56 protein-coding genes, 1 other RNA gene and 1 other annotated feature (2 of these 58 only partly in view) are annotated in these 56315 nt (G+C 55.1%); of the genes, 22 read left to right on the plus strand and 35 right to left on the minus strand.

Annotation, left to right across the window (positions count from 1 at the left end; all coding sequences use genetic code 11):
- The 4 genes in view from H2Z33_RS21475 to H2Z33_RS21490 are tightly spaced (at most 56 nt apart) and all read right to left on the minus strand, a layout consistent with a single transcriptional unit that may run on beyond the window.
- Positions 1-95 carry the 5' end (the start) of a fimbrial protein gene (locus tag H2Z33_RS21475; RefSeq protein WP_023296361.1) on the minus strand. 853 nt of this gene lie to the left of the window's left edge, so 95 of the gene's 948 nt are visible here — the first part of the coding sequence; the start codon lies at positions 93-95; its stop codon lies beyond the left edge, outside the window.
- Position 96: 1 nt separating this feature from the next.
- Entirely contained in the window at positions 97-2640 is a 2544-nt protein-coding gene (locus H2Z33_RS21480; RefSeq protein WP_063135073.1) for a fimbria/pilus outer membrane usher protein, read from the minus strand.
- 27 nt (positions 2641-2667) lie between these two features.
- Positions 2668-3345: a molecular chaperone gene (locus H2Z33_RS21485; RefSeq protein WP_063135072.1), complete on the minus strand. Its 678-nt coding sequence runs from the start codon at positions 3343-3345 to the stop codon at positions 2668-2670.
- 56 nt (positions 3346-3401) lie between these two features.
- Positions 3402-3932 (minus strand): fimbrial protein, encoded by a 531-nt coding sequence (locus H2Z33_RS21490; protein ID WP_047717796.1) that lies wholly within the window; start codon positions 3930-3932, stop codon positions 3402-3404.
- Between the two features lie 353 nt (positions 3933-4285).
- Between H2Z33_RS21490 and H2Z33_RS21495 the strand changes: the two genes are divergently transcribed.
- Complete coding sequence (locus H2Z33_RS21495; RefSeq protein WP_032670986.1) at positions 4286-4945, plus strand: winged helix-turn-helix transcriptional regulator; 660 nt, start codon at positions 4286-4288, stop codon at positions 4943-4945.
- A gap of 77 nt (positions 4946-5022) precedes the next feature.
- Entirely contained in the window at positions 5023-5652 is a 630-nt protein-coding gene (locus tag H2Z33_RS21500) for a helix-turn-helix domain-containing protein (protein WP_063135071.1), read from the plus strand.
- Between the two features lie 46 nt (positions 5653-5698).
- Here H2Z33_RS21500 and H2Z33_RS21505 read toward each other — a convergent pair whose 3' ends face one another.
- The 3 genes from H2Z33_RS21505 to H2Z33_RS21515 all read right to left on the minus strand — a co-directional run bounded on the left by H2Z33_RS21505 (position 5699) and on the right by H2Z33_RS21515 (position 9442).
- Positions 5699-5893: a YdiH family protein gene (locus tag H2Z33_RS21505; RefSeq protein WP_003857766.1), complete on the minus strand. Its 195-nt coding sequence runs from the start codon at positions 5891-5893 to the stop codon at positions 5699-5701.
- 85 nt (positions 5894-5978) lie between these two features.
- Complete coding sequence (gene menI, locus H2Z33_RS21510) at positions 5979-6389, minus strand: 1,4-dihydroxy-2-naphthoyl-CoA hydrolase (RefSeq protein WP_047726921.1); 411 nt, start codon at positions 6387-6389, stop codon at positions 5979-5981.
- Entirely contained in the window at positions 6386-9442 is a 3057-nt protein-coding gene (locus H2Z33_RS21515) for an FAD-binding and (Fe-S)-binding domain-containing protein (RefSeq protein WP_032670067.1), read from the minus strand. The genes menI and H2Z33_RS21515 overlap by 4 nt, the downstream gene beginning before the upstream one ends.
- 199 nt (positions 9443-9641) lie before the next feature.
- Between H2Z33_RS21515 and ydiK the strand changes: the two genes are divergently transcribed.
- Positions 9642-10757, plus strand: coding sequence for an AI-2E family transporter YdiK (gene ydiK, locus H2Z33_RS21520; RefSeq protein ID WP_015570721.1), 1116 nt, complete (start codon positions 9642-9644; stop codon positions 10755-10757).
- A gap of 208 nt (positions 10758-10965) precedes the next feature.
- Positions 10966-11073, plus strand: an RNA gene (rprA, locus tag H2Z33_RS21525) — antisense sRNA RprA.
- A gap of 5 nt (positions 11074-11078) precedes the next feature.
- On the opposite strand, the gene H2Z33_RS21530 is transcribed toward rprA, so the two are convergent.
- From H2Z33_RS21530 to ppsA, 3 genes are all read right to left on the minus strand, one after another.
- Complete coding sequence (locus tag H2Z33_RS21530; RefSeq protein WP_062937676.1) at positions 11079-13454, minus strand: glycoside hydrolase family 3 N-terminal domain-containing protein; 2376 nt, start codon at positions 13452-13454, stop codon at positions 11079-11081.
- A gap of 3 nt (positions 13455-13457) precedes the next feature.
- Entirely contained in the window at positions 13458-14858 is a 1401-nt protein-coding gene (locus tag H2Z33_RS21535; protein ID WP_032648070.1) for an MFS transporter, read from the minus strand.
- A 234-nt stretch (positions 14859-15092) separates the two neighbouring features.
- Complete coding sequence (gene ppsA, locus H2Z33_RS21540; protein ID WP_045338439.1) at positions 15093-17471, minus strand: phosphoenolpyruvate synthase; 2379 nt, start codon at positions 17469-17471, stop codon at positions 15093-15095.
- Between the two features lie 335 nt (positions 17472-17806).
- On the opposite strand from ppsA, the gene ppsR reads away from it, so the two are divergent.
- The 8 genes from ppsR to H2Z33_RS21580 all read left to right on the plus strand — a co-directional run bounded on the left by ppsR (position 17807) and on the right by H2Z33_RS21580 (position 25937).
- Positions 17807-18640, plus strand: coding sequence for a posphoenolpyruvate synthetase regulatory kinase/phosphorylase PpsR (gene ppsR, locus H2Z33_RS21545; RefSeq protein WP_017384644.1), 834 nt, complete (start codon positions 17807-17809; stop codon positions 18638-18640).
- Between the two features lie 150 nt (positions 18641-18790).
- On the plus strand, positions 18791-19837 hold the full coding sequence (aroH, locus tag H2Z33_RS21550; RefSeq protein WP_015570722.1) for a 3-deoxy-7-phosphoheptulonate synthase AroH: 1047 nt from the start codon (positions 18791-18793) through the stop codon (positions 19835-19837).
- A 209-nt stretch (positions 19838-20046) separates the two neighbouring features.
- A complete protein-coding gene (gene hemP / locus H2Z33_RS21555; protein WP_015570723.1) occupies positions 20047-20235 on the plus strand; it encodes a hemin uptake protein HemP in 189 nt (62 codons plus the stop codon).
- 76 nt (positions 20236-20311) lie between these two features.
- Positions 20312-22294, plus strand: coding sequence for a TonB-dependent hemoglobin/transferrin/lactoferrin family receptor (locus tag H2Z33_RS21560; protein ID WP_063136089.1), 1983 nt, complete (start codon positions 20312-20314; stop codon positions 22292-22294).
- A 35-nt stretch (positions 22295-22329) separates the two neighbouring features.
- Positions 22330-23358 (plus strand): hematinate-forming heme oxygenase ChuS, encoded by a 1029-nt coding sequence (gene chuS / locus H2Z33_RS21565; RefSeq protein ID WP_047638241.1) that lies wholly within the window; start codon positions 22330-22332, stop codon positions 23356-23358.
- Positions 23355-24173: a heme/hemin ABC transporter substrate-binding protein gene (locus tag H2Z33_RS21570; protein WP_032104821.1), complete on the plus strand. Its 819-nt coding sequence runs from the start codon at positions 23355-23357 to the stop codon at positions 24171-24173. The genes chuS and H2Z33_RS21570 overlap by 4 nt, the downstream gene beginning before the upstream one ends.
- A complete protein-coding gene (locus H2Z33_RS21575; RefSeq protein ID WP_063135070.1) occupies positions 24173-25165 on the plus strand; it encodes a FecCD family ABC transporter permease in 993 nt (330 codons plus the stop codon). Before H2Z33_RS21570 ends, H2Z33_RS21575 begins: the two co-directional genes overlap by 1 nt.
- Entirely contained in the window at positions 25158-25937 is a 780-nt protein-coding gene (locus H2Z33_RS21580; protein WP_063135069.1) for a heme ABC transporter ATP-binding protein, read from the plus strand. Before H2Z33_RS21575 ends, H2Z33_RS21580 begins: the two co-directional genes overlap by 8 nt.
- Here H2Z33_RS21580 and selO read toward each other — a convergent pair.
- The 14 genes from selO to thrS all read right to left on the minus strand — a co-directional run bounded on the left by selO (position 25934) and on the right by thrS (position 38575).
- Entirely contained in the window at positions 25934-27376 is a 1443-nt protein-coding gene (gene selO, locus H2Z33_RS21585) for a protein adenylyltransferase SelO (RefSeq protein ID WP_063135068.1), read from the minus strand. The genes H2Z33_RS21580 and selO overlap by 4 nt on opposite strands.
- Positions 27377-27437: 61 nt before the next feature.
- Positions 27438-28151, minus strand: a complete 714-nt coding sequence (locus H2Z33_RS21590; RefSeq protein WP_040117558.1) for an EAL domain-containing protein — start codon at positions 28149-28151, stop codon at positions 27438-27440.
- Between the two features lie 291 nt (positions 28152-28442).
- Complete coding sequence (locus H2Z33_RS21595) at positions 28443-28907, minus strand: NlpC/P60 family protein (RefSeq protein WP_015570730.1); 465 nt, start codon at positions 28905-28907, stop codon at positions 28443-28445.
- A gap of 72 nt (positions 28908-28979) precedes the next feature.
- On the minus strand, positions 28980-29735 hold the full coding sequence (gene btuD, locus H2Z33_RS21600) for a vitamin B12 ABC transporter ATP-binding protein BtuD (RefSeq protein WP_032653288.1): 756 nt from the start codon (positions 29733-29735) through the stop codon (positions 28980-28982).
- Complete coding sequence (locus tag H2Z33_RS21605) at positions 29735-30286, minus strand: glutathione peroxidase (protein WP_017384653.1); 552 nt, start codon at positions 30284-30286, stop codon at positions 29735-29737. The genes btuD and H2Z33_RS21605 overlap by 1 nt, the downstream gene beginning before the upstream one ends.
- A gap of 33 nt (positions 30287-30319) precedes the next feature.
- Positions 30320-31300, minus strand: a complete 981-nt coding sequence (gene btuC, locus H2Z33_RS21610; protein WP_023303523.1) for a vitamin B12 ABC transporter permease BtuC — start codon at positions 31298-31300, stop codon at positions 30320-30322.
- A gap of 103 nt (positions 31301-31403) precedes the next feature.
- Positions 31404-31703, minus strand: coding sequence for an integration host factor subunit alpha (ihfA, locus tag H2Z33_RS21615; protein ID WP_003857805.1), 300 nt, complete (start codon positions 31701-31703; stop codon positions 31404-31406).
- A gap of 4 nt (positions 31704-31707) precedes the next feature.
- Positions 31708-34095, minus strand: coding sequence for a phenylalanine--tRNA ligase subunit beta (pheT, locus tag H2Z33_RS21620; RefSeq protein ID WP_015570734.1), 2388 nt, complete (start codon positions 34093-34095; stop codon positions 31708-31710).
- A 15-nt stretch (positions 34096-34110) separates the two neighbouring features.
- Positions 34111-35094, minus strand: coding sequence for a phenylalanine--tRNA ligase subunit alpha (gene pheS, locus H2Z33_RS21625; RefSeq protein ID WP_003857809.1), 984 nt, complete (start codon positions 35092-35094; stop codon positions 34111-34113).
- Between the two features lie 62 nt (positions 35095-35156).
- Positions 35157-35281: a sequence feature (Phe leader region), on the minus strand.
- On the minus strand, positions 35232-35276 hold the full coding sequence (pheM, locus tag H2Z33_RS21630) for a pheST operon leader peptide PheM (RefSeq protein ID WP_001386830.1): 45 nt from the start codon (positions 35274-35276) through the stop codon (positions 35232-35234). It overlaps the preceding feature by 45 nt.
- A 117-nt stretch (positions 35282-35398) precedes the next feature.
- The gene (gene rplT / locus H2Z33_RS21635) at positions 35399-35755 is read right to left on the minus strand and encodes a 50S ribosomal protein L20 (RefSeq protein WP_000124850.1); all 357 of its coding nucleotides are present in this window, start codon (positions 35753-35755) and stop codon (positions 35399-35401) included.
- Positions 35756-35805: 50 nt separating this feature from the next.
- Positions 35806-36003, minus strand: a complete 198-nt coding sequence (gene rpmI / locus H2Z33_RS21640) for a 50S ribosomal protein L35 (protein WP_001124225.1) — start codon at positions 36001-36003, stop codon at positions 35806-35808.
- Between the two features lie 97 nt (positions 36004-36100).
- Positions 36101-36643, minus strand: coding sequence for a translation initiation factor IF-3 (gene infC / locus H2Z33_RS21645; protein ID WP_023616141.1), 543 nt, complete (start codon positions 36641-36643; stop codon positions 36101-36103).
- Positions 36644-36646: 3 nt separating this feature from the next.
- Complete coding sequence (gene thrS, locus H2Z33_RS21650; protein WP_003857814.1) at positions 36647-38575, minus strand: threonine--tRNA ligase; 1929 nt, start codon at positions 38573-38575, stop codon at positions 36647-36649.
- 321 nt (positions 38576-38896) lie between these two features.
- Between thrS and yncL the strand changes: the two genes are divergently transcribed.
- Together yncL and yniD are read left to right on the plus strand one after the other, a co-directional pair.
- A complete protein-coding gene (gene yncL, locus H2Z33_RS21655; RefSeq protein WP_074133792.1) occupies positions 38897-38989 on the plus strand; it encodes a stress response membrane protein YncL in 93 nt (30 codons plus the stop codon).
- A 98-nt stretch (positions 38990-39087) separates the two neighbouring features.
- On the plus strand, positions 39088-39195 hold the full coding sequence (gene yniD, locus H2Z33_RS21660) for a small membrane protein YniD (RefSeq protein WP_003857815.1): 108 nt from the start codon (positions 39088-39090) through the stop codon (positions 39193-39195).
- A gap of 149 nt (positions 39196-39344) precedes the next feature.
- On the opposite strand, the gene H2Z33_RS21665 is transcribed toward yniD, so the two are convergent.
- The gene (locus H2Z33_RS21665) at positions 39345-39578 is read right to left on the minus strand and encodes a hypothetical protein (protein WP_045334061.1); all 234 of its coding nucleotides are present in this window, start codon (positions 39576-39578) and stop codon (positions 39345-39347) included.
- A 263-nt stretch (positions 39579-39841) separates the two neighbouring features.
- Entirely contained in the window at positions 39842-40600 is a 759-nt protein-coding gene (locus tag H2Z33_RS21670; protein ID WP_026080717.1) for a YdiY family protein, read from the minus strand.
- A gap of 296 nt (positions 40601-40896) precedes the next feature.
- Here H2Z33_RS21670 and pfkB point away from each other — a divergent pair, with 296 nt between their 5' ends.
- From pfkB to H2Z33_RS21685, 3 genes are all read left to right on the plus strand, one after another.
- Positions 40897-41829: a 6-phosphofructokinase II gene (gene pfkB, locus H2Z33_RS21675; protein WP_017693589.1), complete on the plus strand. Its 933-nt coding sequence runs from the start codon at positions 40897-40899 to the stop codon at positions 41827-41829.
- Between the two features lie 91 nt (positions 41830-41920).
- Positions 41921-42211 carry a type V toxin-antitoxin system endoribonuclease antitoxin GhoS gene (gene ghoS, locus H2Z33_RS21680; protein ID WP_003857822.1) on the plus strand — a complete coding sequence of 97 codons (291 nt, stop codon included), beginning with the start codon at positions 41921-41923 and terminating at the stop codon, positions 42209-42211.
- Between the two features lie 105 nt (positions 42212-42316).
- Positions 42317-43177, plus strand: a complete 861-nt coding sequence (locus tag H2Z33_RS21685; RefSeq protein WP_015570740.1) for a fructosamine kinase family protein — start codon at positions 42317-42319, stop codon at positions 43175-43177.
- A 36-nt stretch (positions 43178-43213) separates the two neighbouring features.
- Here the strand turns inward: H2Z33_RS21685 and H2Z33_RS21690 are convergent, their stop codons facing one another.
- Positions 43214-43750 (minus strand): YniB family protein, encoded by a 537-nt coding sequence (locus H2Z33_RS21690; protein WP_015570741.1) that lies wholly within the window; start codon positions 43748-43750, stop codon positions 43214-43216.
- A gap of 141 nt (positions 43751-43891) precedes the next feature.
- On the opposite strand from H2Z33_RS21690, the gene hxpB reads away from it, so the two are divergent.
- The 4 genes from hxpB (at position 43892) to tcyP (ending at position 47658) form a co-directional block, all read left to right on the plus strand.
- Complete coding sequence (hxpB, locus tag H2Z33_RS21695; RefSeq protein WP_003857825.1) at positions 43892-44563, plus strand: hexitol phosphatase HxpB; 672 nt, start codon at positions 43892-43894, stop codon at positions 44561-44563.
- Between the two features lie 128 nt (positions 44564-44691).
- Entirely contained in the window at positions 44692-45453 is a 762-nt protein-coding gene (gene kduD, locus H2Z33_RS21700) for a 2-dehydro-3-deoxy-D-gluconate 5-dehydrogenase KduD (RefSeq protein WP_063135168.1), read from the plus strand.
- A gap of 95 nt (positions 45454-45548) precedes the next feature.
- Positions 45549-46139: a metal-dependent hydrolase gene (locus H2Z33_RS21705; protein ID WP_015570742.1), complete on the plus strand. Its 591-nt coding sequence runs from the start codon at positions 45549-45551 to the stop codon at positions 46137-46139.
- 127 nt (positions 46140-46266) lie between these two features.
- Positions 46267-47658 carry a cystine/sulfocysteine:cation symporter gene (gene tcyP, locus H2Z33_RS21710; RefSeq protein WP_015570743.1) on the plus strand — a complete coding sequence of 464 codons (1392 nt, stop codon included), beginning with the start codon at positions 46267-46269 and terminating at the stop codon, positions 47656-47658.
- Between the two features lie 48 nt (positions 47659-47706).
- On the opposite strand, the gene cedA is transcribed toward tcyP, so the two are convergent.
- A complete protein-coding gene (gene cedA / locus H2Z33_RS21715) occupies positions 47707-47961 on the minus strand; it encodes a cell division activator CedA (protein WP_071524159.1) in 255 nt (84 codons plus the stop codon).
- Positions 47962-48148: 187 nt separating this feature from the next.
- Here cedA and katE point away from each other — a divergent pair, with 187 nt between their 5' ends.
- The gene (katE, locus tag H2Z33_RS21720) at positions 48149-50398 is read left to right on the plus strand and encodes a catalase HPII (protein ID WP_032653274.1); all 2250 of its coding nucleotides are present in this window, start codon (positions 48149-48151) and stop codon (positions 50396-50398) included.
- 89 nt (positions 50399-50487) lie between these two features.
- Here katE and chbG read toward each other — a convergent pair whose 3' ends face one another.
- From chbG to osmE, 7 genes are all read right to left on the minus strand, one after another.
- Positions 50488-51237, minus strand: a complete 750-nt coding sequence (gene chbG / locus H2Z33_RS21725) for a chitin disaccharide deacetylase (protein WP_063135066.1) — start codon at positions 51235-51237, stop codon at positions 50488-50490.
- An 11-nt stretch (positions 51238-51248) separates the two neighbouring features.
- Positions 51249-52604 (minus strand): 6-phospho-beta-glucosidase, encoded by a 1356-nt coding sequence (locus tag H2Z33_RS21730; RefSeq protein WP_063135065.1) that lies wholly within the window; start codon positions 52602-52604, stop codon positions 51249-51251.
- A 109-nt stretch (positions 52605-52713) separates the two neighbouring features.
- A complete protein-coding gene (chbR, locus tag H2Z33_RS21735) occupies positions 52714-53532 on the minus strand; it encodes a transcriptional regulator ChbR (RefSeq protein ID WP_017384663.1) in 819 nt (272 codons plus the stop codon).
- 29 nt (positions 53533-53561) lie between these two features.
- Positions 53562-53909, minus strand: a complete 348-nt coding sequence (chbA, locus tag H2Z33_RS21740) for a PTS N,N'-diacetylchitobiose transporter subunit IIA (RefSeq protein WP_003857835.1) — start codon at positions 53907-53909, stop codon at positions 53562-53564.
- Between the two features lie 47 nt (positions 53910-53956).
- The gene (gene chbC / locus H2Z33_RS21745; RefSeq protein ID WP_017384664.1) at positions 53957-55315 is read right to left on the minus strand and encodes a PTS N,N'-diacetylchitobiose transporter subunit IIC; all 1359 of its coding nucleotides are present in this window, start codon (positions 55313-55315) and stop codon (positions 53957-53959) included.
- Positions 55316-55395: 80 nt separating this feature from the next.
- Positions 55396-55713 (minus strand): PTS N,N'-diacetylchitobiose transporter subunit IIB, encoded by a 318-nt coding sequence (gene chbB / locus H2Z33_RS21750; RefSeq protein ID WP_015570750.1) that lies wholly within the window; start codon positions 55711-55713, stop codon positions 55396-55398.
- A gap of 281 nt (positions 55714-55994) precedes the next feature.
- On the minus strand, positions 55995-56315 hold the 3' portion of the coding sequence (osmE, locus tag H2Z33_RS21755; RefSeq protein ID WP_003857836.1) for an osmotically-inducible lipoprotein OsmE. Its footprint extends 24 nt past the window's final position; 321 of the gene's 345 nt are visible here — the last part of the coding sequence; its start codon lies off the right edge, out of view; it ends in the stop codon at positions 55995-55997.

Below are 56315 nucleotides of genomic sequence, written 5' to 3' on the forward strand. Positions count from 1 at the left end.
GAAAGCTGCGGGGTGATGGTGGTGCAGGTACCGGCACGAGCCATATTTGCCGCCGCGAGCAAACAGAGCAGCAGCATCGCGTTAAGACATTTCATGTTAGCGTTCCTGACGGCAGGTGGCGCGCATATCAGCGATCCCACCGTACGTTGAGTGATTCGGCAGCGTGAAATCAGCGCGGCATTGCTGACTGGATTGACTTCCCCATGTAGCGACTAACGTTCCCTGCTCGCGCATCCCGGTTAAATAGACCTGACCGCGATCGCCGACAATAAAACTGCCGCTGTCATCACCCACAAGGGTGACCACCGCCCCAAACGGAACGGCGCGGTCGTTGTCGGTCAAGGTCATCAGCACCCGGTGTCCTGACTTCGTCAGATAATCGGCTCTCACCACCGCTCCCCGCGTCGGCGTCACCGTGCGGGTGTTGATCTCCAGCTCGACATCGTCCGGCATCGTTTCCGGGTCGAGGGTGAGATCGTTTTTCCGGTAGACAGAAAGGTTGCTCACGACCGTATATCCGCGAAAATCTGTCCGTACACCGGGCTGATTGCGGATATCCACGTCGTGGGCGCCAGGGGCTTTGATTAAGACGCTGGTCTCCCCCAGCGGCTGGGAAAGCGTGATGCCATCAGCATGGGCGAGAATGCCGCCTTGCAGCCCGTAATTCAGGCGTTCACTGTTTTTGTCATAACCATAACCTGCCGTGACTTCGCCATAGGTGCCTTTGTAGTCCGCGTTAACATTGCCGGTATAGCCCACACCCTCTGTTCCGTATCCCTGCTGTACGTTCCAGTTCAGGGCACGGTTCTCGAGCGCTACCCCGTTCAGGCCGACGTTATGCGTCGTCCCGTTATTCCCGCTGGCGTTCATGCCATAGTTAGCCCATGTCTGCGGCAAAAATTTATCCAGCGGAATGCTGACGTTGAACGCCAGAAGCTGGTCGTGGTTAGCGTTTTTTTGGCTGTCGCGGGTTTCTGACGCTGAGCGGACATTTTTGCTGTAGGTCCATGTCAGGCCATAGCTGATGTTGTGCCAGTAGTTGCTATAGCCGACGCTCCACGAAGCCATCGACTTACCGTCATTCCAGTAATCTTCCCGCGCCGCAGTGAGGGTAAGCGCGCCCAGGTTGTCCCCCAGCGTCTGGCTCATCGTCAGCTCGGCACGGTTACGTCGCCTGTCCTGAAGCGCGCTGCTGTCGCCGTACGAATCGAGGACGTCCTGCATGCCGTAATAGCCGCGGGTCGAGTAGCGATACCCGGCAATCGAAAAGTGGGTCCCGGTATTGATAAAATTCTTGCTGTATCGGGCCCGCCACGACTGACCGTTTGTTTTCGCGGCATGCTCCGGCGTTGACCAGCCCTGAGTGACGTCTGCGGATATCGCCCCGAGATCGCCCATATTCTTGCCCACCCCCAGAGCCGCCGACTGGTACTTATCTGCCCCCTGGACGCCGCCATAGAGCGTAATACCGTGAGGGAGGCCGTAAATTCCGGTCAATTGCCCGAAGGGGGTTTTCTCCACGCTACGGTTATACGAGCGATACTGCCCGGCGGTAAGGGCATATTTCAGGCGCCCCTCCCGTTGCAGGACCGGCAGCGAAGCGTACGGCAGGGTGAAATGTTGCTCCCTACCATCAGCTTCGACGATCGTGACATCAAGATCGCCCGCGCCGCCGGTGGGATACATATCCGCGATCTCAAACGCGCCCGGCGCCACATAGCTTTGGTAGATTTGATAGCCATTCTGACGCACCACGACCTGCGCGTTAGTTCGCGCAATACCGCGCACCACCGGCGCATAGCCTTTCAGGGAATCCGGCAGCATATCGTCGTCAGACGCCAGCTGGACGCCGCGAAACGGCATGCTGTCAAAGACATCGGCAGGCGCGGAACTGTCTCCGAGCGTAAGCTGGGCTTGCAGGGGATTAATCGCGCGCTGCATCCAGGTATAGACGTTGTCCCACTTATCCTGGCCGGACGCATCGCGGGACCAGGTGGTGTAGTTGCGTAACCGCCAGGGACCGACGTTGATCCCCGGCCGCAGGTTTGCATACTGGCTGTCGCTGCGGGTGCCTGCCCCGCTTCTTGCCCGGCTGTTTGCCCCGCTCAGGCTGTAGTTGAGCATGGCCGCGGTAATGCCTTCATCCCACATATCCGGCGGAACGTAACCTCTCGCTGGCAGGTCTATAGCCGCCTGTGGAATGCTAATCGCCAGACGCTGGGCGCCAAACTGGAAATCCGCGCTGGCCTGTGGGATCGCCCTGAGATCGGCGCATTCACCTTCCCCGGCGGCGAGCTGCGGGAAAAGCGCCGTTTTCACGCCCCACGCTTTTAACTGCCCGATTCTCAGGCACGGCTGCAACGTTTCACTGCCGTTAGCATCCTTCACTGCCATAAAACGAATATCCCGCGTTTCCAGCAGCCGATCGTCAAGAATAATATCAACGTGGTATGTCCCGGGCGCCTGCGAGCCGGATTCAAAGGCAGATAAATCCGCTTTCCCCATTCCGGGATTATCCAGCTCTACCAGTTCCGTATTAAACGTCTCACTGGCATACAGTGTGGGAGAGACACCAGCAAGCGCGAGGGCAATAAATATTGCCAGGCGCGCAGGCTGCATTGTATTCAATGCCGTTGTCATGACGAACACCTGATAAACGCGTAAGGATCACAAACTGGCCCGGTGTAATTCGCCAGGGCTGCCATAATCGTTAATGACTTTAAACGTCAGCGTATTGCCACTGGTTCCGTTCGGTAACGGAAAACGGGCTGAGCCTGAAGGCATCACGTACGTGACATCGTCAAGTTTCTTATCACCCAACGTAATTTCATTGAAATTGATAACGTACGGCGTAGGGTTATTAACCTGAAGGGAATTCCCCGCACGATGCCAGGTTAATTTATTGGCTTGCTCCTCGGGGGTAGACGCACGAAGAGTCTCTGGTCGATAAATTAATTTGATGCGCGTTTTGACGGCAATTTGTAGCGAGTTCATCTGCTTTGAGGCTGACGGAATAGCTTTAATGTTCAGCCAGAATAAACTCTCCTGCCTCTGTGGCAGCGAACCGGTCATGACAATACGCTCAAGGTTTTTTTGCCCGCCGTCCAGCCGATACAGTGGTGGCGTAATAATAAAAGGCGCTTTACCCGATTGTTCATCCTGAACATCTATCCACGACTGGATTAAATAAGGAACGTTATCAGGATTAGTAATACCTATTGACGCCTCTTTTTTAGCCCCATCGAAAATAATACGGGTGCCGCCAATAATTACTCCTGCACTGACGGATGTTAACGTCAGCGGTAACAGCGCCATAGCCAGGCCCATTGTCGTGATAAAACGCATTTTAATACCTCATAAAACAAGGGGCCGGGCGGGCCCCTGCTGATTACTGCAATGACTTAGTTGTATACCACAGAGAAGTTTGCGACCGAGTTAGCCGGGCCCGCGGTCACGGATGCCGCGGTGGCGATATACTGCGCGTAGAAGTTCAGCGTATTATCAGCCGTACTGCTGAGCGGGTAAATATAGCTGTTGCTGCCGTGCAGCGGCAGATCGGCTTTATCTGCCGTCATCAGGTTAATCGCCACCCCGGTGGCCGCCCCCGCCACGGACGTATCAATCGCCAGCAGGCTGGCGTTGGTTAGATCCGGCGTACCGTCAAAACGGACTTTTGCATTGGTGACCGTTACCGGGCAGTTTTTCAAAATAATATTGAATTGCGTCGCAGCCGTTCTCGCCCCGGTTGTCGGGAATTCCGTTTTATAATAATCGCCTAATACCACCACCTGATTCTGGGATGCCACATCAACGTCGCAGGCAGAATCCAGAATATTCCCGTTAAAATTAACGGTACCGGCCGCTGCGAATGCATTGGTCATGGTGAGTACAGAACCTGCCGCTAACATTGCCATCATCAATTTTTTATTCATAATTTTATATCCCGTATTACTCTAGTTATTACCGATATTCAGTTAAAGAAATAAAACCCCTCCGACGAGTCAAAATTTATACAACTCTTTTTGCGCATACAATCAATTTTGAGGTCTAGCTGTGGATCCTCTTTTAACAATTACAAAACATATACACGTGGAAATACCTTAAGAATAATAGCCGCAGTCTACTTTTAGACCTGAATAAAAAAGGTTTCATTTTCAATTAATTAACACTTAAAAACAGGTGAGTCTATAATTAGACTTGCCGCAAATATTCCCTGACCTGCTGGTTTTTAAGATAATTCCTTATGTCGATCAAAAAATGATCGCATCAGACAGTGAGGTCTCACATGAATACCCGGTTCGCGCCTGTGTCAGAAATTGATAAGTCAACAGTGCTCGGCGCTAAGCCTTTTAAGCACATTGAAAAAATAATCGATAATGTTTTGCCGCATGCGGAGAGAGGCATTATTGCCAGAGGAGAAATTATCCATTATTGCTCCGGCGATACCCGTCAATGCTTTTTACTGTTGCATGGCAGCGTGGCGTTACACCGTCGCGGGGACGGTATCGTCTTAAATTCTGAATCCGCGCCATTTATACTCGGCGTGAGCAGCCAGTTATCGTCTGAACACCTGTACGTCAGAGCGCTGGAAACTTCAGAGGTGGCCAGCGTTTCGCTGGCGTGTTTCAATCATGTTGTCGCACAACAGAATTTATGGGAGCACTTCTCAAATCTGCTGATCTACACCGCATCGCGCGTCTACGAACATTGCGCCCAGATATCGCAAATGTCGGCTTATGACATTATCCGCTTTCAACTGGTTGAGTTAATGCAGGAGCCGGAAGCCATAAGACAAAACATTACCGCCGCAGCCTATATCAAAAGCCGCACCTATCTTTCACGCAGCGGCATTATGCGGATCCTCGCGGAGTTGCGGACGGGGAAATACATCACCATGGAGCGTGGCGTACTAGTAGAGATCCATCACTTACCCCGTAAGTACTGAGGCTGTATTTATCTCTGGAGAAGGTGGAAAAGAAGAGCGACACTATAGAGAGTACAGTCTCTTTCCAGGTTAACGCTATGTCTTCTGACAAACCATCGCATCGCGGCTCTCCCTATGCTCAGGAACTGATTTCTCATTTACAGCCGCACTGCGCCACGCATAAAACCGATCCCGGCGAGCAACTTGATCTCCAGGTTGACGGGCAGAGCATGTGTTATTTAATTCTTGATGGCACGGTCGCCATATACAGAAGAAGCGACGACATGATGCTTTCAACGGCGCGCAGTCCCGCCCTGTTTGGCCTCGCTAACCTGACGGACATTTATTTTAATGACTACCTCCGAACGGTAACGCCTTGCCTGATTGGTGTGCTCACGACCGATCGGGTGGCTGAAATTATCAAAGAGAAGGCGCTGTGGGGGCTGCTTTCTAATCATCTGATGTTTGTCTATAACCGCCTCTATCACAACGTCATGCCGAAAGGCGCGCCAACCGCGTACGAGATGATTCGCCAGCAGCTCGTGCTGCTGATGCAGGAAGATGACAGCTACCGACGCGGCGTGACGGCAGAAAGGTATATCAGGGATAAAACCCATCTTTCCCGCAGTGGCGTAATGCGGATCCTGGCTGATCTGAAAACGGGTGGGTTCATCGAAATGGAAGAAGGCCGGCTGATTAAAATTAACAAACTGCCTGCCAGATACTGAATGTCAGACACAAAAAAGGCCGCGCTTGCGGCCTTTTCTTCACTGCTTAATGGACGTGAACGCCCAACCGCCAGGCAAAGTAGATCTCTTCTTTCAGTTCGTTTGAAGAGAGCGCCAGCAAATCCGTAAATTCCAGCTCAAGCTGTTTCAGCTTTTTCAGGTACTGCGCGGGAGACAGATTGCTTTTATCGCGACGTAAATATTCAATTGCCAGCTGTGTTGGGGTTATTTCAGTATCCATGATGTCCTCGCTTATGTTCAAAACGTGACCAGTATATCACAATCAGGCGGCTAATTTTTGACCAAAAGCAAGACATCTGGAAACTTTACACAACGGCCGTCGTCAGCCTGGATGAACAACACAGGCGATCCTGCTCGTCCAGAATATCAATCTGCCACACCTGATGACGGCTTCCGGCATGCAGCGCCCGGCAGACGCCGCGCACGCGCCCGCTGCGAACGGAGCGGATGTGGTTGGCATTGACCTCCAGACCCACCACCTTCTGCTCTCCTTCCGTACACAGGTAGCCCGCCACCGACCCCAGCGTTTCGGCCAGCACGACGGACGCGCCGCCGTGTAACAGGCCAAACGGTTGATGAGTGCGGCTGTCTACCGGCATCGTCGCTTCCAGTTCGTTGTCGCCAATGCGCGTGAACTGGATGTCCAGCAAACCAACCATGTTCTCCGCGCCCATGGCATTTAAGGCCTCAAGGGTGAACGCACGTTTCCAGATCATCCGATAATCTCCAGTAAAGCCTGCAATGGATGGCGGACGCCGTTACCTTCCACCCGTTTCACCTGGCTGCGGCAGGAGTAGCCCGTCGCCAGACAGCGGTTGCGTGGCAGGCGCTGCATCGCCTGATGCCACGACAGCTCGTAAATGCCGAGCGAATTAGCGTGGTTTTTGACTTCATGGCCGTAGGTTCCGGCCATACCGCAGCAGCCCACGTTAACGCTTTCCAGCTTCGCGCCAAACCGGGCAAAGATAGAAGCCCACTGGGCAGGCGCCGTCGGCAGCGCCGTCACTTCGGTGCAGTGCCCAAACAGATACCAGGCTTCTCCACTCACCTCCTGAGTGGGCGTTTGCGTCAGCACCGCAGGCAGCCACTCGTGCACCAGTAAGACCTGAAAATCACCGCGCTTATCGCCGAGCGTCTGCTTATATTCATCCCGGTAACAGAGCACCAGCGCCGGATCGACGCCCACCATCGGCATACCGAGCTGCGCCACGCGATTCAGAAAATCTGAAGTTTTCTGCGCGGTTTTCGCAAAGCGGGTGAGGAAACCTTTTATGTGCTGCGCCTTGCCGTTCGGCGAGAACGGCAGCACCACCGGCTGGTAGCCGATTTTTTCGGCCAGTCGGACAAAATCGGCCACCACCTGGGCATCGTAATAGCTGGTAAACGGATCCTGCACCACCAGCACCACCTTCGCTTTCTGCTCAGGGCTTAATGCTTCCAGTTGTTCCAGGGTCATGTTCGCCGAGCGGTGCCCCACCAGCCGACGCTGGAGCGATGGCACCGACAGCAGCGGCAGATCCACCATGCCGATATGTTTTTCTGACAGTTTGCGCACCAGCGGCTGGTTGATAAAGAAGTTAAAGGTTTTTGGCGCACGGGCCATCAGCGGCGCGTAACTCTCCACCGTCGCCACCAGATGATCGCGCATCGGGCGCAGATAACGCGTGTGGTACAGCTGGAGGAAGCGGGAACGGAATTCCGGTACGTCAATTTTAATCGGGCACTGGGTTGAACACGCCTTGCACGCCAGGCAGCCGGACATCGCCTCTTTCACCTCATGCGAGAAATCGTATTCGCCTTTGTTCGCATGCCAGCTGTTGCGGGTGCGTTCGATAAGCCCGCGCAGGCTGGCGCGTTTTTCCGGCAGCTCCTGTTCCAGCTTGAGCGGGTCAACGCCGCGGTCGGCCAGCAGGCGCAGCCATTCGCGCACCAGCGTGGCACGCCCTTTCGGGGAATGAATGCGGTTGCTGGTGATTTTCATCGACGGACACATCGGGCTTTTCACATCGAAGTTGAAGCACAGCCCGTTGCCGTTGCACTCCATCGCGCCGCGCCAGGAAGCGCGTACCGCAATCGGAATTTGTCGGTCATAGGTGCCGCGCTTGACGGCGTCCACCTGCAACATCGGCGCATCAACGCCCTCCGGCGGGCAGATTTTTCCCGGGTTGAGGCGGTTATCGGGATCAAAAGCGGCTTTCACCTTACGCAGCTCGGCGTAAAGTTGTTCGCCAAAAAACGCCGGGCTGTACTCGGCGCGGAATCCTTTGCCGTGCTCGCCCCATAACAAGCCGCCGTATTTGGCCGTGAGGGCCACGACCTCGTCGGAGATCTCCTTCATCAGGATCTCCTGCTGCGGGTCGCACATGTCCAGCGCCGGGCGCACGTGCAGCACACCCGCGTCCACGTGCCCGAACATGCCATAGCTCAGACCATGGCTGTCGAGCAGCGCGCGAAACTCCACAATATAATCAGCAAGGTGTTCCGGCGGCACGCAGGTATCTTCCGCAAACGGAATCGGCTTCGCCGCCCCTTTCGCGTTGCCGAGCAGCCCCACCGCTTTTTTACGCATCGCGTAGATTCGCTCGATGCCGGAGAGATCGTTACACAGCTGCCAGCCAATGACGCCGCCTTCCCCCTGGGCAATCAGCTCGTCCAGACGCTGGCAGAGCGTGCTTACCTGGCTCTCAATCAGCTCTGCGTCATCCCCGGCGAACTCGACGATGTTCAGGCCGAGCATCTCTTTATCCGGCACGTCAGTAATCAGTTCGCTCACCGAATGCCAGACGATATCTTCCCGGGCCAGGTTCAGAACTTTTGAATCGACGGTTTCCACCGACAGCGCCCGCGCCTCCACCATAAACGGTGCATTACGCAGCGCAGAGTCAAAGGAGTTGTATTTGACATTCACCAGACGGCGCACCTTTGGCAACCGGGTGATATCCAGACGCGCTTCGGTGATGAAGGCCAGCGTCCCTTCTGACCCGGTCAGTACGCGGGTAAGATCGAACTGGCTCAGATCGTCATTAAAGACATGGCGCAGATCGTAGCCCGTCAGGAAGCGGTTAAGCTTCGGGAATTTGTTGAGGATCAGTTCGCGATTTTCGCGACAGCGCTCCAGCACGGTACGATAAATCCGTCCGCTGGTGGTGCTCTCTTTTGCCAGAGTTTCGGCCAGCTCGATCGGCATCGGTTGGGTATCAAGGATATCGCCCCCCAGCAGCACCGCCCGCACACCCATAACGTGATCGGAGGTTTTGCCGTAGACCAGCGAGCCCTGCCCCGAGGCATCGGTGTTGATCATCCCGCCAATGGTCGCGCGGTTACTGGTGGAAAGCTCTGGCGCAAAAAAATAGCCGTAAGGTTTCAAAAACTGATTCAGCTGATCTTTGATCACTCCCGCTTCCACTCGCACCCACCCCTCTTCCGGGTTGATCTCAATGATGCGGTTCATATAGCGGGACATATCAATGATGATGCCCTGGTTCAGCGCCTGCCCGTTGGTACCCGTCCCGCCGCCGCGTGGGGTAAAGACCAGGGTGCTGAAACGCTCCTGCGACGCCAGACGGGCGATGAGCGCCACATCGGCGGTAGAGCGCGGGAAAACGACGGCATCGGGAAGAAGCTGGTAAATACTATTATCGGTCGCCATCGTCAGCCTGTCGGCATAATCGGTGGCGGTGTCACCTGTAAAACCCTGTTGCTCCAGTGCCTGCAAAAAATTAAGCACCAGCTGAACGACGCCCGGTGCCTGAGAAATCTGTGGGATCATTGCTGTCGACCCTAATGAGAATAGTGTGAAATCGTTTGCGTTGTGTCTGGAAAGTTTTATCACATTTTTTTCTTATGTGCTTCGTAGAATTACGGGCAAAATCCGCCTGTCAAAAATCGCTGAAATCACTAATGATTAGAGAGATGCGGTTTATATTCCCATCAGCCTTGCTGGTGTTCATTTAAGGAAAGTTTCGTTTATGGTCAATCTTCGTCAGCCCAGGGATGTCGCGCAGATACTGCTGTCGGTGCTGTTCTTAGCCATTATGATTATTGCGTGTCTGTGGATTGTTCGTCCTTTCGTGCTCGGATTTGCCTGGGCCGCGACCGTCGTCGTCGCAACCTGGCCTTTACTCTTACGTTTGCAGAAACTGCTGTTTGGTCGCCGCGGCCTGGCCGTGCTGGTGATGACGCTGCTGTTGTTCCTGCTGTTTATTATTCCCATTGCACTGCTGGTTAACAGCCTGGTTGACAGTAGCGGCCCGGTTATTCGCGCGGTCACCAGCGGTGATATGACGCTGCCGGATCTCGCGTGGCTGAACAGCATTCCTGTTGTGGGCGCAAAACTGTACAGCGGCTGGCACAGCCTGCTGGAGATGGGCGGTAGCGCGCTGATGGCCAAAGTACGTCCGTACATCGGCACAACCACCACCTGGTTTGTGGGGCAGGCTGCGCACATTGGTCGCTTCATGATGCACTGTACATTGATGCTGGTCTTCAGCGCCCTGCTGTACTGGCGCGGCGAGCAGGTTGCGCTGGGGGTACGTCATTTCGCCACCCGACTGGCAGGTAAACGCGGCGATGCGGCCGTGCTGCTGGCAGCCCAGGCCGTCCGCGCGGTAGCGCTCGGCGTGGTGGTCACAGCGCTGGTGCAGGCTGTACTTGGCGGAATCGGGCTGGCAATTTCCGGCGTACCTTATGCCACCATTTTCACCGTCGTCATGCTGATGACCTGTCTGGCTCAGCTCGGTCCGCTGCTGGTGCTGGTTCCCTGCATTATCTGGCTTTACTGGACGGGGGACACGACCTGGGGCACGGTGCTACTGGTCTGGAGTTGCGTGGTGGGCACCATGGATAACGTGATCCGTCCCCTCCTCATCCGCATGGGCGCTGACCTGCCGCTGATTCTGATCCTGTCCGGGGTGATCGGGGGGTTAATTGCCTTCGGCATGATTGGCCTGTTCATCGGTCCGGTGCTGCTTGCGGTAACCTGGCGTCTCTTCTCCGCCTGGGTGCATGAAGTGCCGCCGCCGGGAACCGACCCTGACGTCATCTTAAGCGAACTTGAAGAACTGGAAGATAAGAACGCGCAGTAAGAACGTAGGCCGGGTGGCGCTAACGCTTACCCGGCTACACTCTCCACAGCAATACTTAAACGTTGCTAAACTATTTATTCTCTGCACACTGGTCAGACCCGCCTTTTTCTGCCTAAAACCGTCATTCTCTTCAAGAAATCTTTACCTGCCTTTAACTATTGAGACGAATCCGATCGACTCAAAATCCTGGCATGCCTACTATTAAGACACGGTTATAAATCAACACCTTGATTTATAAGCATGGAAATCCCCTGAGTGAAACAACGAATTGCTGTGTGTAGTCTTTGCCCATCTCCCACGATGGGCTTTTTTTTATCCTTTTTACGCCCGTGTAATGTCACAGCGGCTGAGCATACGCCATTCCCCCGCCAGCTCCCGCGTCTCCCCGGTTACCAGCACGTTCACCACCTCGCGTATATCCGCCGAGGACGCGCCAACCTGTAGCTCAAATTCCCCTGGCTCGACAATCCGCTTCCCGTCCCGGCGGGTGAAATTAAACATCTCCACCGGCAGGGTAAAGGTCAGCGTGGCGGTTTCTCCCGGTGAAAGCGTAACGCGCTGGAACGCTTTCAGCTCCTGAAGCGGACGCACCTGCGTAGCGACCTTATCGCGTACGTACACCTGTACCACTTCGCTGCCGCTGCGCTCGCCGGTGTTGGTGATATCGACGCTTAACGCCACCTCTCCGTCGATCGGGACGCGGCTTTCCGTCAGGCGGGCCGCGCCCCAGCGAAACTGCGTCCAGCCGAGACCGTAACCGAACGGGTAAAGTGCGCCGAAATGGAACGCAAACGGCGTGCCGCCGCTTTTCAGCTTGTGGTTATAGTAGTACGGCATCGCCCCGGCGTTTTTCGGCACACTCACTACCAGCCTGCCCTGCGGCTCCGCGCGGCCGGTTAAGACATCGGCAATCGCCCAGCCCCCTTCCTGCCCCGGCGCCCAGGCCATCATCAGCGCGGCCACCTTCTCTTCCAGCCCCTGAAGGTTATAAGGACGCCCACCCGTCATGACGACAATCACTGGCTTACCGGTTGCCACCAGCGCCTCCAGCAGTTGTTGCTGCACGCCCGGCAGATCCAGCGAATCGGTATCCGAACCTTCCCCCACGGTGCCGCTCTGGAATAGCCCGGCGAGGTCGCCCACGCAGGCCACCACCATGTCACTCTCTTTTGCCGCGCTCACGGCGTCGGGGATCAAATCCGTGCGTTGTGAAACCGGCGATTGCTGCATCGGCTTACCGCCGCTGTCGCCCGGGAACACCGGCGCGCCCGCCATCCGTTTTTCGATAATGTGACACCCTTTGGCGTAACGTATCTGTGATGCGCCAAGGTACTGTTCCAGCGCCGCGCGCGGGGTAGTCACCTGCGAGGTCTCTTCAACCATATCGCTGATAATCAGGTGAACCGGGAAGCTGTAGCCGCTCAGTAACGCCAGTGGATCGTCCGCCGTCGGCCCCACTACCGCTATACGGGGTTTTCCGCCGAGGGGCAAAATGCCGTTATTTTCCAGCAGCGTGATCGATTTTGTTGCCACCTCGCGCGCCACCTGCCGGGTCGCCTCATTCTGCAAATCGATACCGTCTTCGTCGGCGTACGGTTTTTCAAACAGCCCGAGACGGAATTTTTCACTTAGCACGCGCGCCACAATCTCATCCACTTTCGCCATTGAGATGAGCCCACGCTCTACCGCTTCCGCCAGATGACGCGCGCAGTCATCCTTCGGCAATTCCACGTCCAGCCCGGCGTTAAACGCCAGAGCCGCCGATTCCGCTGGATCGTGAGAAATCCCGTGGTGCTGGTGCAGCAGGCTGACGCCGCCGTAATCCGCCACGATAATGCCGTCGAAGCCCCACTGTTCACGCAGCACGGTGGTGAGCAGAAAATGGTCGCTGTGCCCTGGCTGATTATCAATGTCGTGATAGGCTGGCATCACCGAACCGGCGTTGGCCAGCTTTACCGCCATCTCAAACGGCAGCAGGAAGGTATCGTTAAGCTCGCTGAAACCGAGATGGACCGGCGCATGATTGCGCGCCCCTTCGCTGAAGGAGTGGCCGACGTAATGTTTCAGGGTCGCCAGCAGATCGCGCTTATCGCCCTGCAACCCCTTCACGTACGCCGTCGCCATCACCCCTACCAGCCACGGATCTTCCCCAAAGGTCTCTTCCGTCCGTCCCCAGCGCACATCGCGCGAGACATCCAGCACCGGGGCCAGCCCCTGCTGGCACCCGACGGATCGGGCCTCTTTGCCAATCTGCTCCGCCGCCCGCTGCACCAGCGCCGGGTCCCAGGTAGAACCGTAGTTCAGCGACGACGGGAACAGCGTTGCATCTTTGCACAGCAGCCCTACCAGACACTCTTCATGAAACAGCGCCGGAATGCCGAGCCGGGTCTCCTCCATCATCATGCGTTGCAGGCGGTTGGCGGCACGCACGCCGGTTTTTGCATCAACAATGTGCGTGCCGAGCGGGCGGGTGATCTGCCCGACGCCCAGCTTCAGCCTTTCGCTGAGGGACGCCTGTTCACTCACGCCGGCGAATTCATCGCTCAGATCGCTGCGTTCGCGGTGGTTGCCGTGTTCATCAAGGATCAGCCAGTACGCGTGCATCTGGGCAAATTTCTCTTCCGGCGTCATACGCGCCAGTAAATCAGCGACACGCTCGTGTACGGAACGTCCCGCGTCCTTGTAGATCGCAGTCATGGTTTACTCCTGTAGTGCGGATTGGGTTGCCGGGCTGAGCTGCCCCGTATCGTTTCGACTATCGCGTTTGCTGGCCAGCTCGCGGGCGATGCTGTCCACCAGTCGGCTGTTAAGTTTGTAGATGGCAAGGAGCGCCACCATGCAGAGGAACAGCGCGCAGGGGATCAGGGTGAACAGGGCATTGATGGTTGCGAGAACGTGAGGCGCCTGGTTTGCCTGACCCGGCGCGTAATCCACCATGCCAAGCACCCAACCGACCACCGCCCCGCCCAGCGCCAGCCCAAACTTGATGGCAAACAGGGCGGTAGAAAAGACCAGCCCGTCAAGGCGGCGGCCGCTACGGTGTTCTTCGTAGTCCACCACATCGGAGAACATGGTCCATTGCAGCGGCGTGGTCAGGTTCTGAATAAAACTAAACACAATATTCAGACCGAATATCAGCCACACCTGTGAAGGCGGAATGAAGAAAATCAGCGCGCCAAAAATAACGAAAGAAATAATGGTCCACTGATAGGCACGCACCCGGTCAAATTTGCCCAGCAGGCGTTCAGATAATAATGCGCCGCTTAAGGAGGCCACCATGCCGGAAACAATAAAGGCAAAAACCAGTTCCGGACGTAACAGAACATAGTTAACGTAATACATGGTCGCAGAGCCACGCGTCACGACGGCGGTTAACAGTAAAATATTAAACAGAAAAACAATTCGCCACTGGCTATTGGCGGCCAGCAGTTTTAAATCCGTCAGCATCGAGCCGGAGGTGTCATTGCGCGGCGAGTAACGCTCCCGGGTCATAAAGAAGCAGCAGAAGAATAAAACAATACCCAGCAGCCCCATCAGGCTCATGGCATAGAAATAGCCTTTTTGCACATTCCCCTGGCCTAATAATGAGACCAGCGGCAGCGCGATGACGGTTACAATCAACCCGCCGATAAACGACAGGCCAAAGCGCCAGGATTGCAGCGAGTGGCGTTCGCGCGGGTCGAGCGTCAGCGCGCCAGGCATGGCACAGTAAGGGACGTTAATCGCGGAATAGATCAGACTCAGGATGGCATAGGTTACGCAGGCATAGACAATTTTTGCCGTCGCCCCGGCATCCGGTACGTAGAAGGTAATCAGGCAGCTCACGCCAAACGGAATGGCAAACCAGAGCAGCCAGGGACGAAAACGACCGTGGCGGGTCTGAGTGCGGTCCACCAGCGCGCCAATGCACGGGTCGACAAACGCATCGACCACGCGCACCACTAAAAACATGGTGCCCATAATGGCCGCAGGCAAACCGAATACGTCCGTATAGAAATAAGCGAGAAATAACGTTGCCGTTTGCCAGACCAGCGCGCTGGCCATATCGCCGAGGCCATAACCTATTTTATCTTTGGTACGTAATACAGAGGAGATTGTCATTGTTATTTGCCTTTTTATCAGGTTAAAACGTATTTCAACCAGTCGCGCATCATCCCGACGGATGTACGCGGTAAGGCTCAAGTATTAGCAACGCCCTGCCCGCTAACAATTGTCTAAATTAACAGATAAATTATGATATTTGGTTTTTTGCTTTATTTGTGATGGTGAGCATATTCGCAGGAAAATAAAAAAGGCGAGGACAGATATCCTCGCCTTTTTCAGGTTGTGCAGGTTTTACTTGTTCAGCTCTGCCAGGCTCAGCCAGGTCTGCACCACGGTGTCCGGGTTCAGGGAGAGGCTATCAATCCCCTCATCCATCAGCCAGGCCGCAAAGTCTTCATGGTCAGAAGGACCCTGCCCGCAAATCCCGACATATTTACCCTGTTTCTTCGCCGCGCGGATGGCCATGGAGAGCAGCGCTTTCACCGCCTCGTTACGCTCATCGAACAGCTCAGAGACGACGCCGGAGTCGCGGTCCAGGCCGAGCGCCAGCTGCGTCATGTCATTCGAGCCAATGGAGAAGCCGTCGAAGTGCTCCAGGAACTGCTCGGCCAGCAGGGCGTTGGACGGAATTTCACACATCATGATGATCTTCAGCCCGTTCTCGCCGCGCTTCAGCCCCTGACGCGCCAGCTCATCCACCACCGCTTTCGCCTGATCCACGGTACGGACGAACGGGATCATGATTTCCACGTTGGTCAGCCCCATGTCGTTGCGCACGCGTTTTACCGCCTCGCACTCCAGCGCGAAGCAGTCGCGGAAGCTTTCCGACACGTAGCGCCCGGCGCCGCGGAAGCCCAGCATCGGGTTCTCTTCTTCCGGCTCGTAGCGTTCGCCGCCCACCAGGTTGGCGTATTCGTTGGACTTAAAGTCCGACAGACGCACGATCACGCGTTTCGGGTAGAAGGCCGCGCCGAGCGTGGCGATCCCTTCCGTCAGACGACCCACATAGAACTCTCTCGGCGAGTCGTAACCCTTCATCATCTCGCGGATTTCGTTTTGCAGTTTTGCGTCCTGGTCGTTGAACTCCAGCAGCGCACGCGGGTGCACCCCGATCATACGGTTAATAATAAATTCCAGACGCGCCAGGCCCACGCCTTCGTTCGGCAGGCAGGCGAAGTCAAACGCGCGGTCCGGGTTGCCGACGTTCATCATGATCTTCAGCGGCAGGTCCGGCATGGTATCCACGCTGGAGCTTTTCACGCTGAAGTCGAGGATATCGGCATACACGTAACCGGTATCGCCTTCAGCGCAGGAGACCGTCACCTTCTGGTCGTCCTTCATGCGTTCGGTGGCGTCACCGCAGCCGACTACCGCTGGGATCCCCAGCTCACGGGCGATAATAGCCGCGTGACAGGTACGGCCGCCGCGGTTGGTGACGATGGCAGCCGCTTTTTTCATGATCGGTTCCCAGTCCGGGTCGGTCATATCGGTCACCAGCACGTCGCCAGGCTGAATGCGGTTCATCTCGCTGATGTCGTGGATCACTTTCACCGGACCGGCACCGATGCGGTGACCAATTGCGCGGCCTTCCGCGACAATTTTGCCCTGCGCGTGCAGGGTGTAGCGCTCCATGACCTGACCACGTGAACGGACGGTTTCCGGACGCGCCTGCACGATAAACAGCTTGCCGGTGTGTCCGTCTTTCGCCCACTCGATGTCCATTGGACGGCCATAGTGTTTTTCAATCTGCACCGCCTGCTTCGCCAGCTCTTCCACTTCGGCGTCGGTCAGTGAGAAGCGATCCCGCTGCTCCTGCGGCACATCTTCAATGGTGACCTGTTTGCCATGCTCTTGCGTCGGAGCATAGATCATGCGAATTTTTTTCGAACCCATGGTGCGACGTACCACTGCCGGACGGTTAGCCGCCAGCGTAGGCTTGTGCACGTAGAATTCGTCAGGGTTCACCGCCCCCTGCACCACCATCTCGCCCAGACCCCACGCGGAGGTGATAAACACCACCTGGTCGAAGCCGGATTCAGTGTCGATAGAGAACATCACGCCGGAAGAGCCTACGTCCGAGCGCACCATGCGCTGCACGCCGGCGGAAAGCGCGACGCCGCGATGGTCGTAGCCCTGGTGCACGCGATAGGAGATGGCGCGGTCATTAAACAGGGAAGCAAACACGTGCTTCACCGCCACCAGCACCGCATCGTAACCCTGAACGTTCAGGAAGGTTTCCTGCTGTCCGGCGAACGAGGCATCGGGCATATCTTCTGCGGTTGCAGAAGAACGCACGGCAAAGGAGGCCTGCGCATCGTCAGCGGAGAGCTGGTTGTAGGCGTCGTGAATGGCTTTTTCCAGTTCCGGCTGGAAAGGTGTGTCGATAATCCACTGGCGGATTTGCGCGCCGGCTTTGGCAAGCTCGGTGACATCATCAATATCCGTTTTATCCAGCAGGTCGTAAATGCGCTGGTTTACACCGCTCTGGTCTAAAAACAGGTTAAACGCATCGGCGGTTGTGGCAAACCCGTTAGGTACGGAGACACCCATACCGGACAGATTTGTAATCATTTCACCCAGGGAGGCATTTTTGCCCCCAACTCTGTCTACATCATTCATGCCGAGTTGGTTATACCAAAGCACCAGCGGTGACGAGCCATTGTTGGACATCGAAACAATCCTTTTGTGATATTTGATCGGAGTAAGAAACACCTGACTACGTATTTATACTGGCATATTTATTTCCGCTAAAAAAACGGTGAATCGTGTAAGCAATTTAAATTTTCAACTTTTCGGACAGTTTCCCGGCACTCGCTAACCCGATGATTCCTATAGATTCCGGCAAAAACCATAGAAATAAAGCCGCTATTCGAAAAATGAAATCCACTTTTCAGGAAAATCAAAAACACCATTTCATTTTAAATTCAGATAAGTTCTTTGCTGTGAAATTAACTTTTTTAATTTATGCTTTCAGGCAATTACGTACGCTATTCAGGGTGGATAAAATGGATAATGCTGTCGATCGCCACGTTTTTTATATTTCTGATGGGACGGCGATTACCGCCGAGGTGCTGGGACACGCGGTGATGTCGCAGTTTCCGGTATCGATAAATAGCATCACGTTGCCGTTCGTGGAAAATGAGAGCCGGGCCAAAGCGGTCAAGGACCAGATCGACGCCATTTACCAGCAGACCGGCGTTCGTCCGCTGGTGTTCTATTCCATTGTGATCCCTGAGATCCGCAACATCATTTTGCAAAGCGAGGGCTTCTGTCAGGACATCGTGCAGGCGCTGGTTGCTCCCTTGCAAAGCGAGCTGAAGCTCGACCCGACGCCGATCGCCCACCGTACCCACGGGTTGAACCCCGGCAACCTGACCAAATACGATGCACGTATTGCCGCCATTGACTACACCCTGGCGCACGACGACGGGATCTCCCTGCGCAATCTCGACCAGGCGCAGGTGATTTTGCTCGGCGTGTCGCGCTGCGGAAAAACCCCCACCAGCCTTTACCTGGCCATGCAGTTTGGCATTCGCGCCGCCAACTACCCCTTTATTGCCGATGATATGGATAACCTGGTGCTGCCCGCCGCGCTCAAGCCGCTCCAGCATAAGCTGTTTGGGCTGACCATCAACCCGGAACGACTGGCAGCGATCCGCGAAGAACGTCGCGAGAACAGCCGCTACGCCTCGATGCGCCAGTGCCGAATGGAAGTCTCCGAAGTCGAAGCGCTGTACCGGAAAAATCAAATTCCCTGGCTGAACAGTACCAACTATTCAGTAGAAGAAATTGCCACCAAAATCCTCGATATCATGGGGCTGAATCGCCGCATGTACTAATATGCTAGTACATTATTCCGGTTTCAGTTATTATTACGCCATCCTCGGGGCGACGTGCCCCGAACTTGAAATCAGCAGGGATTGGTTTAAGGTGATGCCCATCACTTCCCGGTAGTCTGCCGATGAAGCAAAAAATTTCTGAGACATTCCATGAATAAAACCGACGAACTGCGCACCGCGCGCATTGATAGCCTGGTCACACCGGCTGAACTGGCCCGGCTGCATCCCGTTTCCGCCGAGGTGGCGGACCATGTGACGGCCTCCCGTCGCCGCATCGAAAAAATTCTCAATGGTGAAGACAAACGTCTTCTGGTGGTGATTGGCCCCTGCTCCATCCACGACCTCGACGCGGCAATGGATTATGCACAACGCCTTCAGACGCTGCGCGGCACGTATCAGGATCGCCTGGAGATCGTGATGCGTACCTACTTTGAAAAGCCGCGTACCGTCGTGGGCTGGAAAGGATTGATTTCCGATCCCGATCTGAACGGTAGCTACCGGGTGAATCACGGTATTACGCTGGCGCGCAAGCTGCTGTTACAGGTTAACGAGCTGGGCGTGCCAACTGCCACCGAATTTCTGGATATGGTGACCGGACAGTTTATTGCCGACCTCATTAGCTGGGGCGCGATTGGCGCACGTACCACCGAAAGCCAGATCCACCGTGAAATGGCGTCGGCGCTTTCCTGCCCGGTGGGCTTCAAAAACGGAACGGACGGCAATACCCGAATTGCCGTAGATGCCATCCGCGCGTCACGCGCCAGCCATATGTTCCTCTCCCCGGATAAAAACGGCCAGATGACCATCTACCAGACCAGCGGCAACCCGTTCGGACATATCATAATGCGTGGCGGTAAAAAACCGAATTACCATGCAGAAGATATTGCCGCCGCCTGCGAAACGCTGGCGGAATTTGACCTGCCGGAGCATCTGGTGGTGGATTTCAGCCACGGCAACTGTCAGAAACAGCACCGCCGCCAGCTGGACGTCTGCGAGGAAGTTTGCCAGCAGATCCGCAGCGGCTCGACCGCCATTGCAGGAATTATGGCGGAGAGTTTTATCAAAGAAGGCACGCAGAAGATAGTCGCCGGACAGCAAATGGTCTACGGCCAGTCAATCACCGACCCGTGCCTGAGCTGGGAAGACAGCGAGCTGCTGCTGGAGAAGCTGGCTTCAGCCGTGGACACGCGCTTTTAAAATCCTGCCGGGTGACGCTGCGCTTACCCGGCCTACGGTACGTGCCCTTCTCCCTCTCCCCGTGGGAGAGGGTCGGGGTGAGGGCATCAGACCGCACCTCTCCCCCAAATTTGATCCCGTCACACAATTTTCACAAAAACGCTTGCCGTGAATTTGCAGTTTATTGATAATGATTATCATTGTTACATTGATTGTTATTTATAAACATTATGTCACCTACCGATAACAGCGCGGCAACGCCAACAAAAACACACACAGCGCCGTCCCCTGCTCCCACCGATCGCCGAATCGACAGCAAAAGCCTGTTGGGTGAGGAGGGACGGGTCATTATCGAGCATGACGGCCAGCACTACCTGCTGCGCCAGACCAATGCCGGAAAACTGATCCTGACTAAATAAACCAGACAACACATTCGCCAGCCACCCAGGTGATCCCCAGGCAGCCAGCGCTTTTCAATTCTTATGGAGAGTTGCTATGCCACACCTGCAATCCGCGTCTTTACGCCCGTCTCTTCTGGCGCTGGCGATTGTCAGCACCCTGCCGGGCGTTACGTTTGCCGCCGCAGACGAGATCACCGTCACCGCCACCGGCAATGCCCGCAGCGCCTTTGAAGCCCCCATGATGGTGAGCGTGATTGACGCCACCGCGCCGGAAAACCAGACCGCCAGCTCCGCCGCCGACCTGCTGCGCAAGGTGCCCGGTCTGACGCTGGACGGCACCGGGCGCACCAACGGTCAGGACGTTAACCTCCGGGGCTATGACCGCCGTGGCGTGCTGATACTGGTGGATGGCGTGCGCCAGGGCACTGATACCGGACACCTGAACAGCACGTTCCTCGATCCGGCGCTGATCAAACGTATTGAAGTAGTACGTGGTCCTTCCGCCTTGCTGTACGGCAGCGGCGCGCTGGGCGGCGTAATTTCGTATGACACCGTCGACGCCAGCGATCTGCTGGATGCAGGTAAAAACAGCGGCTATCGCGTATTTGCTACCGGTGCAACGGGCGATCATAGCATCGGGATGGGCGCCAGCGCCTATGGCCGCACCGATACCCTGGACGGTCTGGTCTCCTGGTCCAGCCGCGATCGCGGCGACATTCGCCAGAGTGACGGCGCGAGGGCGCCAAACGACGAATCCATCAACAATATGCTGGCGAAAGGCAGCTGGAAAATCGATCCGGCGCAGACGCTGAGTGGCTCCCTGCGCTACTACAACAACGACGCGCAGGAGCCGAAAAATCCGCAGACCACGGATGCCAGCAGCAGTAACCCGATGACCGATCGTTCCACCATTCAGCGCGATGCCCAGCTTGGCTACCGCATTGCGCCAGCCGGAAACGACTGGCTGAACGCCGATGCGAAAATTTACTGGTCCGAAGCGCGGATCAACGCCCAGAACATCGACGCCAGCGGCGAGTTCCGTAAGCAGACTACCAAAGGCGGCAAAGTGGAAAACCGCACCCGCCTGTTCAGCGGCTCCTTCGCCTCGCACCTGCTGACCTACGGCGGGGAATACTATCGTCAGGAGCAACACCCTGGCGGCGCGACCACCGGCTTCCCGGACGCGAAAATCGACTTCAGCTCCGGCTGGTTGCAGGATGAGATCACTCTGCGCGACCTGCCGGTAACGCTTCTCGGCGGGACGCGTTACGACAACTACCGCGGCAGCAGCGACGGTTACGACGACGTGGATGCGGATAAGTGGTCATCACGCGCCGGGTTAACCGTGAGTCCAGCCGACTGGCTGATGCTGTTCGGCTCTTACGCCCAGGCCTTCCGCGCGCCAACGATGGGCGAGATGTATAACGACTCGAAGCACTTCTCTATCGGCAGCTTCTACACCAACTACTGGGTGCCGAACCCGAACCTGCGTCCGGAAACTAACGAAACCCAGGAGTTCGGTTTTGGGCTACGTTTTGACGATCTGCTGCTCGCCAACGACGCGCTGGAGTTCAAAGCCAGCTACTTCGACACCAAAGCGAAAGATTACATCTCCACTACCGTCGATTTTGCGGCGGCCACCACCATGTCCTATAACGTACCAAATGCCAAAATCTGGGGCTGGGACATGATGGCGACCTACGCGACCAGTCTGTTCAACCTGGACGTGGCCTACAACCGCACACGCGGGAAAGATACCGACACGGGCGAATACATCTCCAGCATCAACCCGGACACCGTCACCAGCAAGCTGGATATCCCCGTGGCGCAAAGCGGCTTCTCCGTGGGCTGGATCGGCACCTTCGTCGAACGTTCAACGCACATCAGCAGCAGCTACAGCGAGCAGCCTGGCTACGCAGTGAATGATTTCTACGTCAGCTATAAAGGTCAGCAGCAGTTCAAAGGCATCACCACCACCCTCGTGCTGGGGAACGCCTTCGACAAAGCCTACTGGTCACCACAAGGCATCCCGCAGGATGGCCGCAACGGCAAGATCTTCGTCAGTTATCAATGGTAATTCCCTTCGGGGCAACGATTCAGAAGGATAAGATTATGGGTCACTACACACGCTGGCTTGAGCTTAAAGAAGAACATCCGGGTAAGTATGCCCGTGATATCGCCGGATTAATGCACATCAGCGAAGCAGAGCTGGCATTTGCGCGCGTTGGACACGACGCCTGGCGGCTGCGCGGTGAAATCCGTGAGATTCTGGCAGCGCTGGAGTCGGTGGGGGAAACCAAATGCATCTGCCGTAACGAATACGCCGTTCACGAACAGGTCGGGGCGTTTACTAACCAGCACCTCGGCGGCCACGCCGGACTGGTGCTGAATCCGCGCGCGCTGGATCTGCGTTTGTTCCTCAACCAGTGGGCGAGCGCGTTTCACATAAGTGAAACGACCTCCCGCGGCGAACGTCAGAGCATTCAGTTCTTCGATCATCAGGGCGACGCTTTACTGAAGGTCTACACCACGGATCACACCGACGTTGCCGCCTGGGGCGACGTGCTGACCCGTTTTATCATTGCCGATAACCCCACTCTGGCACTGAAGGCTGTCGATGCCCCTGCGCATTCCGACGGTGCTGATGCAGGCTCGGTGGAGAAAGAGTGGCGCGCCATGACCGATGTGCATCAGTTCTTTAGCTTACTGAAGCGCCATAACCTGAACCGCCAGCAGGCGTTTCGTCTGGTGAGTGACGATCTGGCCTGTAAGGTGGATAACAGCGCGCTGGCACAGCTGCTGGAGACGGCGCGACAAGACGGAAACGAAATCATGATCTTCGTCGGCAACCGCGGCTGCGTGCAGATCTTCACCGGTGTGGTGGAAAAACTGACGCCCATGAAGGGCTGGCTGAACATCTTCAACCCAACCTTTACCCTGCATCTGCTGGAGGAGACTATCGCCGAGACGTGGGTAACGCGCAAGCCTACGGCGGACGGACACGTTACCAGCCTGGAGCTGTTTGCTGCGGACGGAACTCAGATCGCCCAGCTCTACGGGCAGCGTACCGAAGGCGAGCCTGAGCAGAGCCAGTGGCGCCGCCAGATTGACGCCCTGACGCCAGAAGGGCTGGCCGCATGAAAAACTGGTTCGCCCTGCTCTGCGCCCTGCCGCTGGTCGCCGTCGCCGCGCCGGAGAGAATTGTCGCCCTCGGCGGCGACGTGACGGAGATCGTCTACGCCCTCGGCGCGGAGTCTTCTCTGGTTGCGCGCGACAGTACCAGCCAGTGGCCGCAGGCGACAAACGCGCTGCCTGACGTGGGGTATCTTCGCCAGCTGAATGCGGAGGGGATTTTGTCCGTACGCCCGACGCTGGTGCTGGCAAGCGACCAGGCGCAGCCCTCTCTGGCGCTGAAACAGGTTGAACAGAGCCACGTCCGGGTGGTTACCGTTCCCGGCACGCCTGACCTGCGCGCGATTGACGAAAAAGTACGGGTGATAGCTCAGGCGACGCATCATGAGGCGCAAGGGGAAACCCTGCGCAACTCGCTGCGTCAGGCGCTGGCGGCACTGCCCTCAACACCGCTCAACAAGCGGGTGCTGTTTATCCTCAGCCACGGCGGAATGACCGCAATGGCGGCCGGGCAACAGACCGGCGCGGATGCGGCAATACGCGCCGCCGGGTTGCAGAACGCCATGCAGGGCTTTACCCGCTATCAGCCGCTTTCCCAGGAGGGGGTGATGGCCAGCCAGCCGGATCTGGTGGTGATTTCGCAGGACGGCCTTAACGCGCTGGGCGGCGAAGAAAATCTGTGGAAACTGCCCGGTCTGGCGCAAACGCCAGCGGGACGAAGCAAGCAGATGCTGGCTATTGATGATATGGCCCTGCTGGGCTTCAGCGTCCGCACGCCGAAAGCCATACAACAGCTGCGTGCCAGAGCGGAGCAATTGCCCTGATGTCCCGGCGCATCACGTTATCGTTATGGCTTCTGGCGGGGTTGCTTACCGTCATGACGTTCATGGCCACCGGTTTTGGGGCTTTACACCTGCCGGTGAACGTGCTGTGGAGCGGCAGCGATGAGACGCTACGCCAGATCTGGCTTACCATCCGTCTGCCCCGCGTGCTGCTGGCGCTGGTGATTGGCGGGTCGCTGGCGCTCGCCGGCTGCGTCATGCAGGGGCTGTTCCGCAATCCACTGGCCGACCCGGGCCTGCTCGGGATCAGCAGCGGTGCGGCGCTGGCCGTCGCCCTGTGGGTGGTGCTCCCGCTCTCGCTGCCCGCGCTGGTGATGCTTTACGCCCCTATGCTGGCGGCATTTCTTGGGGCGCTGGCAGCCACTGGCGTGATCTTCCTGCTCAGCAAGCAGCGTGACCCCTCTCTGTCACGTCTGTTGCTGGTGGGTATCGCCATCAATGCCCTGTGCGGTGCGGCAGTGGGTGTGCTTTCGTGGGTCAGCAATGACGCCCAGCTGCGTCAGCTTTCACTCTGGGGAATGGGAAGTCTTGGTCAGGCACAGTGGTCAACGCTGCTCGCCGTGACCTCGCTGATGGTGCCTGCCGTTCTGACGATCTGGCGTTGTGCCAGCGCATTAAATTTACTGCAACTGGGTGAGGAGGAAGCGCATTACCTTGGCGTGGACGTTGCCCTTGTACAGCGAATATTACTGTTATGCAGCGCCCTGCTGGTCGCTGCGGCTGTCGCCGTCAGCGGCGTGATTGGCTTTGTCGGACTCGTGGTGCCGCACCTGATGCGCATGTGGCTGGGCGCCGATCACCGGGCAACCCTCCCCGGCACGGTACTCGCGGGCGCTTTACTGCTGCTGGTGGCGGATACGGTCGCGCGCACCCTGGTCGCTCCGGCAGAAATGCCGGTCGGCCTGCTCACCAGTATCCTTGGTGCTCCCTGGTTCTTATGGCTCATTTTTCGTCGTGGAGAACAGCATGGCTGAACGTTATACGGCTGAAAATCTTACTTTTACCCGATCTGGCCGCACGCTGACAGATAACGTTTCGCTGTCACTGTCGCAGGGAGAGCTGGTTACATTGATCGGCCCCAACGGCGCGGGGAAATCCACGCTGCTGCGGCTGCTGACCGGCTACCTGAAACCCCACAGCGGCGGCTGTTCGCTGGCGGGAAAAGCGCTGGATGAATGGCATCCGCAGACGCTGTCCCGCTATCGGGCAGTGATGCGCCAGCAGTCTCAGCCTGGATTTGACTGGCAGGTGGAGGAGATCGTTGGCATGGGGCGTGCGCCCTGGACGCGTCACCCGGAACCGTCGATTGTGCGTGAGGTGTTGCAGCTGACCGGTTGCCTGCCGCTGGCCGGCAGGCGTTATCATGCCCTCTCCGGCGGCGAGCAGCAGCGCGTCCAGCTCGCCCGCGCGCTGGCGCAGCTGTGGCGTGACGGAACGCCGCGCGGCTGGCTGTTTCTCGACGAACCCACTTCAGCGCTGGATCTCTACCACCAGCAGCATCTGCTGCGCCTGTTGAAATCGCTGACCCGTCAGGGCCATCTTCACGCCTGCGTGGTGCTGCACGATCTCAATCTTGCCGCATTATGGTCGGACCGGATCCTGCTGTTACACAACGGCAGGATTGTTTCTCAGGGCATACCGGAGACGGTTTTGCAGGCCGACGCGCTGGCACACTGGTACGGTGCGCAGGTGCACGTCGGCAGACATCCGGCGCACGCCGCACCGCAGGTTTTTCTCGCCCCTTAGCTTGAGCAGCTCACTTCCAGCCGCTTGCCCCAGTCCGGCGGGCGGCTGACATAGTCATCCTCCCGGTCGGCAAACGGCGTGCGCAGGGCGATATGCAGCCGATGCAGCTCGGTATAATCCCCCTGCTCTGCCTGCTCAATGGCCCGCTGCGCCAGCCAGTTGCGCAACACCATCGCCGGGTTAACCGCCTTCATCCGCGCCTGGCGGGTATCGTCATCAATCTGTTCCTGCTGTAAACGCGTCCGGTAAACGGCAAACCAGTCATCAAACGCCTGACGATCGATGAACTCGTCGCGCAGCGGTGACGCGGCGCTCTGCTGCGCGGTCTGGCTCAGCATACGGAAGGTTCGGGTATAGTCGCTGCCTTCACGCGCCATGATGGCAAACAGCCCATTCAACAGCGCGTTATCGCCTTTTTCCTGCGTCATCAGCCCCAGCTTGTTGCGCATTAACACACCATATTCCCGCAGCAGGATCTCCTGATAGCTGTCCAGCGCATCGTTCAGGGCATCGACGTCGATAAACGGCGACAGGCTTTGCGCAAGCCGCTGAAGGTTCCACAGCCCCACCGCAGGCTGGTTGTCGAAACGGTAACGCCCCTGATAGTCCGAATGGTTACAGATGTAACCCGGCTGATAGTCATCAAGGAAGCCGTACGGACCGTAGTCAAACGTCAGCCCTAACAGGGACATGTTGTCGGTATTCATCACCCCGTGGGCAAAGCCGACGGCCTGCCAGCGGGCAATCATTGCGGCAGTGCGCGCGACAATATCACGGAACCAGAGAACATAGCGGTCCGGCTCGTTTTGCAGGTGCGGCCAGTGACGGCGAAGGGCGTAATCGGCAAGCTGGCGGACCTTATCCGGCTCGCGGCGATAGTAGAAGTGTTCAAAATGACCGAAACGCAGATGGCTTTCCGCCACGCGGATCAGCATCGCCCCCTGCTCCATCGTTTCCCGGGCCACCGGCGTGTCGCTGGTGACAATGGACAGCGCGCGTGAGGTGGGGATCCCCAGGGCATGCATCGCCTCGGAAGCCAGACCTTCACGGATGGTTGAACGCAGCACCGCGCGGCCATCCCCCATGCGTGAGTACGGGGTTAGCCCTGCCCCTTTCAGGTGCCAGTCGAGCGTTTCGCCATTCGGCAGAAGTTGTTCACCCAGCAGGATGCCGCGGCCATCGCCGAGCTGTCCGGCCCAGACGCCAAACTGATGTCCGCTGTAGACCTGAGCCAGCGGCTTCATGCCCGGGAGCAGCGTTTCGCCGCCCCAGACGCCGGCGCCTTTTTCTGGCTGAAAAAGCGTCGCAGGGATGCCAAGCGAATCTGCTAATGCATCGTTATGCCAGATAAGACGCGCGTTCTGTAAAGGCGTTGGCTTAAGCGCGGTGTAAAAGCCGGGTAATTCATCGTGCCAGTGAGCAGTAAAAGACAGGGTCATAAGTCCTCCTGCTTTAAGTGTAGAGGGTTTCCCTGGACGTAAACACGGGCGAAGAAAGGGGTTATTGCTGAACGAGAGTCGTGACCCGCTCTGCCGGGACGGCAGGCCACAGGCTTCCCTGCATTGCACCGAAATTGAAGGGCAGCACGCGTTCTAAGATGCCGTGATCGTCAATTCCCGAGACCATGACCGACTGACAATGCGGCGCGATCTGCCAGAGAATGGCGCGCATAAAAGGCTCAAACGAGAGTGCCGACGCGCGCTGCTGGATAAAGTTTTTATCCAGAATCACCCGTTTGAACAGACCATCATAAACCGGTTTAAGGGAAGATGCCCCTGCACCAAAGTTAGCCAGTACTAAGGGGAAATGGATCGCCATTCTTGCCAGACAGGGATCGTCTTTCCCGTTATTTAAACCTGGATAGTTCTCATTAACAGTAAACTCAAGAAACGGATAACGCTCGAGGATTGAAACAGCGTTCTCATTAGTTAATAAAAACTCAACAATTGCAGGTGTAATATTGATCCATGCAATTAACTGATGCTGAATAAAAAATAGCTTACAGGTATCGAGTAATTGCAGTTCCTCCTGAAACAGCGCTAATTCATCTTCCTGAGAAAGATGTGGGATAACCAGTTCAGTCGGGATCCGTACGTCCGCACCCACGCCAGTAAAGTTAACCAAAATCTCTAAACCTTTAAGCAAACCTGCACTATCACGCGCCGGAAGGAGTAAAAGTTCAGACTGGTAAGCATTATCTAGCGTAATAATCATCGCGCTTGTCCTGCATTAAAGATGAGAGAGAACATCCTGGAGCAATTGCAGGCACAATTCCACTGTCTTGATTTTAATAAGATTAATTTCATTCTTTCCGTATTAATTTTCAGATTTTTCCCTGAATCTAAATTAATTTTATCCTGGTTATTGAATAATAGCCAGTTTTAGATAAAACAGGCACATGCGGACATAAATAATTGGGCAAAAATTTAACTTTAATCAACCCGCAAGAAAAGCCTGACGTCTATTTCACCGCCAGGCCCTCCGCACTGCATTTTTATGCAGCGGTTAAATACGTCTGGCCTGCCAGAAATTTTTACGCCAGTAAACATTATCCAGAGAGGAGCGCATCACGCCACGGCTGGTCGAGGCATGAATGAACTGATTATCGGTATCATAGATGCCGACATGAAGGCCGCTTTCACCGGAGCCCGTTTTAAAAAAGACCAGATCGCCGGGCAGGAGCTCGTCTTTATCAATTTCAGTACCAATTTTCGCCTGCATACGCGTTTCACGCGGAAGCTGGAGGTCAAATTTATCGCGGAAGGTCATCAGCACGAATCCCGAGCAATCCACCCCGCCCCGGCTCATGCCGCCGTAGCGATAAGGTGTGCCGCGCCAGTTGCTAAGCTGATCGTTCAGGCTGGCAATGACCGTAATGGAATCGGAAAGCCGTGGGTTGGGCGGAGGTGCACGATGGCTGCTGCATCCTGCAAGAAAGAGCGCCGCAACAAGGAGAAACCAGAATCGCATTTCAGACGAATCCTCTGCTTTTTTTGTTCTTTCGGTAATTTAGCGTGCATCTATGCAGCTGTGCAAGAAAGGTTATTCCTGCGCCGTGGAAATGAGCATCTTGTGGCCTTCAATATCCAGCCTCCGGAACGACATGTGGTAAGCGCTCGCAAGATTGGCGGCCGTCAGCACGCTGTCGCGCGTTCCGCTGGCAATCAGCTTGCCACGCGCCAGCAACCACACCCGATGCGCGTGGCGCAACGTATGGTTCAAATCATGGCTGCTCATCACAATGGCAATCCCCTTGCGACACAGCGCGCTGAGTAGGGTATCCAGCGCTGCCTGTTGGGCAACGTCCAGCCCGCTCATCGGCTCGTCCAGCAGCAGCAACCGCCCGTGAGGATTTCCCGCCGGATGGATCTGAAGGATGACGGCGGCCAGACGCACGCGCTGCCACTCGCCGCCGGAAAGCTGATTTGCCTGCCGGGTAAGCTTGTCGTCTAACCCGAGTGCCGCAGCAACCTCGTTGAGCAATCCCACCTGATTTTTGTCAGGCAGATGCAGCGTCAGGTAGTGCCAGACGGGCATCGCAAAGGGCGGAACCTGCTGCTGAACCAGATAGCTTCGACGGGAGGCAAGTGTAGCGGGTAGCCAGTCGACGAGCGATTGCCCGAGGAAGGTAATCTCCCCTTCCCCGCTGGTCAGCCCCGCCATACGCGCCAGCAGCGTGCTTTTTCCGGCGCCGTTTGGCCCAACCAGGTGAAGGATTTCACCTGCGTTGACTGCGGCAGTCACAGGCTCAAGACGTCCCTTCCCGGCAACGTCCGTGAGCTGCATCAGCAGCGTCATTATTTCGCCAGCGCCAGCTTGATTGATTCCATCACGATAGGATCTTCAGGCGTCATGTCAGGCGAAAAACGCTGCACGACCTCACCGTCACGGCCAATCAGGAATTTTTCGAAGTTCCACAGAATATCGTCCGGATAGAGCGGCGCGCGGCCTTTACTTGCCATACGCTCATAGAAACCACTCTCTTCAGGCGCAACGGCGGTCGGCGCCGCGGCCACCAGTTTGGCATACAGCGGATGACGATTTTCACCGTTCACGTCAATTTTGCTGAACATCGGGAACGTCACGCCATAGGTTGTGCTGCAAAAGGTCTTAATCTCCTCTTCGCTACCCGGCTCCTGGCCCAGGAACTGGTTGCACGGGAAGCCGAGTACGGTAAAGCCGTCTTTTTCCCAGGCTTTATGAATGTTTTCCAGCTGTTCATACTGCGGCGTAAGGCCACATTTCGACGCCACGTTCACGATGAGCAGCACCTTGCCCTTGTAACCTTCCAGCGTGGTTTTCTCGCCGTCAATGGTCGTCACTTCGGTATTCAGAATATCAGACTGCATAGCATTCCCTCAGGTTGACTTACTGGTTGTGTTTTAACGTCCAGCTTTTAATAGTAGCCAGATAAAGACCGGCGCGCCCAGCGTTGCGGTCACCACGCCTATGGGCAACTCAGCGGCCGTCAGGGCGAGCCGGGCGATGATATCGGCAATCAGCAGCGTTGCCGCCCCGGCAACCGCCGAGGCCGGGAGCAGGGTTCGGTGGTCCGTAATGCCGCACAGGCGCAGCATATGCGGGATCACCAGCCCAATAAAGCCAATCGCCCCCGCCAGCGCCACGCTTACGCCTACCATCCAGCCAATGGCGATAACCAGCACGTTGCGCCAGAATCCAATCGGCATCCCGAGCTGGCGAGCAGACGTTTCGCCCAGCGCGAGAATATTAAGAGGCTGCGCCTGGAACGCCGTCCACAGGATGACCGGGATCAGGAGCACCATCAGCCACCCCTGACGCCAGTCAACACCCCCAAATCCCCCCATCATCCAGTACATTAACTGGCGCAGATCGAAGGAGGTGGAGAAGTAGACGGCCCAGGTCATCAGCGCACTACAGATGATCCCCAACGCTACCCCGGCAAGCAGCAGCCGACTGGTGGATAAGTGGCGGCGGGCAAAGCGCAGAAGGATAAGGGTTATCAACAGCGCGCCAAGGATGGCGCTGAGGCTAATCCCCCAGCCGGAGAGCTCGCCTCCCCCCAGCATCACGGCGGCGATAAGCCCGACGCCTGCGCCATTCGAGACCCCGAGAAGCCCGGGTTCCGCCAGAGGGTTTTCAAATAATGCCTGCATGATCGTGCCGCATAGCGCCAGCGCAGCGCCGACTAAAAGGACAGCCAACGTCCGCGGCAGGCGGATCTGCCAGACAAAGAGCTGTCCTTCAGGCGTAAACCAGCTTTCCGGCCCCAGCCACCGATCGCCCGCACACAGGCTGACGGTGGTGGCGACAATCAACAGCACCCCGAGCAGACACAGGCGGCGAAGATCGGAGCGGTGCTGGCGGCGGGCAAGATCAAGCATAGACGATAGGTTATCCGGTCGAGATATCATTGATTTTACGGCGGGTTTAGCAAATAGCGCAAAGAAAAAAGGCCGCGTGAGCGGCCTTTTTAGTTAGTTCATATTACTCTGCTTTGGGCGTTGCGTTTTCGACACGGCTTTTTAACTTCTGTCCGGGTCTGAAGGTCACCACGCGGCGGGCTGTAATGGGAATATCTTCCCCCGTCTTCGGGTTACGGCCCGGACGTTGGTTTTTGTCTCGCAAATCAAAATTGCCAAAACCGGAGAGTTTAACCTGCTCACCATTTTCCAGAGCACGACGGATCTCTTCGAAAAACAGCTCTACCAGCTCTTTGGCATCCCGTTTGCTAAGCCCAAGCTTATCAAACAGATATTCTGACATTTCAGCTTTTGTAAGCGCCATAGGTTCAATCCCTCAATGATGCCTGGAATCGCTCTTTTAATGCCTCTACACATTTGGCGACGGTAGCGGCAATCTCCTCTTCTTCGAGTGTACGGCTGGTATCCTGAAGGATAAGGCTAATAGCGAGGCTCTTGAAACCTTCTGCTACGCCCTTGCCGCGGTACACGTCAAATAAGTTTACGCCAACTACCTGATTTACGCCAACTTTCTTACATTCGGCCAAAATATCTGCTGCGGGCACATTTTCAGCGACCACAACCGCGATATCACGGCGGTTTGCCGGGAAGCGGGAGACGTCCTGCGCCTGAGGAATGACGCGGTCTGCAACCGGGTTCCACTCCAGTTCGAATACGATGGTACGGCCATTCAGATCCAGCTTACGTTCCAGTTCCGGGTGAACAACCCCAATGAAACCAACACGTTTGCCGTCTAAATAGATCGCCGCACTCTGACCCGGATGCAGGGCTGGAATCGCTTCTGCGCGGAATTCAATTTCGGATAATTTACCGGTCAGATCGAGAATCGCTTCCAGATCGCCCTTCATATCGTAGAAATCAACCGTCCCTTTTGCCAGGTCCCAGTGCTCTTCAAAGCGGTTACCGCTGATGGCGCCGGCCAGCATGAGATCCTGACGGATGCCTAAATTCGCCTGAGTATCCGGTACAAAGCGCAAACCGCTTTCGAAAATACGCACGCGGTTTTGCTGACGGTTCTGGTTATAAACGATAGTACCCAGCAGTCCCGTCCACAGGGACAGACGCATCGCTGACATCTCGCTGGAAATCGGGCTTGGCAGGATCAGCGCTTCCTGACCCGGGTGGATCAGCTGTTGCAGCTTAGGATCAACGAAGCTGTAGGTGATCACTTCCTGGTAGCCTTTGTCGTTCAGCATGGTTTTCACACGCTTCAGAGACAGATCGGCCTCGCGATGGCTGCCCATCACCAGACCCGCCTGCACCGGCTCGTCAGGGATGTTGTTGTAGCCGTAAACGCGGGCCACTTCTTCCACCAGATCTTCCTCGATCTCCATGTCAAAACGCCAGGACGGCGCAACGGCTTTCCACTCGTCCTGACCCTCAGTAACTTCGCAGCCCAGACGCGTCAGAATGTCGGTCACCTGCGCATCGGCAACGTGGTGACCAATCAGACGATCCAGTTTGCTGCGGCGCAGGGTAATGGTCGCACGCTTCGGCAGCGTCGCTTCGTTGGTCACATCGATAACCGGACCCGCTTCGCCGCCGCAGATGTCGATCAGCAGGCGAGTCGCACGCTCCATCGCTTTGTATTGCAGCGCAGGATCCACGCCACGCTCGTAGCGGTGAGAAGCATCAGTGTGCAGACCGTGACGGCGTGCGCGGCCGGTGATGGAGAGCGGGCTGAAGAACGCGCATTCCAGCAGGACGTTTTGCGTCTCGTCGTTGACGCCAGAGTGCTCGCCGCCGAAGATCCCGCCCATCGCCAGCGCTTTGTTGTGATCGGCAATCACCAGGGTGTCAGCGTTCAGTTTCGCTTCGCTGCCGTCCAGCAGAACCAGGGTTTCGCCCTCTTTCGCCATGCGCACGACGATCCCACCTTCGATACGATCTTTATCAAAGGCGTGCATTGGCTGGCCCAGCTCCAGCAGAACATAGTTGGTGACGTCGACGACCGCATCGATAGAACGGATACCGCAGCGACGCAGTTTCTCTTTCATCCACAGCGGGGTTGGCGCTTTAACGTTAATACCTTTCACCACACGACCGAGGTAGCGTGGGCAGGCCTCAGGCGCGTCTACCTGTATCGGCAGCACGTCACTGATGGTTGCCTCAACCGGAGCGATCTCCGGCACGTTCAGTTCAGTCTGGTTGAGCACGGCCACGTCGCGGGCCACACCGATGATGCCTAAACAGTCAGCACGGTTTGGCGTTACGCTGATTTCGATGGTGTTGTCATCAAGCTTCAGGTATTCGCGGATATCCGTACCAACTGGCGCATCCTGCGGCAGTTCAATAATGCCGGAGTGATCGTCGGAAATACCCAGTTCGGAGAAGGAGCACAGCATGCCTTCAGACGGCTCACCGCGCAGCTTAGCCGCTTTGATTTTGAAATCGCCCGGCAGCACCGCACCGACGGTCGCCACGGCCACTTTCAGGCCCTGACGGCAGTTTGGCGCACCGCAGACGATATCCAGCAGACGGTCACCGCCCACATTGACTTTTGTTACGCGCAGTTTGTCAGCGTTAGGGTGCTGACCGCATTCAACCACTTCGCCCACGACCACGCCGGTGAAGGCGCCAGAAACCGGCTCTACACCGTCAACTTCCAGACCCGCCATGGTGATCTGGTTGGAAAGCGCGTCGCTGTCCAGCGTGGTGTTCACCCATTCGCGTAACCACAGTTCACTGAATTTCATTGTTCTGTCCTGCCCTTATTTAAACTGTTTGAGGAAACGCAGATCGTTTTCGAAGAACGCACGTAAATCGGTTACGCCGTAGCGCAGCATTGTCAGACGCTCCATACCCATACCGAACGCAAAGCCGGAATACACTTCCGGATCGATACCCACGTTGCGCAGCACGTTTGGATGCACCATGCCGCAGCCCAGCACTTCCAGCCATTTGCCGTTTTTACCCATCACGTCAACTTCCGCAGACGGTTCGGTGAACGGGAAGTAGGACGGGCGGAAGCGAACCTGCAAATCTTCCTCAAAGAAGTTGTTCAGGAAATCGTGCAGCGTGCCTTTCAGGTTCGTAAAGCTGATGTTTTTATCAACAATCAGACCTTCCATCTGGTGGAACATTGGGGTGTGGGTCTGATCGTAGTCGTTACGGTATACGCGACCCGGCGCGATGATGCGGATTGGCGGCTCCTGCTCCTTCATGGTACGGATCTGAACGCCGGAAGTCTGAGTACGCAGCAGACGGGTAGCGTCAAACCAGAAAGTGTCGTGGTCAGCACGTGCCGGATGATGGCCAGGAATGTTCAGGGCATCGAAGTTGTGGTAATCATCTTCAATTTCCGGGCCAGTCGCCACGGTAAAGCCGAGCTCACCGAAGAAACTTTCAATACGATCGATAGTACGAGTCACCGGATGCAGACCGCCATTTTCAATACGACGACCCGGCAGAGAAACGTCAATCGTTTCTGCCGCCAGACGCGCATTCAGTACTGCGCTTTCCAGCTCGGCTTTACGCGCGTTCAGCGCCTGCTGTACCTGCTCTTTGGCTTCGTTAATCACTGCACCGGCTGCCGGGCGCTCCTCTGCTGGCAGTTCACGCAGGGTAGTCATCTGAAGGGTCAAATGCCCTTTCTTGCCCAGATATTCGACGCGGACATTGTCTAACGCGGCAACATCTGAGGCCTGGTTAATGGCGGCCGTTGCACTGGCAACCAGCTCTGCGAGATGTGACATGGTTTTCCTCATTATGTCGGTGCAGACACCGAATTGTTGGACGTATTCTCTTAACTTCAGGCACAAAAAAAGCCTCCATCGGGAGGCTTATCTGGCGCTGTTTTTCGTTTCATCTTTCACGCGCTAGCCTCCTGAAGTCAGGTGCTAAAGTAAAAGAAGAAGCGGAAAATAGCAGCATTCATGCTTGCGTTACCTTGTAGGGTAAAAACCGTTAAGACCTTATTGAAAAGCCTGCACGGATAAATGTCAATCTTCTGATGGTGTTAAATGAAAAGAGGAGGCAAAGCCCCCTCTCTCAACTGGCTTATGCCAGTGCTGCTTTCGCTTTTTCGACCAGAGCGGTGAACGCTACTTTGTCGAATACTGCGATGTCAGCCAGGATCTTACGGTCGATTTCAACAGAGGCTTTTTTCAGGCCGTTGATGAATTTGCTGTAAGAAATACCGTTCTGACGTGCTGCTGCGTTGATACGCGCAATCCACAGTTGACGGAACTGACGCTTACGCTGACGACGGTCACGGTAAGCGTACTGACCTGCTTTGATAACAGCCTGGAAGGCAACGCGGTATACGCGTGAACGCGCACCGTAGTAGCCTTTAGCTTGTTTCAAAATTTTCTTGTGACGTGCACGTGCAATTACACCACGTTTTACGCGAGCCATGTGTGCTCTCCTGTATCTATTCTAAGTTAAAAAAGTTAAACGTTAACGACTTATGCGTACGGCAGGCACGCGATGACCAGGCCCAGATCGCCTTTAGAAACCATGGCTTTTGGACGCAGGTGACGTTTACGCTTGGTAGCTTTCTTAGTCAGAATGTGACGCAGGTTAGCGTGCTTGTGCTTAAAACCACCTTTACCGGTTTTTTTGAAGCGCTTAGCAGCACCGCGTACGGTCTTAATTTTTGGCATTTTAATAACTTCCACTTCGCATTGTTAAATAAACGAAACATAGGCGAACAAAACCTATGGGGCCCGAAGGCTCCACAGATTTTGCTGCTTGAAGGCCTTACTGTTTCTTCTTAGGAGCGAGCACCATGATCATCTGGCGGCCTTCGATCTTCGTAGGGAAGGATTCGACTACTGCCAGTTCACTCAGATCGTCACGGACGCGGTTAAGCACTTCCATACCAATCTGTTGGTGGGCCATCTCACGACCGCGGAAACGCAGCGTGATCTTGGCCTTATCGCCATCTTCCAGAAAGCGAATCAGGCTGCGGAGTTTTACCTGATAATCGCCATCGTCGGTACCAGGACGGAATTTAATTTCCTTAACCTGGATAACTTTTTGCTTCTTCTTCTGTTCCTTAGAAGACTTACTCTTTTCATAAAGGAACTTGCCGTAGTCCATGATACGACAAACTGGCGGTTCGGCGTTAGGGCTGATTTCAACTAAATCTACTCCAGCTTCTTCAGCCTTTTCGATCGCTTCTCTCAGACTCACAATCCCCAGCTGCTCGCCTTCCAGACCTGTTAAGCGAACTTCCTGGGCGCGAATCTCGCCATTGATACGATTCGGACGTGCCGTTTGAACTCGTTTTCCGCCTTTAATACCTTATTCCTCCAGTTGTTGAAGACTGCGGCTGCGAATCTCTTGTTGCAGCTTCTCAATCACTTCACTTACGTCCAGGCTCCCCAGGTCTTTACCACGGCGGGTGCGAACGGCAACTTTGCCTGCTTCCACCTCTTTATCACCACAGACCAACATATACGGGACACGACGTAAAGTGTGCTCGCGGATTTTAAAGCCAATCTTCTCATTTCTCAAGTCTGCTTTTACGCGAATGCCCGCATTTTGTAGTTTCTGCGTCAATTCTTTAACGTAATCCGCCTGAGAATCGGTAATGTTCATCACCACTACCTGCACTGGCGCAAGCCAGGTTGGGAAGAAGCCCGCGAACTCTTCGGTCAGGATGCCGATGAAGCGCTCCAGTGAACCGAGAATCGCACGGTGAATCATAACCGGCACCTGACGCTCGTTGTCTTCGCCAACATAAGAGGCGCTTAAACGCTGCGGCAGGGAGAAGTCCAGCTGTACCGTTCCGCACTGCCATGCGCGATCGAGGCAGTCATACAGGGTAAATTCAATTTTCGGACCGTAGAATGCGCCCTCGCCCAGCTGGTATTCGAACGGAATACCGTTCTCTTCCAGCGCTACGGCAAGATCCGCCTCTGCGCGATCCCATGTCTCATCGCTGCCGATACGTTTTTCCGGACGCGTTGAGAGTTTGACCACGATCTTCTCGAAGCCAAAGGTGCTGTACATATCGTAGACCATACGAATACAGGCGTTAACTTCTTCACGGACCTGATCTTCAGTACAGAAGATATGCGCATCATCCTGAGTAAAGCCACGAACACGCATCAGACCGTGCAGCGCACCTGATGGCTCGTTACGGTGGCAGCTACCGAACTCCGCCATACGCAGCGGCAGATCGCGGTAGGATTTCAGACCCTGGTTGAAGATCTGAACGTGGCCCGGGCAGTTCATTGGCTTGATGCAGTATTCACGGTTCTCAGACGAAGTGGTGAACATCGCATCTTTGTAGTTGTCCCAGTGGCCGGTTTTTTCCCACAGCACACGGTCCATCATGAACGGGCCTTTCACTTCCTGGTACTGGTACTCTTTCAGCTTGGAGCGCACGAACGTTTCCAGTTCACGGAAGATAGTCCAGCCGTCGTTATGCCAGAACACCATCCCCGGCGCTTCTTCCTGCATATGATACAGGTCAAGCTGCTTACCGATTTTACGGTGGTCACGCTTAGCCGCCTCTTCCAGGCGTTGCAGGTACGCGTTCAGGGCCTTCTTATCGGCCCACGCGGTACCATAAATACGCTGCAACATTTTGTTGTTGCTGTCGCCACGCCAGTAAGCGCCTGCGATTTTCATCAGTTTGAAGTGATGACAGAAGCGCATGTTCGGCACGTGCGGTCCACGGCACATGTCGACGTATTCCTGGTGATGGTACAAGCCAGGCTTGTCATCATGAGCGATGTTTTCATCAAGAATCGAGACTTTGTAGCTCTCGCCGCGCTTCACGAAGGTTTCACGCGCTTCGTGCCAGCTGACTTTCTTCTTAATGACGTCATAGTTGGTTTCGGCGAGCTCGTGCATTCGTTTCTCGAGCGCGTCGATATCTTCCTGAGTCAGGGTGTGGTCAAGGTCAACGTCGTAGTAGAAACCGTTGTCGATAACCGGGCCGATCGCCATTTTGGTGTTTGGCCAGAGCTGCTTAATAGCATGGCCTAACAGGTGCGCACAGGAGTGACGAATGATCTCCAGACCTTCTTCGTCTTTCGCGGTGATGATCGCAAGCGTTGCATCGCTTTCAATCAGATCGGACGCGTCTACCAGCTCACCGTTTACGCGACCTGCGATGGTTGCTTTTGCAAGTCCAGGGCCGATATCCAGGGCAACATCCATTGGGCTAACAGCATGGTCGAAATGGCGTTGGCTGCCATCAGGAAGAGTAATTACAGGCATTTTATATCCTTATTTGCAGTGATGCCCCACACATAAGAGCATATACAAAGAAAATAATCGTGATTAAACAGTAGATTACGAAACCATCTGACCAACAATCGTCAAATTGGTTCGTCATCATGCACCTGCCGATTCAGATAAATGCGAATTTACGGCAAGCAGGGTAATGGTAACACTATTGAAAGGGCGAATGCACCTTCTGCGACCGTTTGAACCGTTCATCCTTTTGTCTGCGTTCATGAACTTTTGCTGACGGAGGCTCGCAATCCGAAAGTGCTGAGCTATTCTTGACTTGGTCCTTAAACATCGAAGGGGTATCACATGAATGTATCCAGCAGAACCGTTGTGATATTGAATCTACTTTCCGCTGCTTTCCTGGTATTGATTCTGGCTGACAGATTCCATTGGTTTTAAGCCGAACCGGTGTTCCGGCATAACCTGTTGTCCAGGGTTGAGCGCTTTCTGGCGCAGATTTTGGTAGACTAAGGGTATCAACTGACAAGGATTAGGTTATGCCAACAAAAAGATTTGCCGTGAAGCACTGGAAAATGGTCGTGGTGTTAATTGCTATTTGCGGCGCGATGTTGCTGCTGCGCTGGGCCGCAATGATCTGGGGCTAATATTTTGTCAGCGAAAACGTGCCGTGAATTTACTGAATAAATCTTAACTATCTTTACGATAATTTATGGTCCAAAACCGGTACGTCATAATCCGGTTTTCGACAGGCTGTGACAGCGTATATATTCCGTCACACGTGGCAGTTGAAATATCAGGACCACTCACCCGCCACCAGCTTGTCTACATCAAATGCATCATTCATTGACTGGCCGGTAGACTGAGAGCCAGGGGCAATGTTGGAGCCTGCTTCTACATCCGAGGCTTTAGCGATCCCGATTGGGCTGTTAACGTCACTGGCAGGTTGCGTCATATTATCAGCAGCAAATACGCCAAATGAAAGTGCGGAAAGCACCATCGCTGCTGTAGCGGTTTTGATTTTTTTCATAATTTTATTCTCATACTTATTTAATGCGATATGCCTGAGGCGAGTTTTTCGCCTGTGTCGTAAGTGTAGATCTGGATCACATTCTTGCCTAGTCAAATTATTTATCAATTCGTGTCAAATAAACTGAATAAGCCCTGGTCGGCTAATTATGGAGAAATTATGAAGATGAAACCAGACCCATTATTTTAAAACGCCGTTTAATATAAATAAGCACAGTTTCAGAAAATAAAAAACGGGCCGAGAATAATCCCGGCCCGACGATATTACATTTTATAACCTAAAGAAATCGTGGTTCGGCGATCGGTATGTTCCGGCGCAGAATCAGGTGGGGATGAGTTCCAGGTTACGTTGTACGCCACCTTGAGTCCAAAGTGTTCGTTGATGGCCACATTCAACGCACTTTCTGAGTTCAGCGTTGTATCTTCAGCACCAAACACCGACACACCCTGGGTGAATTTTGCGTTGTCCGTCATCTGCCATGCATAGGTGCCCGATGCATAACCCAGCGGCTGGGTTTCATCTTCGCCGTTGGTGTACTCGTCGTAACGGACACCCGGACCGAATTCAAAACGCAGGCTGTGCACCGGCCCATTGAGGAACTGACGACCATAACCCGCAGTTACGACATCACGCTGGCGATAGCCGTTGTAGCGGTCAGTCAGCCAACTCGCCTGCCCGAACAGGTAGTCATAATCGGTCATGTTGTATCGGCTACGTCCGCCTACCGCGTATTTCTCCGATGAGCGTTGATCGTTAGCAGAGGTGTTGCTGGCATTTCCCCACAGCGACCAGGCCGTGGTGTTGCCGTACCAGGTCAGGGTGCTGTCTGCGGTCAGGGAGGAGCTTTTCGTATTACCGGATTGCGCCAGATACCCGGCATTCACGTTACCTTCAAAGGGTTTTTTGGCAGTGGAGGGATCGTCCATGACAGTAAAAACGGTATCATCGGCGGTTGCATTCAGTGACGCAAATACGCCACCCGCCAGCATCAGTGCTGCGGGTACTGTCTTCAAAAGCTTCATTTTATTTAAGGAGTCCGTACAACATAAAAAGAGACCGTCACGGTCTCGGAAACTTTCTTGCGGATCAATGACAAGGCGACCATAGAAAGGTAACAAATTATAAAAAGCCGCAAATAACATAGCAATATTTTCTTCTTTCATTTTTTGAATAAGAACGATCCCAAAACGTGTTTTATTTTATATGCCCGGCGCAGGTTATTTGTCAGCATTCATATTTAAAATCATACTGTTATTTACGTTGCCTTCCTGCCAAACGGTGCCAGGCTTAAAAGAACCCATGATAAAAGGAGGTCATGATGGCTTCGATTTATACGCTGACACTTTCCCCTTCCCTCGACTCCGCGACCATGACGCCGCAAATCTACCCGGAAGGTAAGCTGCGCTGTAGCGCGCCGGTGTTTGAGCCGGGCGGCGGCGGCATCAACGTGGCGCGCGCTATTACCCATCTCGGCGGAAAAGCCACCGCCATCTTCCCCGCTGGCGGCGCCACGGGAGAACATCTGGTTGCGTTGCTGGCAGATGAACAGGTGGCCGTAGACACCGTCGATGCTAAAGACTGGACCCGGCAGAACCTGCATGTCCATGTTGAATCCAGCGGCGAGCAATATCGTTTTGTGATGCCGGGGGCGAAATTGAGCGATGATGAGTTTCGTCAACTGGAAGAGAAAGTGCTGACCATTGAAAGCGGCTCATTACTGGTGATCAGCGGTAGCCTGCCGCCGGGCGTCAAAACAGAAAAACTGACGGCGCTGGTTCAGGCGGCGCTCCAGCGCGGCATCCGCTGCATTGTCGATAGCTCGGGCGAAGCCCTGAAGGCGGCGTTAGAACCCGGACAACTTGAACTCGTTAAACCTAACCAGAAAGAGCTCAGCGCCCTGGTTAATCGAGAACTCAGCCAGCCTGACGACGTGCGTACTGCCGCAGAAGAGCTGGTACGTACGGGCAAAGCGCATCGCGTTGTGGTTTCTCTCGGTCCTCAGGGTGCGCTGGCCGTCGACAAGACGGGCTTTGTGCAGGTTGTGCCACCGCCGATGAAAAGCCAGAGCACCGTGGGCGCCGGTGACAGTATGGTTGGCGCGATGGTGCTGAAGCTGGCGCAGGGCGCTTCGCTTCTGGAGATGGCACGCTATGGCGTCGCGGCAGGGAGTGCAGCCACCATAAACCAGGGAACGCGTCTGTGTTCGCTTGCGGATACCCAGAAAATTGTCGATTACCTGGCGAGAAGCTGAACCTGCTTCCCCTTCCCATGGAGGGGGAAGTCGCTAAACAGGGCATATCGACTATGCTAAGAAAACTTTCAGGATAACAACGAGGTGAATTATGAGCAGTGGTGATATCACCCGCTACGTCGTAACCGTGAATATTCATGAGGCGTCGCTGACCGAACTGAATGAACTCAACAACGCGTTCACGCGCGCCAATTTTCTGCTCACACTGACGGACGATGAGGGCAATATTCACGATCTCGGCTCACTGGCATTTGGCCTGATAAGCCCGCTGAGTCAGGAAGAGGTGAAGGCGCTGGCCAGTAGTCTGGTGGAAAGCGTGACTGACAAAGCCACGGAAATTGATGTGGATAGCTGGGAAAACTGGCATAAAAAAGAACAATAAGTGCCCTGTACAAAATTAAACCGCTCAGTTGTGCGTTAGTTCCTGTTTTTTTATAGCCGTTTTGCGCTAACTTTATGATCTGGCAGACAACATGGGAGAGACATCATGTGGCAGGCTATCAGTCATCTTTTAAGTGAGCAGCTGGGTGAAGGTGAAATTGAACTGCGTAACGAACTGCCAGGCGGAGAGATCCATGCCGCATGGCATTTACGTTACGCCGGGCGCGATCTTTTCGTTAAGTGTGATGAGCGTGAATTGCTCCCCATTTTTACTGCCGAAGCCGATCAGCTTGAGCTGTTATCGCGCAGTAAAACAGTCACCGTTCCGCAGGTATTAGCCGTCGGCAGCGATCGTGACTATAGCTTTCTGGTGATGAACTATCTTCCCGCGCGCCCTCTGGATGCGCACAACGCCTTTATTCTCGGGCAACAGATCGCCCGTTTGCACCAGTGGAGCGATCAACCTCAGTTCGGGCTCGATTTTGATAACGACCTCTCCACTACCCCACAGCCAAACGCATGGCAGCGCCGTTGGTCGACCTTTTTCGCCGAGCAGCGCATCGGCTGGCAGCTGGAGCTGGCCGCTGAAAAGGGATTAGCGTTCGGCAACATCGACGCGATTGTTGAACACATTCAGCAGCGTCTGGCTTCGCATCAGCCTCAGGCTTCCCTTCTGCACGGAGATTTATGGTCAAACAACTGTGCACTTGGGCCTGATGGTCCCTATATATTTGACCCGGCCTGCTACTGGGGCGACAGAGAATGTGACCTCGCAATGCTGCCGTTGCACCCTGAACAACCGCCGCAAATTTATGATGGCTATCAGTCTGTTTCGCCGTTACCTGCGGGTTTCCTTGACCGTCAGCCGGTTTATCAGCTGTACACCTTGATAAACCGGGCTATTTTGTTTGGCGGGAGTCATCTGGTGAATGCCCAGCGGGCGCTGGACCGCATTCTGGCGGCATAGCGAGAGGGGGCGGCTTCACGCCCCTTCCCTTAGGATTTACAGGAAGCCAAGCAGCGTAAAGAAGAAATACCCGGCCACAATGATAATGACCGGCAGGATGTAGAGCGGGAAAAACTGCACAAAAATGGTATGCCGCGGAACGACAATGCGCGATTCGATCTGCTCGCGGCTCATCCCGTCAGGGCCTTTCGCCTTCTCAAGGATCAGCTGGTCTTCCACCCCTTCGCGCAAAAAGCGGGTCTGGCGACTCATGCGCGCGCCGGAAGCCTGCAACGCCATCGCGATAAATATCAACGCATAGATTATCCAGAAACCGACATTCAGCTGGTGGTGAAAATCCGGCGTGGGCGAGTTGAACCAGAAGACGTTCAGGAACGGGGTGTTAAACCGCATCATCTCAATCATGACGTGCGCAAAATCAAGCATGACGGCATTGATGCCCGGCTGTTTTTCGCTGTGATCGTACATAAATTTGAGTACGGAGATCAGCGTTGAAATCAGGGCGGGAATGAAAATAACCCAACCAGCAATACGTTTTAAGACCGCGATGCGTCCAGCTTGTTGATACGTCATTAGTTCCTCTTCATAAAGACGCGTTATTTGTGCCTAAGTCTACCTGCTGTCGGTCATTTTCGCCCGCTCTTTGAATGCAATATGCTAAATTGCTTGTGCTTAGCACCGTTTGTCTTACCCCCAAGATAAGGAGATGTTGTAATGTCGACCCCGCGCCAGATACTTGCCGCTATTTTTGACATGGATGGATTGCTGATTGATTCCGAACCCCTGTGGGATCGGGCTGAACTGGACGTGATGGCCAGCCTCGGCGTCGATATCAGTCGTCGTAACGAGCTTCCCGATACCCTGGGGCTGCGCATCGATATGGTGGTTGACCTCTGGTATGCCCACCAGCCATGGGTTGGCCCGGATCGCGACGAAGTAACGGCGCGCATTATCAACCGCGCTATCTCCCTCGTAGAAGAGTATAAGCCGCTGTTACCGGGCGTACGCGACGCTATCGCCCTGTGCAAGGCGCAAGGGCTGAAAGTGGGGCTGGCCTCCGCCTCACCGCTGCATATGCTGGAAAAAGTGCTGACGATGTTCGGGCTGCGCGACAGCTTCGACGCGCTGGCCTCGGCCGAAAAGCTTCCTTACAGCAAGCCACATCCGCAGGTGTATATGGACTGCGCCGCGAAACTGGGGCTGGATCCACTTACCTGTGTGGCGCTGGAAGATTCGGTTAACGGCATGGTGGCGTCCAAAGCCGCACGTATGCGCTCCATCGTTGTGCCGGCTGAAGAAGGCCGACACGATCCCCGTTTTGCCCTCGCGGACGTCAGGCTGACGTCTCTTGAAGAATTGACTGCCCGCCATCTGCGCGGGGAGTAACGCTCTTTCAGGCAGCTTCGGCTGCCTGCATCGCCAAATCAAAACAACGTTTTACTTTATTTGCTTTTCTCATTCCAGACTCCTATTCTTACGTGCAGAATGACAATAACCTGACTTCTGAGGCGCGTATGATACTGGATGCTTTTACTCTGGCAGGAAAAGTGGCGATGGTGACCGGGTGCGATACCGGTCTGGGGCAAGGTATGGCCATTGCCCTCGCCCAGGCAGGATGCGATATCGTGGGGGTTAACCGCAAGGTTCCTGACGAAACGGCAGCGCGCGTTACGGCGCTGGAACGACGCTTTATCGCGATTCGCGCCGATCTTGGCAAGCAGGAGAGTATTCAGAGCGTGGTGGATACCGCAGTCGCTGAGATGGGCCGCATCGATATTCTGGTTAACAATGCCGGCACCATCCGCCGTGCCGATGCGCTGGAATTTAGCGAGAAGGACTGGGACGAGGTCATCGATCTCAATCTGAAATCGGTCTTTTTCCTCTCTCAGGCAGTGGCGAAACAGTTTATCGCGCAGGGTCAGGGCGGCAAGATTATTAACATTGCCTCCATGCTCTCCTTCCAGGGCGGCATCCGGGTGCCCTCCTATACGGCGTCCAAAAGCGGCGTGCTGGGCCTCACCCGCCTGCTGGCGAACGAATGGGCAACGCTGGGCATTAATGTGAATGCTATTGCGCCGGGTTACATGGCGACCAATAACACCCGGCAGCTTCGCGATGATGAGCAGCGCAGCCAGGCGATCCTCGACCGTATTCCGGCGGGTCGCTGGGGTCTGCCGGAGGATTTACAGGGTCCGGTGGTGTTCCTGGCCTCATCGGCCTCTGATTACGTTAACGGTCATACCCTCGCCGTAGACGGTGGCTGGCTGGCGCGCTAACCGTGCGTTTGTGACAAAGAGTTACACCGTCACCTCTTTCACACACTGTATAAAAACCCTATACTGTATGAATCGACAGTTTACCGGGTTTTATCATGACGGCGGAAGGCCACCTGCTTTTTTCACTTGCCTGTGCAGTGTTTGCCAAAAACGCTGAACTGACCCCTGTGCTGGCACAGGGGGACTGGTGGCATATTGTCCCTTCCGCCGTGCTGACCTGCCTCCTGCCGGACATAGATCATCCAAAGTCATTCCTTGGCCAGCGGCTGAAGTGGATTTCAAAACCCATCGCCAGAGCCTTTGGTCATCGCGGGTTTACCCACAGCCTGCTGGCCGTATTCGGCCTGCTTACACTCTTCTATTTGAAGGTTCCGGAGAGCTGGATCGTCCCGGCGGATGCCATTCAGGGCATGGTGCTCGGCTACTTAAGCCATATCCTCGCCGATATGCTGACGCCAGCGGGTGTACCGCTGCTCTGGCCCTGCCGCTGGCGTTTCCGTCTGCCAATCCTCGTGCCGCAAAAAGGCAACCAGCTGGAGCGCGTTCTGTGTATGGCGCTGTTTGCGTATGCCGTGTGGATGCCGCAGACATTGCCCGAAAATGGTGCAGTGCGCTGGTCATCGCAAATGATCAACTCGCTACAATTTCAGTTCAATCGTTTTATTAATCACCAGATTGAACATTAAACCGACAATATAATCACTTTTGTCATAAACCATTCCATATGGATATAAGCGCGACATCACACTTCTGATAACCTTGCGCCAACAGGTTCGGTAAAAACCGACCGTATAATAAATCAGGAGAACGGGGATGAATTTTCCACTCATCGCGAACATTGTTGTGTTCGTCGTATTGCTATTGCTTCTCGCCCAGGCTCGCCACAAACAGTGGAGTCTGGCGAAAAAGGTACTGGTCGGTCTGGTCATGGGCGTGGTGTTTGGCCTGGCCTTACACGCCATTTACGGCTCCGATAGCCCGGTACTGAAAGATTCTATTCAGTGGTTCAACATTGTCGGTAACGGCTATGTACAGCTGCTGCAAATGATCGTTATGCCGCTGGTATTCGCCTCTATTCTGAGCGCCGTAGCCCGCCTGCATAATGCCTCTCAACTGGGTAAAATCAGTTTCCTGACCATTGGTACCCTGCTCTTCACCACGCTGATTGCGGCGCTGGTGGGTGTGCTGGTAACCAATCTGTTTGGCCTGACTGCTGAAGGTCTGGTGCAGGGTAGCGCTGAAACCGCGCGTCTGACGGCGATTGAGACCAACTACGTGGGTAAAGTGGCCGATCTGACCGTTCCGCAGATGGTGCTCTCCTTCATTCCGAAGAACCCGTTCGCTGACCTGACCGGTGCAAGCCCAACCTCCATTATCAGCGTGGTGATCTTCGCGGCATTCCTGGGCGTGGCTGCGCTCAAGCTGCTGAAGGACGATGCGCCGAAAGGCGAGCGCGTTCTGACGGCCATCGATACCTTGCAAAGCTGGGTGATGAAGCTGGTGCGTCTGGTCATGCAGCTGACGCCGTACGGTGTCCTGGCGCTGATGACCAAAGTCGTGGCAGGCTCTAACCTGCAAGACATCATCAAGCTTGGCAGCTTTGTGATCGCCTCTTATCTGGGGCTGGGCATTATGTTTGTGGTGCACGGTATCCTGCTGGGCGTGAACGGCGTTAGCCCGCTGAAATATTTCCGCAAAGTCTGGCCGGTGCTGACCTTCGCCTTCACCAGCCGTTCCAGCGCGGCATCCATCCCGCTGAACGTGGAAGCACAGACCCGTCGTCTGGGCGTACCGGAGTCTATCGCCAGCTTCTCGGCCTCCTTTGGCGCCACCATCGGGCAGAACGGCTGTGCGGGTCTCTACCCGGCGATGCTGGCCGTGATGGTTGCCCCAACCGTGGGGATTAACCCGCTGGATCCGGTCTGGATTGCGACGCTGGTGGGTATCGTGACCATTAGCTCCGCCGGTGTTGCGGGCGTGGGCGGCGGCGCGACCTTCGCTGCGCTGATCGTTCTGCCTGCGCTGGGACTGCCGGTGACGCTGGTTGCCCTGCTGATCTCTGTTGAACCGCTGATCGATATGGGGCGTACCGCCCTGAACGTGAGTGGCTCAATGACCGCCGGTACCCTGACCAGCCAGTGGCTGAAGCAGACCGACAAAACGATTCTCGACAGTGAAGAAGATGCGGAACTGGCCCATCGTTAATCACGGCTGAAATAAAAAAACCGCCTGCGGGCGGTTTTTTTATGGCTGTTATTCTTCAACCTCTTCATCCTGGCGGGTCTGCACAGCCCATCGCTGCGCCGATTCCGGCACCGTAAACGCAGGGGAGCGACGGAAGTGCTCGCCAATCAGCACGAAGGCAACGTATTTACCCCGTAACATCCAGACATCGCGAAAACCATCCACTTTCAGGGCATGGTCAGGCGGCGCGGGTTCAACGCGGGGCACATAGCTAATAACCTGGCGGTTTTGTTGACGAAGAGGTTTCATAAGCGACGGGTTCACTAAAGCAAATTCTTAAAGCAGGAAATTTCTATCATAGCCGATTCTCCCCCCACCCGTCGCGCCTGACGTGAGGCAGATGGCTCCTTTCGCTAATCACTTATCTGAAAACGCTTAGTTCGCCTGCTAATTCATCACATTGTTCTATCCTTAATAGGGTTTTCAGGAACGAACAAAGGAGAATCGTGCAATGTCGAACAATGATAAACCACATCAAGCCCCTATTCATGGCACCGAAGAATCTCAACCGGGAATGGACTCACTCGCCCCTGCGGATGGCTCTCATAAACCGTCGCCGGGCCTGTCCGCGCCGGGCGAGCAACCTACTGCACCGGGAAGCGTGAAGTCGCCCGATGCGGATAACGAGAAGTTAAAATCTCTCGACCCGCACCGCAAAGGGGGTGAAGGCTATGCGCTGACCACCAATCAGGGCGTGCGTATCGCCGATGACCAGAACTCCCTGCGCGCCGGAACGCGCGGCCCGACGCTGCTGGAAGATTTCATCCTGCGGGAAAAAATCACCCATTTCGACCATGAGCGTATTCCTGAGCGTATCGTTCACGCTCGCGGCTCCGCGGCGCACGGCTATTTCCAGCCGTACAAGAGCCTGAAGGCGATCACGAAGGCGGATTTCCTATCCGATCCGAACAAAATCACACCGGTATTTGTGCGCTTCTCTACCGTACAGGGCGGCGCGGGTTCGGCCGATACGGTGCGTGATATCCGCGGCTTCGCCACCAAATTCTATACCGAAGAGGGCATTTTCGACCTCGTCGGGAATAACACCCCGGTTTTCTTCATTCAGGATGCGCATAAGTTCCCTGACTTTGTCCATGCGGTAAAACCAGAGCCACACTGGGCCATACCGCAGGGACAAAGTGCGCATGACACCTTCTGGGACTACGTCTCCCTGCAACCGGAAACCCTTCACAACGTGATGTGGGCGATGTCTGACCGGGGGATCCCACGCAGCTATCGCACCATGGAAGGGTTTGGTATTCATACCTTCCGTCTGATTAACGCTGAAGGTAAAGCGACGTTTGTGCGTTTCCACTGGAAACCGGTCGCGGGGAAAGCATCCCTGGTGTGGGATGAAGCACAGAAGCTGACCGGGCGCGATCCGGACTTCCACCGTCGCGAACTGTGGGAATCCATTGAAGCCGGTGATTTCCCGGAATACGAGCTGGGGTTACAGCTGATCCCGGAAGAGGACGAGTTCAAATTCGACTTCGACCTGCTCGACCCGACCAAGCTTATTCCTGAGGAGCTGGTGCCGGTTCAGCTAGTGGGCAAAATGGTGCTTAACCGCAACCCGGATAACTTCTTCGCGGAGAATGAGCAGGCTGCGTTCCACCCGGGCCATATTGTGCCGGGGCTGGATTTCACCAACGATCCGCTGCTACAGGGCCGGCTGTTCTCTTACACCGATACGCAGATCAGCCGTCTCGGTGGACCGAACTTCCACGAAATTCCTATCAACCGTCCGACCTGCCCGTACCATAACTTCCAGCGTGACGGGATGCATCGCCAGGATATCGATACCAACCCGGCGAACTACGAGCCAAACTCCATTAACGATAACTGGCCGCGTGAAACCCCGCCGGGGCCAAAACGTGGCGGATTTGAGTCGTATCAGGAGCGCGTGGACGGAACAAAAATTCGCGAGCGCAGCCCGTCATTCGGCGAATATTACGCTCAGCCTCGCCTGTTCTGGAACAGCCAGACCCCGATTGAACAGCAGCACATTATCGGCGGTTTCAGCTTTGAGCTGAGCAAAGTGGTGCGTACCTACATTCGCGAGCGCGTGGTCGACCATCTGGCGCATATTGATATCCAGCTTGCTCAGGGCGTGGCGAATAATCTCGGCATCACGCTGACTGACGAGCAATGCCATGCCGCACCGCCAAAAGACGTGAACGGGCTGAAGAAGGATCCGTCCCTGAGCCTGTACGCGGTACCTGGCGGGTCAATTAAAGGCCGCGTAGTGGCTATCCTGCTGAATGATAAACCGCGCGCCAGCGACGTGCTGGGGATCATGAAGGCGCTCAAAACCCAGGGCGTACATGCCAAACTGCTTTACTCCCGCATGGGTGAAGTGACAGCCGACGATGGCTCTGTCCTGCCAATTGCCGCGACCTTCGCCGGGGCACCGTCGCTGACGGTTGACGCGGTGATTATGCCGTGCGGCGACGTTGAGAGCCTGCTCGGTAACGGTGATGCCGCCTATTATCTGCTGGAAGCCTATAAGCACCTGAAGCCAATCGCCCTGGCAGGCGATGCGCGGAAGTTTAAATCTCTGCTGAAGGTACCGGATCAAGGGGAAGAAGGCATTGTCGAAGGTGATAACATTGACGATGCGTTTATGACCCGGTTGTTTGACCTGCTTGCCGCGCACCGTGTGTGGTCGCGCAGCAGCAAGACCGACCAGATACCGGCGTAAAAAAAAGCCGGGTGGCGCTGCGCTTACCCGGCCTACATTTCGATTGCTTTTGTAGGCCCGGTAAGGCGAAGCCGCCACCGGGCTTTATCTCAAAGATCCATGAACGTCCCCAGACGATACCCACGCTCGGCAATCGCGTACTTCAACGACGCCGACGTCAGCACATCCAGTTCCGCCAGACGCGGCCAGCAGTAGGCGCTCTTACGTACGATGTTATCGACAAACGCCGGGTGCGCCATTACCTCAAGCGAGCGCTCCCCTTTCGCGGCGGACTCATCCAGCACCTTCAGGAACAGCGCTTCGTCGATCTCGTCGCCATAAAATGCGCTGCTGAACGCCTCCGTTGACGTCACCGCGACGTCCGGCAGCCCGCGCACCTCACGATCCATGCGCATCGCCACGCCTCTACGTTGCGCAAACTCTGCCACAAGCGGGAAAATCGCCGGGATCATATGCACATGATGATGGCTGTCAATATGGGTAGGCTCGCGGCCAAACACATCCACAAAGCGGTTAAACTGGCAATCCAGCTCGCGGGCAATCTCATCGAGCGGCAGAGCGTCCTGCTCCGCCATTTCCCAAATCCATTTCCCCAGCTGGCCGTCGCGCGTCAGGCCCGGCATTGGCGAAAGGGGCAACCCAAGCGTCAGCACAAAGTGCATGCCCACGCCCAGCTCGGGCAGCTCACGGCTTAACTGCGCCGCATGTTCCACTGCCTCACCGTTGATGAGCGCTGTTGTAGAGGTCACGACGCCCCGGCGACAGGCTTCAATAATGCCGTAGTTCTGCCCTTTTGACAGACCAAAATCATCGGCATTGACGATCAGCAGGTTTTCCATCGCGCCTCCTCTTAACGGTGTGTGAGTTTCAGTTTCTCAACCGTTGCAGCAAAGTTTGGCAGCCATTTTTCATGCGCCAGGATCATCTCACCCGCGAGTTTTTCAGCGTCACGGTCAGAATGCACCAGCGGGCTGAGGTTCAGCGCCAGCAGCACGTCATTCAGCTCGCCGCTCAGGGCCGCATTGCTCGCCGCCACTTCAAAGCCTTTGATGGTGTGAATCAGGCCCATCACCTTATCGTCGAAGTGGTTAATGCGGGGATGCGGTTTTGCACCCTCGCGCCCAAGGATGCAGGTCATCTCAACGGCCCAGTCTGCCGGGATATTATCGATGTGCCCGTGATGGGGAACATTTACATAGTGCTCGGCCTGCTTGTCATTGTAAATGGCGTTAATCACTTCACACGCGGCATCCGAATAGTATGCCCCGCCGCGCTGCTCCAGCTCTTTCGGTTTGACGTTCAGGTTCGGATCTTTATACAAATCAAAAAGCTGCTTCTCTACTTTCTGTACAACCTGAGCGCGTGCGCCACCTTTGTAGTATTCGCCCATTTCAATGGCCAGCATCTCTTTCTGCTTGAAGTAGTAGAGCAGATACGAGCACGGCAGCAGATTCAGGGAGCGGATCAGCCCTTCGCTGAACGGCAGATCGAAAATGTTTTTCACCGAGGCCGCGGTCAGGCGACCAGAGGCGACGCCGTCGAGCAGTTCCGCAAAGCGCGATTGCCCGTTCACTATCACATCTTTGATAAAGACCATGTGATTCAGGCCGAACAGATCAATGGAGAGATCATCGTTATCGGTCAGTTCCAGTACATCGCGGATGAACATCTTCATGCCAATCGGAATATTGCAGACGCCGATAAAGCGTTTGAAACCGGTGTGGCGATAGACTGCCTCGGTGACCATCCCGGCCGGGTTGGTAAAGTTGATCACCCAGGCGTTCGGGCAGATCTCCTCCACGTCTTTAATGATGTCAAAAATGACCGGAATAGTACGCAGGCCTTTAAACAGGCCACCTGCCCCGTTGGTTTCCTGGCCCAGATAACCGTGGCTCAGCGGAATGCGCTCGTCCAGCTCACGCGCCTTCAGCTGGCCGACGCGCAGCTGCGTGGTCACGAAGTCAGCATCTTTCAGTGCCAGGCGGCGATCCAGCGTTTTATGCATGGTTAAGGGCACGCCCGCTTTTTCAACCATGCGTTTGCACAGTTCAAAAATAATATTCAGCTTCTCCTGACCTTCTTCAACATCCACCAGCCATAATTCGCTGACCGGTAATTCATGATACCGTTTCAGGAAACCTTCAAGTAATTCCGGGGTATAGCTGCTGCCGCCACCAATGGTTACGACTTTTAATTTCTGTTGCATAATATCTCCCTTAGCGTATCAGGTTAATCGCCTGCAAGGTATAGCGTACTCTTCCCGCTATTTGGGCAAGCCATTACGTCACTGTTCCTGGCGGATAAACCGCCGAAAGTTAATTAATTACCGTTAAATTTTTGCGGTAACTGTTCGGTGTGAATGAAGTCAATTTTTTAAAGGTTTTAATAAACAGGCTGGGGCTGCTGTAACCCGATTCGTAAGCGATATCGGTGACAGAGTAGTTAGTAATTTCCAGCTGTTTTTTGGCAAAGTTAATGCGGATTTCATTAATGATTTGTACAGGCGTTTTACGGTAATAACGCTGCGTGGCGCGCGTCAAATATTCCTGCGATTTACCCGACAGCGCCACCATATTCTCCAGGGCGTTATCGCTGAACTGTCCTTTATCGTGCATCAGCTCCACGGTACTGCGCAGCCACTGAGGAATATCATCCACCACCTGCTGTTCTTCACGGTGATGGCGGAGGCGATTCATGACGTAGAACGTCACGGTTTCAATAAATTCATCAAATTCATTGTCGCGGAAATTCAGCGATGCGATAACCGTTTCAATCCAGGTCATAAACTCATTTTTAACGCGATACACCTGTGACGCCACAAAGCAGAACGGCACCAGCGGCAGATAGTGCTTCTCGAAGAAACGCCTGCTCACCCCTACGTTCAGAATGCGCGTCGCACCAAACTCATAAAAGCTCTGGTGATAAGATCCCATTGGCAGGAAGACGAAATCGCCACGCTCAAGCAGGACGCGCTTACCGTTGATCTCCTGATAGTAGCGGCCGGTCAGAACAATCGTGAACTCGTAGTAGTCATGCTGGTGCAGACCGCTGGCGCTCTCCGTTTTGTTGTAAATCACCACGTGAAAATTTTTGCCATTAAACAGCTGTTGCTCATGTGCGGTTTTGATTTCCATCGTGCTGACCTCCTGCTACTTCAACTGACTTATTGCATCTTCTCGTGAAGCTCGATGAGCTCCGCGACCAGCTCGCGTGCCAGCATGGAGGTCATCAGATGATCCTGCGCATGTACCAGCACCAGACTCACTTTCATCTTCCCTTCGCCCTGGTCGCTTTCGATGAGCTTCGTCTGCACCAGATGCGCTTCGTTTAACGCTGTACGGGACTGCTCCATCATGGTTTTCGCGGCAACGAAGTCGCCCTGCTTAGCCTGCTTAAGCGCCGCATACGCCAGGCTGCGTGCCTGCCCGGAGTTGATGATGAGGCCCATCACCACCTCTTCCAGATCATTCTCTGCGGTTTCTTCGGCAACGATACTCTCTAAATCTAACATCTTTAAGCTCCTTTCCGCTGGCGCGGGTTGCCCCGCGCCGTGCAATTTTAGAATTTCAGTGCGAGGGCGATATCCTCTTCGCTCTCTTCTTCATCGATAACCGTTGCGGCCTTGTTCGCAATCGCCACGAACGGCATGTAGAGCAGGGTTGCAATCCCGAGGTTGAATATCGCCAGCAGGAAGGCCGCCACGCTACCGTTGGTGTTGAAGAACGCGCCCAGACCAGCCGGCATCGTCCACGGCGCAATGTTGGTCACCGGCGGGATAATGCCCAGGTAGTACGCCGTCAGCGTAATCGCGGCCAGCAGCGGCTGAACCAGGATGAAGGGAATGAACATCACCGGGTTCATGATAATTGGCAGACCAAACAGGATCGGCTCGTTAATCTGGAAGATGCCTGATGGCAGGGCCAGCTTCGCAACCTGACGATGGTCGGCGCGGCGAGAGACAATAAAGACCGCGATGATCAGACCCAACGTCGCCCCGGTACCGCCCAGGAAGATATAGGAGTCAAGCATCGGCTTCGCCCACACATGGAAGGTTTTACCGGCCGCCAGCGCCGCATCGACGGAGCCGTACTGCTGGTAAAGCGCGACGTTTTCCAGTGCCCACGGGGTCATAATACCGCTGTCCAGCGCCGCCAGTGCCAGTGAACCATGCACGCCGAAGAACCACAGCAGGGAGGTAAAGATGACATACGCCCAACCGACTACGCTACCCATCGACGCCAGCGGCGTTGAGATAGAGTCCATAATGATCTGGTGGAAGTTTGTGCCCCAGTGAGAGAGCGCCCAGGCAATAATCCCCATGATGGAGAGAATAATGAAGCCCGGAATCAACGCGGAAAAGGAACGAGAAACGGAGGCCGGAACGCTATCCGGCAAGCGGATAACCCAGTTACGGCGAATAATGAAGGTGAACATTTCGGCCACCACCAGCCCGATAATAATACCGGAAATGATGTTTGCCCCACCCAGCCAGTTGGCGCCAACGGCGTAAGCGTCACCCACGCTGTACGGTGTGACGGTCATGAACGCGGCAATGGACAGTAAGCCTGCCGCAAGCGGATCCACTTTACGCTCTTCCGCCAGCGCCATTCCGATAAAGAAAGGCGCCATTAGCGACATAATACCCAACGTACCATTGTATACGTTGCCGCCAATGGCTTTTAAACCATTAAGGGTTTCAATAGTTGAAGCATCTAACCTAATTCCTAATGAATAAAAAAAGGAACCTTCTCCAAAGCTCAGAAAAACGTTGTTAATTAAAACGAACATTGCCCCGGCTAATGTCAACGGCATTAATTTAATAAAGCCGTTCTTAATGGCATTAACGTGAGGCTGCTTTCCTATTTTAACAGCAAAAGGAAGGAGTACCTTTTCAAGTGAAGCGATGACTTTACTCATAGGAAAATACCCTTAAATGCCGCAACGACCGTTACGGCGTATTGTGTGTGAAATAACTCTTTGACGGGAAAAATAAAAAATTAATTAGCAGCTTTTTTAATCGCCGCAACGGCAGCTTTTAATACACCTAAACCATCAATCTTGCCGTATAAAACGGAATCGATCACTTCGACCGGCTTATTGGGTAGCAGACGCTGAATTTCTGGCAGCATATAAGCGATTTGCGGCCCGAGTAAAATAACGTCTGCTGTCTGGCCCTTCTCGCCCGCCAGCGTTTCCGGAAACGCCTCAATCACCACAGGGACTTCATATTTTTCGGCCTGCGCGCGCATTTTGGAAACCAGCAGCGAAGTGGACATGCCCGCAGAGCAAAACAGATAGATATGTTTCTTTTCCATGATAACTTCCCTCTTGTTTGGCTACCCGCCGTCTCGCTATCACTCGACTCGCTATCCTGGCTGACGGGCAGTGTGCTGAACATTGTTTGTCGTTGAAGTGAGTATACGCAATGGTACAGGGAGGGGATAATTCTGGATAGACTGAAATTGTCTCTCATTGACCTGGCTTGTTGACTACCTTCACATTTCAGGCAAATAATTCGCGCCAAGAAATAAGATTCACGTATGCATGAAAAAACCGGCCTTCCGGCCGGTTTGTTAACGCTCTCAGGCAAGCAGGCTTACTGTGCCTTAGGTGCCTGTGGGTCGGTGTCGTATTCGGCACAGGTCTGGTAACCAGAATTGATCACGTGACCCGTATCATCCAGGGCGACAAAATAGGTCTCTGCCTTACCATCACGTTGACCCAGAATATAGGTCTGGCAGGTACCACGCGCGTGGATCATAGTGACTTCTGAAGAAGGTTTACCGGCAATGGCTGCAACCTGGGAACGCGTCATGCCTTTTTTGACGTCTTTTACCACTGGCTGTGTGAACTGATCTTTAGTGCGATCGTAAGCTGTACACCCTGCCAGCATAGTCAGTACCGCCGCTGCGCTTAA

The organism is Enterobacter sp. YSU (assembly GCF_016082135.1).
Classification (GTDB): Bacteria; Pseudomonadota; Gammaproteobacteria; order Enterobacterales; family Enterobacteriaceae; genus Enterobacter; species Enterobacter hormaechei_C.

Coding starts and splice junctions, on each gene's coding strand:
- chbG (WP_063135066.1), bottom strand. CDS start 51,237: ATGGAAAACCTGCTGATCGTCAATGCCGATGATTTTGGTCTGTCAAAA.
- pheT (WP_015570734.1), bottom strand. CDS start 34,095: ATGAAATTCAGTGAACTGTGGTTACGCGAATGGGTGAACACCACGCTG.
- hxpB (WP_003857825.1), top strand. CDS start 43,892: ATGTCGACCCCGCGCCAGATACTTGCCGCTATTTTTGACATGGATGGA.
- rplT (WP_000124850.1), bottom strand. CDS start 35,755: ATGGCTCGCGTAAAACGTGGTGTAATTGCACGTGCACGTCACAAGAAA.
- H2Z33_RS21480 (WP_063135073.1), bottom strand. CDS start 2,640: ATGACAACGGCATTGAATACAATGCAGCCTGCGCGCCTGGCAATATTT.
- aroH (WP_015570722.1), top strand. CDS start 18,791: ATGAATAAAACCGACGAACTGCGCACCGCGCGCATTGATAGCCTGGTC.
- H2Z33_RS21570 (WP_032104821.1), top strand. CDS start 23,355: ATGAAAAACTGGTTCGCCCTGCTCTGCGCCCTGCCGCTGGTCGCCGTC.
- H2Z33_RS21490 (WP_047717796.1), bottom strand. CDS start 3,932: ATGAATAAAAAATTGATGATGGCAATGTTAGCGGCAGGTTCTGTACTC.
- yncL (WP_074133792.1), top strand. CDS start 38,897: ATGAATGTATCCAGCAGAACCGTTGTGATATTGAATCTACTTTCCGCT.
- menI (WP_047726921.1), bottom strand. CDS start 6,389: ATGATCTGGAAACGTGCGTTCACCCTTGAGGCCTTAAATGCCATGGGC.
- selO (WP_063135068.1), bottom strand. CDS start 27,376: ATGACCCTGTCTTTTACTGCTCACTGGCACGATGAATTACCCGGCTTT.
- ghoS (WP_003857822.1), top strand. CDS start 41,921: ATGAGCAGTGGTGATATCACCCGCTACGTCGTAACCGTGAATATTCAT.
- H2Z33_RS21500 (WP_063135071.1), top strand. CDS start 5,023: ATGTCTTCTGACAAACCATCGCATCGCGGCTCTCCCTATGCTCAGGAA.
- yniD (WP_003857815.1), top strand. CDS start 39,088: ATGCCAACAAAAAGATTTGCCGTGAAGCACTGGAAAATGGTCGTGGTG.
- H2Z33_RS21560 (WP_063136089.1), top strand. CDS start 20,312: ATGCCACACCTGCAATCCGCGTCTTTACGCCCGTCTCTTCTGGCGCTG.
- chbA (WP_003857835.1), bottom strand. CDS start 53,909: ATGTTAGATTTAGAGAGTATCGTTGCCGAAGAAACCGCAGAGAATGAT.
- thrS (WP_003857814.1), bottom strand. CDS start 38,575: ATGCCTGTAATTACTCTTCCTGATGGCAGCCAACGCCATTTCGACCAT.
- pfkB (WP_017693589.1), top strand. CDS start 40,897: ATGGCTTCGATTTATACGCTGACACTTTCCCCTTCCCTCGACTCCGCG.
- ihfA (WP_003857805.1), bottom strand. CDS start 31,703: ATGGCGCTTACAAAAGCTGAAATGTCAGAATATCTGTTTGATAAGCTT.
- chbB (WP_015570750.1), bottom strand. CDS start 55,713: ATGGAAAAGAAACATATCTATCTGTTTTGCTCTGCGGGCATGTCCACT.
- H2Z33_RS21705 (WP_015570742.1), top strand. CDS start 45,549: ATGACGGCGGAAGGCCACCTGCTTTTTTCACTTGCCTGTGCAGTGTTT.
- chuS (WP_047638241.1), top strand. CDS start 22,330: ATGGGTCACTACACACGCTGGCTTGAGCTTAAAGAAGAACATCCGGGT.
- katE (WP_032653274.1), top strand. CDS start 48,149: ATGTCGAACAATGATAAACCACATCAAGCCCCTATTCATGGCACCGAA.
- H2Z33_RS21535 (WP_032648070.1), bottom strand. CDS start 14,858: ATGACAATCTCCTCTGTATTACGTACCAAAGATAAAATAGGTTATGGC.
- H2Z33_RS21605 (WP_017384653.1), bottom strand. CDS start 30,286: ATGCAGTCTGATATTCTGAATACCGAAGTGACGACCATTGACGGCGAG.
- H2Z33_RS21730 (WP_063135065.1), bottom strand. CDS start 52,604: ATGCAACAGAAATTAAAAGTCGTAACCATTGGTGGCGGCAGCAGCTAT.
- chbC (WP_017384664.1), bottom strand. CDS start 55,315: ATGAGTAAAGTCATCGCTTCACTTGAAAAGGTACTCCTTCCTTTTGCT.
- kduD (WP_063135168.1), top strand. CDS start 44,692: ATGATACTGGATGCTTTTACTCTGGCAGGAAAAGTGGCGATGGTGACC.
- H2Z33_RS21485 (WP_063135072.1), bottom strand. CDS start 3,345: ATGCGTTTTATCACGACAATGGGCCTGGCTATGGCGCTGTTACCGCTG.
- ppsA (WP_045338439.1), bottom strand. CDS start 17,471: ATGTCCAACAATGGCTCGTCACCGCTGGTGCTTTGGTATAACCAACTC.
- H2Z33_RS21690 (WP_015570741.1), bottom strand. CDS start 43,750: ATGACGTATCAACAAGCTGGACGCATCGCGGTCTTAAAACGTATTGCT.
- rpmI (WP_001124225.1), bottom strand. CDS start 36,003: ATGCCAAAAATTAAGACCGTACGCGGTGCTGCTAAGCGCTTCAAAAAA.
- ydiK (WP_015570721.1), top strand. CDS start 9,642: ATGGTCAATCTTCGTCAGCCCAGGGATGTCGCGCAGATACTGCTGTCG.
- pheS (WP_003857809.1), bottom strand. CDS start 35,094: ATGTCACATCTCGCAGAGCTGGTTGCCAGTGCAACGGCCGCCATTAAC.
- btuD (WP_032653288.1), bottom strand. CDS start 29,735: ATGACGCTGCTGATGCAGCTCACGGACGTTGCCGGGAAGGGACGTCTT.
- btuC (WP_023303523.1), bottom strand. CDS start 31,300: ATGCTTGATCTTGCCCGCCGCCAGCACCGCTCCGATCTTCGCCGCCTG.
- H2Z33_RS21530 (WP_062937676.1), bottom strand. CDS start 13,454: ATGACTGCGATCTACAAGGACGCGGGACGTTCCGTACACGAGCGTGTC.
- H2Z33_RS21495 (WP_032670986.1), top strand. CDS start 4,286: ATGAATACCCGGTTCGCGCCTGTGTCAGAAATTGATAAGTCAACAGTG.
- H2Z33_RS21575 (WP_063135070.1), top strand. CDS start 24,173: ATGTCCCGGCGCATCACGTTATCGTTATGGCTTCTGGCGGGGTTGCTT.
- H2Z33_RS21665 (WP_045334061.1), bottom strand. CDS start 39,578: ATGAAAAAAATCAAAACCGCTACAGCAGCGATGGTGCTTTCCGCACTT.
- tcyP (WP_015570743.1), top strand. CDS start 46,267: ATGAATTTTCCACTCATCGCGAACATTGTTGTGTTCGTCGTATTGCTA.
- H2Z33_RS21505 (WP_003857766.1), bottom strand. CDS start 5,893: ATGGATACTGAAATAACCCCAACACAGCTGGCAATTGAATATTTACGT.
- H2Z33_RS21595 (WP_015570730.1), bottom strand. CDS start 28,907: ATGCGATTCTGGTTTCTCCTTGTTGCGGCGCTCTTTCTTGCAGGATGC.
- ppsR (WP_017384644.1), top strand. CDS start 17,807: ATGGATAATGCTGTCGATCGCCACGTTTTTTATATTTCTGATGGGACG.
- chbR (WP_017384663.1), bottom strand. CDS start 53,532: ATGGAAATCAAAACCGCACATGAGCAACAGCTGTTTAATGGCAAAAAT.
- H2Z33_RS21590 (WP_040117558.1), bottom strand. CDS start 28,151: ATGATTATTACGCTAGATAATGCTTACCAGTCTGAACTTTTACTCCTT.
- H2Z33_RS21670 (WP_026080717.1), bottom strand. CDS start 40,600: ATGAAGCTTTTGAAGACAGTACCCGCAGCACTGATGCTGGCGGGTGGC.
- H2Z33_RS21685 (WP_015570740.1), top strand. CDS start 42,317: ATGTGGCAGGCTATCAGTCATCTTTTAAGTGAGCAGCTGGGTGAAGGT.
- hemP (WP_015570723.1), top strand. CDS start 20,047: ATGTCACCTACCGATAACAGCGCGGCAACGCCAACAAAAACACACACA.
- H2Z33_RS21580 (WP_063135069.1), top strand. CDS start 25,158: ATGGCTGAACGTTATACGGCTGAAAATCTTACTTTTACCCGATCTGGC.
- H2Z33_RS21515 (WP_032670067.1), bottom strand. CDS start 9,442: ATGATCCCACAGATTTCTCAGGCACCGGGCGTCGTTCAGCTGGTGCTT.